The sequence below is a fragment of the Microbacterium sp. zg-Y1090 genome (assembly GCF_030246945.1).
GTDB lineage: Bacteria > Actinomycetota > Actinomycetes > Actinomycetales > Microbacteriaceae > Microbacterium > Microbacterium wangruii.
In genome coordinates, this window is sequence record NZ_CP126742.1 from 2,833,289 (window position 1) to 2,889,484 (window position 56,196).

At 69.9% G+C, this 56,196-nt stretch carries 53 protein-coding genes and 1 tRNA gene (2 of these 54 only partly in view); 22 read left to right on the forward strand and 32 right to left on the reverse strand.

What is annotated here, in order from left to right; all coding sequences use genetic code 11:
- On the forward strand, positions 1-633 hold the 3' portion of the coding sequence (gene coaBC / locus QNO26_RS13260; RefSeq protein ID WP_257533675.1) for a bifunctional phosphopantothenoylcysteine decarboxylase/phosphopantothenate--cysteine ligase CoaBC. It extends 594 nt beyond the left edge of the window; 633 of the gene's 1,227 nt are visible here — the last part of the coding sequence; its start codon lies beyond the left edge, outside the window; the stop codon is at positions 631-633.
- On the opposite strand, the gene QNO26_RS13265 is transcribed toward coaBC, so the two are convergent.
- Positions 621-767: a hypothetical protein gene (locus QNO26_RS13265; protein ID WP_257533676.1), complete on the reverse strand. Its 147-nt coding sequence runs from the start codon at positions 765-767 to the stop codon at positions 621-623. The genes coaBC and QNO26_RS13265 overlap by 13 nt on opposite strands.
- A 120-nt stretch (positions 768-887) precedes the next feature.
- On the opposite strand from QNO26_RS13265, the gene QNO26_RS13270 reads away from it, so the two are divergent.
- Positions 888-1,220, forward strand: coding sequence for a DUF7882 family protein (locus QNO26_RS13270; protein ID WP_257533677.1), 333 nt, complete (start codon positions 888-890; stop codon positions 1,218-1,220).
- A 17-nt stretch (positions 1,221-1,237) separates the two neighbouring features.
- On the opposite strand, the gene QNO26_RS13275 is transcribed toward QNO26_RS13270, so the two are convergent.
- From QNO26_RS13275 to QNO26_RS13290, 4 genes are all read right to left on the reverse strand, one after another.
- Positions 1,238-1,555, reverse strand: coding sequence for a DUF7882 family protein (locus QNO26_RS13275; protein ID WP_257533678.1), 318 nt, complete (start codon positions 1,553-1,555; stop codon positions 1,238-1,240).
- A gap of 4 nt (positions 1,556-1,559) precedes the next feature.
- On the reverse strand, positions 1,560-1,919 hold the full coding sequence (locus tag QNO26_RS13280) for a DUF7882 family protein (protein ID WP_257533679.1): 360 nt from the start codon (positions 1,917-1,919) through the stop codon (positions 1,560-1,562).
- A gap of 78 nt (positions 1,920-1,997) precedes the next feature.
- Positions 1,998-2,234, reverse strand: coding sequence for a hypothetical protein (locus QNO26_RS13285; protein ID WP_257533680.1), 237 nt, complete (start codon positions 2,232-2,234; stop codon positions 1,998-2,000).
- 86 nt (positions 2,235-2,320) lie between these two features.
- Positions 2,321-2,830, reverse strand: a complete 510-nt coding sequence (locus tag QNO26_RS13290; protein WP_257533681.1) for a MarR family winged helix-turn-helix transcriptional regulator — start codon at positions 2,828-2,830, stop codon at positions 2,321-2,323.
- Positions 2,831-2,889: 59 nt separating this feature from the next.
- On the opposite strand from QNO26_RS13290, the gene QNO26_RS13295 reads away from it, so the two are divergent.
- From QNO26_RS13295 to QNO26_RS13305, 3 genes are all read left to right on the forward strand, one after another.
- Positions 2,890-4,362 carry an alanine/glycine:cation symporter family protein gene (locus QNO26_RS13295; RefSeq protein ID WP_257533682.1) on the forward strand — a complete coding sequence of 491 codons (1,473 nt, stop codon included), beginning with the start codon at positions 2,890-2,892 and terminating at the stop codon, positions 4,360-4,362.
- 171 nt (positions 4,363-4,533) lie between these two features.
- Positions 4,534-5,772: an MFS transporter gene (locus tag QNO26_RS13300; protein WP_257533684.1), complete on the forward strand. Its 1,239-nt coding sequence runs from the start codon at positions 4,534-4,536 to the stop codon at positions 5,770-5,772.
- On the forward strand, positions 5,769-6,770 hold the full coding sequence (locus QNO26_RS13305) for a DUF2804 domain-containing protein (RefSeq protein WP_257638664.1): 1,002 nt from the start codon (positions 5,769-5,771) through the stop codon (positions 6,768-6,770). Before QNO26_RS13300 ends, QNO26_RS13305 begins: the two co-directional genes overlap by 4 nt.
- A 6-nt stretch (positions 6,771-6,776) precedes the next feature.
- On the opposite strand, the gene QNO26_RS13310 is transcribed toward QNO26_RS13305, so the two are convergent.
- From QNO26_RS13310 to QNO26_RS13325, 4 genes are all read right to left on the reverse strand, one after another.
- Positions 6,777-7,316, reverse strand: a complete 540-nt coding sequence (locus QNO26_RS13310) for a YaeQ family protein (protein WP_257533686.1) — start codon at positions 7,314-7,316, stop codon at positions 6,777-6,779.
- 37 nt (positions 7,317-7,353) lie between these two features.
- The gene (locus tag QNO26_RS13315) at positions 7,354-8,520 is read right to left on the reverse strand and encodes a thiolase family protein (protein ID WP_257638663.1); all 1,167 of its coding nucleotides are present in this window, start codon (positions 8,518-8,520) and stop codon (positions 7,354-7,356) included.
- A gap of 62 nt (positions 8,521-8,582) precedes the next feature.
- Positions 8,583-10,430 carry a YhgE/Pip domain-containing protein gene (locus tag QNO26_RS13320; RefSeq protein WP_257533688.1) on the reverse strand — a complete coding sequence of 616 codons (1,848 nt, stop codon included), beginning with the start codon at positions 10,428-10,430 and terminating at the stop codon, positions 8,583-8,585.
- Positions 10,427-11,080 (reverse strand): P-loop NTPase family protein, encoded by a 654-nt coding sequence (locus tag QNO26_RS13325; RefSeq protein WP_257533689.1) that lies wholly within the window; start codon positions 11,078-11,080, stop codon positions 10,427-10,429. Before QNO26_RS13325 ends, QNO26_RS13320 begins: the two co-directional genes overlap by 4 nt.
- 195 nt (positions 11,081-11,275) lie before the next feature.
- On the opposite strand from QNO26_RS13325, the gene QNO26_RS13330 reads away from it, so the two are divergent.
- Together QNO26_RS13330 and QNO26_RS13335 are read left to right on the forward strand one after the other, a co-directional pair.
- Positions 11,276-12,994: an FAD-dependent oxidoreductase gene (locus QNO26_RS13330; protein WP_257533690.1), complete on the forward strand. Its 1,719-nt coding sequence runs from the start codon at positions 11,276-11,278 to the stop codon at positions 12,992-12,994.
- Positions 12,995-13,059: 65 nt separating this feature from the next.
- The gene (locus tag QNO26_RS13335; RefSeq protein WP_257533691.1) at positions 13,060-13,635 is read left to right on the forward strand and encodes a GNAT family N-acetyltransferase; all 576 of its coding nucleotides are present in this window, start codon (positions 13,060-13,062) and stop codon (positions 13,633-13,635) included.
- Here the strand turns inward: QNO26_RS13335 and QNO26_RS13340 are convergent.
- The 3 genes from QNO26_RS13340 to QNO26_RS13350 all read right to left on the reverse strand — a co-directional run bounded on the left by QNO26_RS13340 (position 13,632) and on the right by QNO26_RS13350 (position 17,193).
- Positions 13,632-15,065 carry an HNH endonuclease signature motif containing protein gene (locus QNO26_RS13340; protein WP_257533692.1) on the reverse strand — a complete coding sequence of 478 codons (1,434 nt, stop codon included), beginning with the start codon at positions 15,063-15,065 and terminating at the stop codon, positions 13,632-13,634. The two genes, QNO26_RS13335 and QNO26_RS13340, sit on opposite strands and share 4 nt — an antisense overlap.
- A 368-nt stretch (positions 15,066-15,433) precedes the next feature.
- Positions 15,434-15,655: a putative acetyltransferase gene (locus QNO26_RS13345; protein WP_257533693.1), complete on the reverse strand. Its 222-nt coding sequence runs from the start codon at positions 15,653-15,655 to the stop codon at positions 15,434-15,436.
- Positions 15,649-17,193, reverse strand: a complete 1,545-nt coding sequence (locus QNO26_RS13350) for an SDR family NAD(P)-dependent oxidoreductase (RefSeq protein ID WP_257533694.1) — start codon at positions 17,191-17,193, stop codon at positions 15,649-15,651. The genes QNO26_RS13345 and QNO26_RS13350 overlap by 7 nt, the downstream gene beginning before the upstream one ends.
- A gap of 37 nt (positions 17,194-17,230) precedes the next feature.
- Between QNO26_RS13350 and QNO26_RS13355 the strand changes: the two genes are divergently transcribed.
- Positions 17,231-17,629 (forward strand): NUDIX hydrolase, encoded by a 399-nt coding sequence (locus QNO26_RS13355; protein WP_257533777.1) that lies wholly within the window; start codon positions 17,231-17,233, stop codon positions 17,627-17,629.
- A 58-nt stretch (positions 17,630-17,687) separates the two neighbouring features.
- Here the strand turns inward: QNO26_RS13355 and QNO26_RS13360 are convergent, their stop codons facing one another.
- Both QNO26_RS13360 and QNO26_RS13365 read right to left on the reverse strand, forming a co-directional pair.
- Entirely contained in the window at positions 17,688-19,361 is a 1,674-nt protein-coding gene (locus QNO26_RS13360) for an MFS transporter (protein WP_257638662.1), read from the reverse strand.
- Between the two features lie 55 nt (positions 19,362-19,416).
- Entirely contained in the window at positions 19,417-20,985 is a 1,569-nt protein-coding gene (locus tag QNO26_RS13365) for an MDR family MFS transporter (RefSeq protein WP_257533696.1), read from the reverse strand.
- 90 nt (positions 20,986-21,075) lie between these two features.
- Between QNO26_RS13365 and QNO26_RS13370 the strand changes: the two genes are divergently transcribed.
- Positions 21,076-21,549, forward strand: a complete 474-nt coding sequence (locus QNO26_RS13370) for an acyl-CoA thioesterase (protein ID WP_257533697.1) — start codon at positions 21,076-21,078, stop codon at positions 21,547-21,549.
- Between the two features lie 12 nt (positions 21,550-21,561).
- Here QNO26_RS13370 and QNO26_RS13375 read toward each other — a convergent pair whose 3' ends face one another.
- Both QNO26_RS13375 and QNO26_RS13380 read right to left on the reverse strand, forming a co-directional pair.
- Positions 21,562-24,414 carry an FAD-binding and (Fe-S)-binding domain-containing protein gene (locus tag QNO26_RS13375; protein WP_257638661.1) on the reverse strand — a complete coding sequence of 951 codons (2,853 nt, stop codon included), beginning with the start codon at positions 24,412-24,414 and terminating at the stop codon, positions 21,562-21,564.
- Positions 24,411-26,141 carry an L-lactate permease gene (locus tag QNO26_RS13380; RefSeq protein WP_257638660.1) on the reverse strand — a complete coding sequence of 577 codons (1,731 nt, stop codon included), beginning with the start codon at positions 26,139-26,141 and terminating at the stop codon, positions 24,411-24,413. Before QNO26_RS13380 ends, QNO26_RS13375 begins: the two co-directional genes overlap by 4 nt.
- Before the next feature lie 151 nt (positions 26,142-26,292).
- Here QNO26_RS13380 and QNO26_RS13385 point away from each other — a divergent pair, with 151 nt between their 5' ends.
- Together QNO26_RS13385 and nagE are read left to right on the forward strand one after the other, a co-directional pair.
- On the forward strand, positions 26,293-26,976 hold the full coding sequence (locus QNO26_RS13385; protein ID WP_257533701.1) for a GntR family transcriptional regulator: 684 nt from the start codon (positions 26,293-26,295) through the stop codon (positions 26,974-26,976).
- A gap of 196 nt (positions 26,977-27,172) precedes the next feature.
- The gene (nagE, locus tag QNO26_RS13390; RefSeq protein WP_257533702.1) at positions 27,173-29,131 is read left to right on the forward strand and encodes an N-acetylglucosamine-specific PTS transporter subunit IIBC; all 1,959 of its coding nucleotides are present in this window, start codon (positions 27,173-27,175) and stop codon (positions 29,129-29,131) included.
- A 42-nt stretch (positions 29,132-29,173) separates the two neighbouring features.
- On the opposite strand, the gene QNO26_RS13395 is transcribed toward nagE, so the two are convergent.
- Positions 29,174-29,308 carry a hypothetical protein gene (locus QNO26_RS13395; RefSeq protein WP_257533703.1) on the reverse strand — a complete coding sequence of 45 codons (135 nt, stop codon included), beginning with the start codon at positions 29,306-29,308 and terminating at the stop codon, positions 29,174-29,176.
- A 413-nt stretch (positions 29,309-29,721) separates the two neighbouring features.
- Here QNO26_RS13395 and QNO26_RS13400 point away from each other — a divergent pair, with 413 nt between their 5' ends.
- The 4 genes from QNO26_RS13400 to QNO26_RS13415 all read left to right on the forward strand — a co-directional run bounded on the left by QNO26_RS13400 (position 29,722) and on the right by QNO26_RS13415 (position 36,629).
- Positions 29,722-31,191 (forward strand): DUF3375 domain-containing protein, encoded by a 1,470-nt coding sequence (locus QNO26_RS13400; RefSeq protein WP_257533704.1) that lies wholly within the window; start codon positions 29,722-29,724, stop codon positions 31,189-31,191.
- The gene (locus QNO26_RS13405) at positions 31,184-31,942 is read left to right on the forward strand and encodes a DUF4194 domain-containing protein (protein WP_257533705.1); all 759 of its coding nucleotides are present in this window, start codon (positions 31,184-31,186) and stop codon (positions 31,940-31,942) included. The genes QNO26_RS13400 and QNO26_RS13405 overlap by 8 nt, the downstream gene beginning before the upstream one ends.
- Positions 31,939-35,295: an ATP-binding protein gene (locus QNO26_RS13410; RefSeq protein WP_257638659.1), complete on the forward strand. Its 3,357-nt coding sequence runs from the start codon at positions 31,939-31,941 to the stop codon at positions 35,293-35,295. Before QNO26_RS13405 ends, QNO26_RS13410 begins: the two co-directional genes overlap by 4 nt.
- 92 nt (positions 35,296-35,387) lie before the next feature.
- On the forward strand, positions 35,388-36,629 hold the full coding sequence (locus QNO26_RS13415; RefSeq protein WP_257638658.1) for a phosphotransferase: 1,242 nt from the start codon (positions 35,388-35,390) through the stop codon (positions 36,627-36,629).
- 1 nt (position 36,630) lies between these two features.
- On the opposite strand, the gene treS is transcribed toward QNO26_RS13415, so the two are convergent.
- The 4 genes from treS to QNO26_RS13435 all read right to left on the reverse strand — a co-directional run bounded on the left by treS (position 36,631) and on the right by QNO26_RS13435 (position 42,403).
- Positions 36,631-38,925, reverse strand: a complete 2,295-nt coding sequence (treS, locus tag QNO26_RS13420; RefSeq protein ID WP_257638657.1) for a maltose alpha-D-glucosyltransferase — start codon at positions 38,923-38,925, stop codon at positions 36,631-36,633.
- A gap of 79 nt (positions 38,926-39,004) precedes the next feature.
- Positions 39,005-41,170 carry an alpha-galactosidase gene (locus QNO26_RS13425; protein WP_257638656.1) on the reverse strand — a complete coding sequence of 722 codons (2,166 nt, stop codon included), beginning with the start codon at positions 41,168-41,170 and terminating at the stop codon, positions 39,005-39,007.
- Positions 41,171-41,241: 71 nt separating this feature from the next.
- Complete coding sequence (locus QNO26_RS13430; RefSeq protein ID WP_257533712.1) at positions 41,242-41,406, reverse strand: hypothetical protein; 165 nt, start codon at positions 41,404-41,406, stop codon at positions 41,242-41,244.
- 97 nt (positions 41,407-41,503) lie between these two features.
- Entirely contained in the window at positions 41,504-42,403 is a 900-nt protein-coding gene (locus QNO26_RS13435) for a DUF808 domain-containing protein (RefSeq protein ID WP_257533713.1), read from the reverse strand.
- A 212-nt stretch (positions 42,404-42,615) separates the two neighbouring features.
- Here QNO26_RS13435 and QNO26_RS13440 point away from each other — a divergent pair, with 212 nt between their 5' ends.
- Positions 42,616-43,176, forward strand: coding sequence for a GNAT family N-acetyltransferase (locus QNO26_RS13440; RefSeq protein ID WP_257638655.1), 561 nt, complete (start codon positions 42,616-42,618; stop codon positions 43,174-43,176).
- Entirely contained in the window at positions 43,115-43,327 is a 213-nt protein-coding gene (locus QNO26_RS14495; RefSeq protein WP_374679392.1) for a hypothetical protein, read from the forward strand. The genes QNO26_RS13440 and QNO26_RS14495 overlap by 62 nt, the downstream gene beginning before the upstream one ends.
- 164 nt (positions 43,328-43,491) lie before the next feature.
- On the opposite strand, the gene QNO26_RS13445 is transcribed toward QNO26_RS14495, so the two are convergent.
- On the reverse strand, positions 43,492-44,835 hold the full coding sequence (locus QNO26_RS13445; protein ID WP_257638654.1) for a 3-phosphoshikimate 1-carboxyvinyltransferase: 1,344 nt from the start codon (positions 44,833-44,835) through the stop codon (positions 43,492-43,494).
- Positions 44,836-45,019: 184 nt separating this feature from the next.
- Here QNO26_RS13445 and QNO26_RS13450 point away from each other — a divergent pair, with 184 nt between their 5' ends.
- Together QNO26_RS13450 and QNO26_RS13455 are read left to right on the forward strand one after the other, a co-directional pair.
- Positions 45,020-45,589 carry a hypothetical protein gene (locus tag QNO26_RS13450; RefSeq protein ID WP_257533716.1) on the forward strand — a complete coding sequence of 190 codons (570 nt, stop codon included), beginning with the start codon at positions 45,020-45,022 and terminating at the stop codon, positions 45,587-45,589.
- A gap of 207 nt (positions 45,590-45,796) precedes the next feature.
- Positions 45,797-46,663: a hypothetical protein gene (locus tag QNO26_RS13455; protein ID WP_257533717.1), complete on the forward strand. Its 867-nt coding sequence runs from the start codon at positions 45,797-45,799 to the stop codon at positions 46,661-46,663.
- A 122-nt stretch (positions 46,664-46,785) separates the two neighbouring features.
- On the opposite strand, the gene QNO26_RS13460 is transcribed toward QNO26_RS13455, so the two are convergent.
- The 5 genes from QNO26_RS13460 to QNO26_RS13480 form a co-directional block, all read right to left on the reverse strand.
- Positions 46,786-48,078, reverse strand: a complete 1,293-nt coding sequence (locus QNO26_RS13460; protein ID WP_257638653.1) for a hypothetical protein — start codon at positions 48,076-48,078, stop codon at positions 46,786-46,788.
- 118 nt (positions 48,079-48,196) lie between these two features.
- Positions 48,197-48,523, reverse strand: coding sequence for a hypothetical protein (locus tag QNO26_RS13465; RefSeq protein ID WP_257533721.1), 327 nt, complete (start codon positions 48,521-48,523; stop codon positions 48,197-48,199).
- Between the two features lie 213 nt (positions 48,524-48,736).
- Entirely contained in the window at positions 48,737-49,135 is a 399-nt protein-coding gene (locus tag QNO26_RS13470) for a hypothetical protein (protein ID WP_257533722.1), read from the reverse strand.
- Positions 49,136-49,942: 807 nt separating this feature from the next.
- Positions 49,943-50,626, reverse strand: a complete 684-nt coding sequence (locus QNO26_RS13475; RefSeq protein ID WP_257638652.1) for a hypothetical protein — start codon at positions 50,624-50,626, stop codon at positions 49,943-49,945.
- Between the two features lie 68 nt (positions 50,627-50,694).
- A complete protein-coding gene (locus QNO26_RS13480) occupies positions 50,695-51,075 on the reverse strand; it encodes a hypothetical protein (RefSeq protein WP_257533724.1) in 381 nt (126 codons plus the stop codon).
- Positions 51,076-51,610: 535 nt separating this feature from the next.
- On the opposite strand from QNO26_RS13480, the gene QNO26_RS13485 reads away from it, so the two are divergent.
- Entirely contained in the window at positions 51,611-52,120 is a 510-nt protein-coding gene (locus tag QNO26_RS13485) for a hypothetical protein (RefSeq protein ID WP_257533725.1), read from the forward strand.
- 271 nt (positions 52,121-52,391) lie between these two features.
- Here the strand turns inward: QNO26_RS13485 and QNO26_RS13490 are convergent, their stop codons facing one another.
- The 5 genes from QNO26_RS13490 to QNO26_RS13510 form a co-directional block, all read right to left on the reverse strand.
- The gene (locus tag QNO26_RS13490) at positions 52,392-52,664 is read right to left on the reverse strand and encodes a hypothetical protein (RefSeq protein WP_257533726.1); all 273 of its coding nucleotides are present in this window, start codon (positions 52,662-52,664) and stop codon (positions 52,392-52,394) included.
- A gap of 5 nt (positions 52,665-52,669) precedes the next feature.
- On the reverse strand, positions 52,670-53,008 hold the full coding sequence (locus QNO26_RS13495) for a hypothetical protein (protein ID WP_257533727.1): 339 nt from the start codon (positions 53,006-53,008) through the stop codon (positions 52,670-52,672).
- A gap of 200 nt (positions 53,009-53,208) precedes the next feature.
- Positions 53,209-54,444, reverse strand: a complete 1,236-nt coding sequence (locus QNO26_RS13500; RefSeq protein ID WP_257638651.1) for a hypothetical protein — start codon at positions 54,442-54,444, stop codon at positions 53,209-53,211.
- Between the two features lie 102 nt (positions 54,445-54,546).
- Positions 54,547-54,951: a DUF898 family protein gene (locus tag QNO26_RS13505; RefSeq protein ID WP_257533729.1), complete on the reverse strand. Its 405-nt coding sequence runs from the start codon at positions 54,949-54,951 to the stop codon at positions 54,547-54,549.
- Positions 54,952-55,367: 416 nt separating this feature from the next.
- Positions 55,368-55,458, reverse strand: a tRNA-Ser gene (locus QNO26_RS13510).
- A gap of 106 nt (positions 55,459-55,564) precedes the next feature.
- Between QNO26_RS13510 and QNO26_RS13515 the strand changes: the two genes are divergently transcribed.
- Positions 55,565-56,068, forward strand: a complete 504-nt coding sequence (locus QNO26_RS13515; RefSeq protein ID WP_257533730.1) for a MarR family winged helix-turn-helix transcriptional regulator — start codon at positions 55,565-55,567, stop codon at positions 56,066-56,068.
- A 38-nt stretch (positions 56,069-56,106) separates the two neighbouring features.
- Positions 56,107-56,196, forward strand: the 5' portion of a protein-coding gene (locus QNO26_RS13520; protein ID WP_257533731.1) for an SDR family NAD(P)-dependent oxidoreductase. Its footprint extends 714 nt past the window's final position; the window shows 90 of its 804 coding nt (coding positions 1-90); it begins with the start codon at positions 56,107-56,109; its stop codon lies off the right edge, out of view.

Genomic DNA, 56,196 nt, shown 5'->3' on the forward strand with positions numbered 1-56,196 from the left:
CCGGTGCGCTACCTCGGCAACCGATCCAGTGGTCGTCAGGGCGTGCAGCTGGCATACGCGGCCGCCGCGCGCGGCGCCGAGGTCACCCTCGTCGCCGCGCACCTCGACGGCGACGTGAGGGCGGGAGTCCGCGCGCACGACGGCATCCGTCTCGAGCAGGTGGAGACGGCGCTGCAGCTGCGGGATGCGATGACTGCGGCGGCCGTCGGCGCCGACGTGGTCGTGATGGCCGCCGCGGTCGCCGACTACCGCCCGGCGGAGGTGTCCGAGGGGAAGATCACCAAGGAGGCGGGCGGCGGCACACTGTCGGTGCGCCTGGTGGAGAACCCCGACGTGGTCGCCGAGCTGGCGGCGGCGCGCCGGCCGGGTCAGACGATCGTCGCGTTCGCTGCGGAGACCCACGGCGATCCCGCCGAGCGCCTGGAGCGTGCGCGCCGCAAGCGCGAGCGCAAGCAGGTCGATCTGCTGGTGCTCAACGAGGTGGGCTGGCGCCGAGGCTTCGAATCCGACGAGAACGCGGTGACGATCATCGGCGCGTCCGGCGACGTGGCCGCCGAGGCGTCCGGGAGCAAGCGGCGCACGGCGGACGCCCTCTGGGATGCGGTGGTGGCGTTGCGGGCTCAGCGCCGCTGAGCGCGACCGCCGCCCGGGCGTGCGCTGCGGGGCATGAGTTCACCCTCGACCACATCGAACTCGGGGAGCCGGGCGAAGATCGCCTCAGCGGCGTCCGTCTCGGCCTGGTTCGGCTCGTCGGATGGGTAACGCACAATGGCACCTCCTCGCATCTCCTGCTCCCCCACACTCACACCCCGCAGGGGACCGCGGCGAGGTGTTGACAAAGCGTCGGACAGGTGCGAGCAACCCCGGGCGCCGGTAACGTGACGGCCGTGGGCATCATGTACTACGGCGGCGAGAGCACGCCGATCACCATCGACGACAGGGCGCTGGCACACCTGAAGGTCGTCATCGCGACCAAGCTGCGGCGTGGGGAGAGCTTCACGGTGTCGTGGCGGCATCCCGAAGGCGATCCTGAAGGACGCAGCACCATCTGGGTGCATCCCTCCATCCCCCTGCGGTTCGTCTTCGACGACCCCGAGCCGGCGGTGCTCAGCCGCGAGTGGATCGAGGAGCTGGCCGGGTCTGCGAACTCGTCCGGCGGCATCATGCTCGTCGCGGAGCACCTCGACCCGCAGCAGCGCGACGCCGAGTCGTCGGCCTAGGCCGCCGCCGGAGGGCTTCAGCCCTCTTCGACGAGGGAGTCCTCCTTGGGCTCCGGCACCACCGCGAGTCCGTTGGGGCCGCTGGCCGACTGCATCAGCGCTTCGACCCAGACCCGGTTGATGCGCGGCGCGCGGCTGCCGTGGAAGAGGAACTGCAGCGGCACCGAGGGGTGGATCCAGAAGCTGCGGCGATCTCCCCCGGGACCGGCATCCACATCGAACATGAACGGCTCGCCGCGGCGCAGCTTGTTCATGAAGACGATGCGCAGGTGAGCGAGGGTGCGGTCCTCGATCTCCACCGCGTTGCCCACGGTGTCGTAGATGAATCGGCCCATGGGGTCAGCGTAGCGCTCCGGACTGTGACCGCCCGACCAGGCCGTCCTCGGGGCCTGCGTCGGGGATCCGGTCCGTCAGCGACACCGTCAGTCCGCTGGCGGAGTTCGCCGCGGCGGCGAGGTCGCGGACGACATCCGCGTTGAGCGTCTCGGGCTCGGGCGAGCCGAAGACGAAGCGCATCGGGATCGCCGGCTGCATCCAGATCGTGCTGCGGCCCGCGGGCTCGTCCGCCGCGTGCTGCCACGTGAGGGTGAAGCTCTCGCCGCGGCGGAGCTTCGTCGCGATGACCACCTTCAGGTGGGCGAGCAGCCGATCGGGCACCTGGATGGGTGACGCGTTCATTCCGTAATAAAGATCACCCATGCGAATCTCTCCCCCGTGCGGCCAGAGTGGCTTATCGGGGAGATTACTAGTTTATCTAGCAAAAAGCGAGAGCGATGATCACCCGGCGTCGCCGAGCATCTCGCGGGCGCCGTCTTCCACAGCGGCGGGGATGACGAGGGGCCGGCCGGCGCAGAACGCCTCCCACTCGCGCACCAGCAGCGCCTCGATGCGCGCGGCCGGGATGCCGGGGAATTCGCCGGCGAGCCGGGCGGCTGCGGCAGCGAAAGTGACGACCGCCAAGCCCTCGACATGGGGGAAGGCGCCGTCTGCGGGGGCGGATTCCAGGTCGTTCACACCCCCATGTTTCCACGCAGATCCCGCGTCGGGCGACTGTCAATCCTGCGGGTAACTCGGCGGGCGAGTAACTAGTCCGAATGGACCTATTCGTGGGCGTCGACCTGGTCGACGGCGTCCTGCAGGCGGTTGAGGCAATCGATGACGACGCGGCTGTCCTCGGGGGTCATGTCCTGGACCGCCGCCATCATGCGCGCGTGCATCGCACCGAGGGTGTCCCGCACCTCCTGATCGGACTTGTCCGTGGCGATGACGTGGATGCTGCGCCGATCGGTCGGGTGAGGGCGGCGCACGATGTGGCCGGACTTCTCGAGGCGATCGATGATGGCGGTCGTCGACGCGGTGGACACCGCGAGGTAGCGAGCGAGCTCGGACGGCGAGACCATGCGGCCCTCGCCCTGCGCCTTGAGCAGGTAGCGCAGCACCAGCAGCTCGTTCTCCCCCATCGCCATGGCCTCGCGGGTACGGCGGCGCATGGCCAGTTCGGCCGCGCGGTAGAGCCGGAAGGCCTGGAGCACGTCCACCGCACGGCGGCGACGGTCGTCTTCACCATCGCCGTACCAGTAGTGAGCCGTCGGAGCGTCGGGATTGGCCACGACGGCATCATATGGCACACCCGCTCGCAACCCCGGGCCACCCGAACGATACTGTCGGCATGGATGCCGTGAACAATGCCGTCCTCGTCGCAGGCGATTCACTGTGGACGTGGGCAGTGCTCCCCATCCTGGCGGTGCTCGGCATCTACTTCACCGTGCGCTCGGGCGTCGTGCAGCTGCGGCTCATCCCGGAGATGTTCCGCACCCTCGGGGACCGGACGCCACGCTCCGAGGACGGCACCCCGCAGTCGGTGTCGGCGTTCCAGGCGTTCACGCTCTCCGCGGCATCCCGCGTGGGGGTCGGCAACATCGCCGGGGTCGGCACCGCCATCGCCATCGGCGGTCCCGGCGCGGTGTTCTGGATGTGGACGATGGCGTTCATCGGGGGCGCGTCGAGCTTCGTGGAGTCCACCCTCGGCCAGCTGTTCAAAGTGCGCGATGCCGACGGTTTCCGCGGCGGCCCCGCCTACTACATGCAGTACGGCCTCAAGGCGCGGTGGATGGGGATCGTCTTCGCCGTCATCCTCATCGTCTGCTTCCCCTTCGCCTTCAGCTCGCTGCAGGCGAACACGATCAGCGCCACCGTGTCGTCGAGCTTCGGCGGCGATGTCTCGTGGGTGCCGTGGGTGGTCGGCGCGGCGCTGGCCGCCCTCACCGGCCTCGTCGTGTTCGGCGGGCTGCGCCGCATCGCGCACGTCACCGAGGCCGTCGTGCCGGCGATGGCCCTCGCCTACCTGCTGCTGGGCCTGGTGATCGTCGCCCTGAACATCGAGCGACTCCCCGAGGCGTTCCTGTCGATCTACACCCAGGCGTTCGGGTTCAACGAAGTGGCGGCGGCCACGCTCGGCGTCATCATCATGAACGGCGTCAAGCGCGGGATGTTCTCCAACGAGGCCGGGCTCGGCTCGGTGCCGAACGCCAGCGCGACGGCGGCGGTGACCCACCCCGTCAAGCAGGGCCTGGTGCAGACCCTCGGCGTGTACTTCGACACGCTGCTGGTGTGCTCGATCACGGCGTTCATCATCCTCGTCTCGACGCCCGACCTCGCCGGCGCCGGCCGCGGCATCGGGCTGACGCAGAGCGCCGTCGTGGGAACGCTCGGCCCCTGGTCGAACGTCCTGCTCAGCATCATCATCTTCCTGCTGGCGTTCAGCTCGATCCTCGGCAACTACTACTACGGCGAGTCGAACATCGAGTTCATCTCGCCGCAGCGGCGCTTCCTGCTGACCTACCGCGTGCTGGTCGTGCTGGTGGTCTTCCTCGGCTCCATCGCGTCGGCCGACCTCATCTGGAACACGGCCGACGGGATCATGGGCCTCATGGCCCTGGTGAACCTGGTGGCGATCGCCCTGCTCTCCGGGCTCGTCTTCCGGCTGCTGAAGGACTACACCAGGCAGCGCCGCGAAGGCCGGAATCCGGTCTTCACGCGCGACCGTCTCCCCGACGTGACGGGCATCTCCTGCTGGGAGGACGAGCGCACCGTCACGGGCGTGCTCCCGGTGGTCACCGGCAGGAAGCACGCGCGCCGCTGAGTCGGGCCCGCCCGCAGAGGCGCGCGACGTCGGGCGAATGCCGTCGACACGATCATCGACGGGCTGCTCACACCGGCGCGGGCGGGGCCACTACAGTGATGCTCACGCGCCGGCGACCCGACCGGCGCGTGAGTTCGCAGCGCGGCAGAGTCGCCGCGCAGAAGGAGCACTGTGAGCACGCTCTCCCCCGCCCTGCCGCGCACGACGGACCGCCGCCTCCTCACGTGGATGTTCGTGATGAACGCGGCGCTGCTGACCTGCTATGCGGGGTTCATGGTGATCTTCATCCCAGACCAGGTGCAGCAGATCGATCCTGCGAACAAGGTCGGCAACCTCGCTCTGGTGATGACGGCGTCATCGATCGGCGCGATCATCATCCACCCGCTCATCGGCGCATTCTCGGACCGTACACGCAGCCGGTTCGGGCGACGGGCGCCGTGGATGGTCATCAGCGCGGCCACCGCGGCGATCATGATGGTGCTGCTCTCCGGCGCCGCCGACCTGTGGACCCTGGGGGTGTATTGGGTGCTCGTCATGCTGGCGCTGAACGCCCTGGCCACAGCCCAGGCCGCGATCGTGCCGGACCGTATCGCCCGGGAGCGCTTCGGCGCGGCATCCGGAGTGCTCGCGATGGGGACGTTCCTCGGCATGGGTCTGGGCGTCGCCGGGGCGGGGATCTTCATCAACAGCCTCGGCGTCGGCTACGCCACCTTCGGCGGCATGATCCTCATCGCCGCGCTGCTGTTCACGGTCTTCAACCGCGATTTCTCCTCGCGGGACATGGAGGTGGCGCCCTTCCGGTGGAAGGCGTTCTTCTCGAGCTTCTGGGTCGACCCGCGCTCCTATCCCGACTTCTGGTGGGCCTTCGCCGGGCGCTTCCTGCTGATCCTGGCCTACCAGAGCGTGCAGTCGTATCTGCTCTACATCCTGCGCGACTACATCGGCGTCTCGGACGAGGCGTCCACCGCTCTGAGCACGCCCCTCACCGCGGTGATGCTGGTGGGGGCGTTGGCGACGGCGTTCGCTGTCGGCAAGCTCAGCGACCGCCTGGCACGCCGCAAGGTCTTCGTGATCATCGCGTCGCTCATCATGGGGTCGGCCCTCGTCATCCCGCTGCTGTCGCCCACGGTCGCGGGCATGTTCGCCCTGGCCGCCGTCTTCGGGCTGGGCTACGGCATCTACCTGAGCGTGGACGCCGCTCTCATGACCGAGGTGCTCCCCACCGCCCAGGCGGCGGCCAAGGACCTCGGCATCCTGAACATCGCGACGACCCTGCCGCAGGCGCTGACGCCGGTGGTGGTGTGGGCGCTCATCTCCCTGACCGGCAGCTACACCGCCGTCTTCACCGCAGGCATCGTCTGCGCCGTGGCCGGCGCACTGTCGGTGCTGCCGATCCGGAGCGTCCGATGACGGGCCGGGAGATCACCTCACCCGTCGCGCTGGTGGACCGGCGCGGACGGCTGGATCCGGCATCCATCGGCTGGACCCGCCGGCAGCTGCACGACACCGACCGCATCGGGCGGGGCTGGTACGGCTGGGGTCGCAACAAGCGCTGGGAGTACTGGGGCGTGATGACGCCGACGCACGTGGTGGCCATGACCATCGCGGCGCTCGATTTCGCCAACGTGCGCCAGCTCTGGGTCCTCGACAGGGAGACCGGCACCGCGGTCGACCGCTTCGAGATCTCTCCGCTCGGTCGCGGCGTGCGCATGGCGGGCACCCACGGCGGCGGCCCGAACACCTCACGCGGGCGGCGGCTCACCCTGCGCTTCGAGGAGACCAAGGGCGGCACGCGATTGCGGGCGCAGAGCGACCGCGTGCGGGTGGACCTGCTGGCGCGCGCTCTGCCCGGCCACGAGGCGATGGGCATCGCCTCGCCGCACAGCGACCGGCTCGTGGACTACACGGTGAAGGACGTCGACCGGCCGGTGCAGGGCCTCCTCACCGTGGACGGCGTCACGCACGGCGTCGAGGGATTCGCCGTGCTCGACCACGCCCGCTCCCGCCCGCCGTATCGCACCGACTGGAACTGGGGCGCGGCCATCGGCGCCGTCGGCGGTCGGCGCATCGGCATCAACCTCGGCGGCGGGGGCCCGCGGGGTCTGCGTCACGGACTCTCGCACACCGTGCTCACCGTCGACGGCCGGGTGCACAAGATCCCGACCGCGCTGGAGTGGGAGTTCGATCCGAGCGACTGGATGGCCCCGTGGCGCATGCGCACGGCGCGCATCGAGCTGGAGTTCACGCCCTTCTACGACCGGTATGCGCGCACGAACCTGCTCGTCATCCGCTCGACGACCCACCAGTGCTTCGGCACGTTCACGGGGCGGGTGCAGACCGACGAGGGCGAGTGGATCACGGTCGACGGGCTCGAGGGCTGGGCTGAGGACGTCCACAACCGCTGGTGAGCGGCGCTACGCCAGCGTGCGACGGTGGATCTGCGAGGTGAGGGACACCCCGTTCAGATCGAGGTACACCTGACCTTCGGTGACCGACAGCGTGGCGGTGTTGCGCCGCGCGATCACAGCGGCGGCGGCGTCGACGAACCCGGGGTCGAAGCTGTGCAGACCGATCGACTCCGGCCGGTGGATGGGCTTGCCGGTCCACAGCGCGAGCAGCTTCTCGGGGTCGCGGTGGGTGTACACCGCGGTGCGATCGGCGAGCTTGCTGCCGTAGTGCAGGCGCGCGGCATCCGGGGCGCCCACCTCGATCCACGCGGTGACGCGGCCGGTGAGGTCGCGCACGAGCACGGCGGGCTCGTCGGTGGCCGCGATGCCCTCGCTGAACGCAATGCCCTCCTCATACTCGAGGCAGTACGCCAGCAGGCGCGTGACCATGAACGCGTCGGTCTCGGACGGATGCCGCGCGACGCGCAGGGCCAGCTCGTCGTAGACCCCGCGGTCGACGTCGGCCAACTGCACCGTGAAGGTGTGGATCACTGCGCCCGCGGCCATAACGATCGAGCCTACGCGGCGCGCGGCGCCGCTGCGGTCAGAGGCGCTCGATGATCGTGGCGTTGGCCATGCCGCCGCCCTCGCACATCGTCTGCAGCCCGTATCGGCCGCCGGTCGCCTCAAGGTGGGCGAGCATCGTGCCGAGCAGTCGCGTGCCGGATGAGCCCAGCGCATGGCCGAGGGCAATGGCGCCGCCCCACGGGTTGAGCTTGGCGGGGTCGGCCCCGGTCTCGGCCGCCCACGCCAGCGGCACCGAGGCGAAGGCCTCGTTGACCTCGTACACGTCGAGGTCGTCCATGCCGAGGCCGCTGCGTTCCAGAATGCGCGCCGTCGCCGGGATGGGACCGGTGAGCATCATCAGCGGATCGTCGCCGACGACGGCAAAGGAATGGAAGCGTGCGCGGGGGGTGAGCCCGAGCGCGGCGGCCGTCTGCTCGCTCATGATGAGGGCTGCCGACGCGCCGTCGGTGAGGGGGGACGAGTTGCCGGGGGTGATGCGCCAGTCCAGCTCGGGGAAACGCGCGGCGGCGGCGTCGGTGCGGAACGCCGGAGCCAGACCGGCCAGCGCGTCGGCCGTGGTGCCCGGACGCACCGTCTCGTCGGTCGCGACGTCTCCCACCGCGACGAGCTGCGACGCGAAGCGCCCCTCCGCCGCGGCGCGGGCGGCGCGCTCGTGGGATGCCACGGCGAAGCGATCGAGGTCGTCGCGGCCGAGGTTCCATCGCGCGGCGATGAGCTCCGCCGAGACCCCCTGGTTCACGAGCCCGTCGGGGTAGCGCTCACGCAGACGGGGCGAGAATGCCGAAGCGCCCGAAGCCGCGGTCCCCAACGGCACGCGGCTCATCGACTCCACCCCGCCCGCGATGACGATGTCGTACGCGCCGGCGATGACACCCTGTGCCGCGAAATGGGCCGCCTGCTGGCTGGAGCCGCACTGGCGGTCGATGGTGGCGGCCGGCACGGTCTCGTCGAAGCCGGCGGCGAGCACCGCCTGGCGTGCGATGTTGCCCGACTGCTCCCCCACCTGGCTGACGCAGCCCAGCAGCACGTCGTCGATCTGGCGGGATTCCAGGCCGTTGCGCTCGAGCAGGGCTGTCAGCACCCCGGCGGCGAGATCCACGGGGTGGACGCCGCTGAGCGCCCCTCCCGGCTTGCCGCGCCCCGACGGCGTGCGCACCACATCCACGATCACGGCACTCGACATCCGCGGTCCTCCCTCGCACCGGCTGCGGCCGGCAGCGCCGGCACCCACGGTGCCACGCTAGCTCAGCCCAGGATGCTGGGCTCCAGATCGCGCAGCGCCCGGAAGTGCGTCTGCCGGGTCACGCCGATGGCGGCGATCACGAACCCGGCGACGAGCCAGGCCAGGAGTACCGCGGCATCCAGAATGGTGCGACTGAGGTCGCCGCCGTACATGAACTGCCGCATGCCGTCGACGACGAAGCTCATCGGCAGCACCTGGTGCAGCGCGGCGAGAGGGCCGGGGAGCGTCTGCCAGGGGAAGGTGCCGCCGGCGCTGACGAGCTGCAGCACCATCAGCACGAGTCCCAGGAATTGGCCCACCTCCCCCCACCACACGTTGAGCGCGAGGATGATCGCGGTGTACGTCAGGGTCGCCAGCAGCATGATGCCGAGCGTGCCGAGCGGATAGACCATCGGGAACCCGAGCGCGTAGACCAGCACGAGGAAGAGCAGCGCCATCTGCAGCATCCCGAAGAGTCCGGGCGTCAGCCAGCCGGCGAGCGTGATCCGGATGGGCGAGTGCAGCGCCGTGACGGCGCGGCGGGAGATGGGCCGGACGATGAGGAACAGCGCGTAGATGCCGATCCAGCCGGCGAGCGCGCCGAAGAACGGCGCGAGCCCGGCACCGTAGTTCGCGGCCTCTGCAGCCGCCGTCGTGTCGATCGTGATGGGGTCGGCGATGATGCGCGCCTGCGCGGCGCGGACGTCGGCGCTGCTGTCGGGGATCTCGCCCGCGCCGCTGACGAGGGCGTCGCGCAGCTCCACCGTGCCCGAGGAGAGCGTGCCTGCGCCGTCCCGCAGCGTGGCCGTCCCCGATGACAGCTCCTGCAGGCCGGAGGCGAGCGTGCCCAGCCCGTCGCGCAGCGACACCGCACCGTTGGCCACCTCCGCGCTGCCGCGGGAGAGCTCGTCGATCTCGCCGACGACCTCCTGCACGCGCTGGTCGCCGACGCGGATGCCGTCGGCGACGGTGTCGAGCCGCGACAGGATGGCATCGACGGTGGGGGGGTCGAGGCCGAGCGCGACCAGTTCGGCGGTGATGTCGGCGCGGGCCTGCGGCAGATCGGCGGTCAGCTGCGCGACCACCGATCCGACGCGGTCGGCGGCCGCGGCGATCTGTTCATCGCCGCCCGCCACCTGGGCCGCACCGTCGGCCAGTTGGGCGGCGCCGGCCTGCAGCTGCGCGGTGCCGTCGACGGCGCTCACTGCTCCCTCCGCGATGCGCACCGTGCCATCGGCCAGCTCCGCGGCGCCGGAGGCCAGCTGATCGGCACCTTGGCCGGCCTCGACGATCTTGCCGCGGATGGTCGAGATCGAATCGAGCAGCGTGGCGGCCGCCTCACGACTGACCTGCTGGGTTACGGCCGCGCGGATGCGGTCCACCGCCTGCGAGGCGATGTTGCTGGCGAGGTAGCTGTTGGCGTCGTAGGTCTCCAGCAGGATCTTCGCGCGTTGAGGATCATCTCCCGAGACCGATTCGAGGGAGGCGGTGAAATCCGTCGGCAGCGTGATGGCGAAGTCGAACCGGTCGCGCTCCAGGCCTTCCCTGGCCTCGGCCGCGGAGACGCGGCTCCAGTCGAAGTCGCGCCCCTTGAGGAGTTCGTTCGCGACCTCGTCGCCGATATTGCGGGCCGGGGTGTCCCCCTCGGCGGCGACCCCCTCGTCCTCCACGACGAGGGCGACGGGGACGTCGGGGAACTTCGCGTAGGGGTCCTGGTTGGCCCAGAGGTACAGACCCCCGTACAGGATGGGGACGATGATGAGGGCGAACAGCGCGAGCGCCGACATCTTCGTCGACACGAGCCGGCGCAGCTCGGCGAGGATCATCTGCGGCACCTTGAGGTGCGGCACCGGGATCGGCGCGGCCCTCATGAGCGGGCATCCTCGACGGCGGGCTCGCCGGGATCGCCGGCCTCGCGGTCGGTGTCGTCGGTGATGGCCCCGATGACCTTGGCCGAGGAGTACCCGGCGATCATGAGCATTCCGAAGCCCCGGTCGGCGAGCGCGAGTGCCTGGTCCCACCAGATGCGCGGGTCGCCGCCGTGACGGTCGGGGGCGACGACGACGAGCGCCTCGACGTCGGCGCGCAGCACCGCCAGTTCGGTGAGCAGGTGCATCCGCGCGCGGGGGGCGACCGTGGCGATGGGGCGGCGCATGAGGTGGTCGAGATGATGGTGACTGAGCCAGCGATGCACCGTGCGGCGGCCGGACGACACGCCTGCGAACATGAGCTCCTCCGCCGTCACGGCGCCGACCGTGACACGCGGCGCGGGTTCGGAGATGTCGGGCGCATCCACCAGGGCGATCCGCCGGCGCATGCCCGCGGCGTCGGCCATGCCGTCGATCTCGATGGTGCCCTCGTCCGGCTTCATCCGGCCGGAGGCCAGCAGACCGAGCACGGTCGGGCGCTGCTCGGTCTCGGCGCGGGCGAAGACCGCCTGGCCCGTCTCGAACGAGAGGTCGGTCTGCGGCAGGGCTTCGCCGTTGCGCCCCTTGCTCACTCCGCGAAGCTCGATCTTCATGGCGTAACCTCCCGGTGCTGGGCTCCCGACCGCTGCGCTCCTGCGCGCCGGCGTGGAAACCGAGTCTCCCCGGCGGCACCCCCGCCGTCCATAGCCCCGCTCGGCGTCGGGCGTGCACGCCCGATTTGCCATCCGGGACGACCGGCGGCAGGATACCCCTGGGGGTATCTTGCCCCGAAGGAAAGTGAGTACGCGATGACGTCATCCCCCAGCCGCACTGCATCCGCCACGGGACCGCGGGTCGTGATCGTCGGCGGCGTGGCCGCCGGCATGTCCGCCGCCACCCGCCTGCGCCGCTTGGATGAGACGGCTCAGATCACCGTGCTCGAGCAGGGTCGGTACGTGAGCTTCGCCAACTGCGGGCTGCCGTACTACGTGGGCGGGGTGATCGCCGACCGTGATTCGCTGCTTCTGCAGACTCCGCAGTCACTGCGCGCGCGCTTCGACCTGGACGTGCGGGTGGGCCACGAGGTCGTCGCCATCGACCGTGACGCACGCACCGTCACGGCACGTGAGATCGCCAGCGGGGAGACGGTCGTCGCGGCGTACGACCACCTGATCCTGGCGACCGGTGCCGCGCCGCGCATGCACGTGGACGCCGCGCCGGACGCCGCGCCCGTGGTGACGCTGCGGACGATCGATGACGTCGATCGGATCACGGCCGTGCTCGCGGCTCGCGGCGAAGAGCAGGGTCGCGCCGTCGTCATGGGCGCGGGCTTCATCGGCTTGGAGGCGACCGAGAACCTGGTGCACAGAGGCCTGGCGGTCACGCTCGTGCAGCAGGGCACGCGCCCGATGTCGCCGCTCGACCCCGAGATGGCGGCCGCGGTGATGGACACGCTGGTGGCTCACGGTGTGGATGTGCGCACGAGCACCACCGTCGACGCGATCGACGCGGCCGGCGTGCATCTGTCCGACGGCACCGTCGTCACGGCCGACCTCGTGGTGGATGCGCGTGGCGTCGCCCCCGCGGCAGGCCTGGCCCGGGCGGCCGGCCTGCGCATCGGTGCCACGGGAGGGGTCGTCGTGGACGGGCATCAGCGCACCGACGACCCGCGGATCTTCGCCGTCGGCGATGCCGCCGAGAAGACGGATGCCGTCTCGGGCGAAGCCACCCTGGTCACGATGGCCGGGCTGGCGAACCGCCACGGGCGTGCGGCGGCGGACGTCATCGCGTGGGACAACGGCCGACTGGATGCCGCTCCCCGGCTTGCCGGCCCCGCGCTCGGGACGGCCATCATCGGCCTGTTCGACGTGACGGTGGCGATGGTGGGCTGGAGCGAGCAGCGCCTGATCGCCGCGGGCCGTGAGCACCGGGCGATCCACACCCACCCCACCGACCACGCCGGGTACTACCCCGGGGCGCAGCGTATGGCGATGAAGGTGATGGTCGATCCCCTGTCCGGTCTGATCCTGGGCGCGCAGATCGTCGGCGGGAACGGCGTGGACAAGCGCATCGACGTCATCGCGACCGCGATGCACGCGGGACTGCCCGCTGCCGAGCTGGCACACCTCGAGCTCGCCTACGCGCCGCAGTATGCGTCGGCGAAGGACCCGCTGAACATGGTGGGGTACGTCGCGGAGAACCTCGCGACCGGTGTGACCGACTCGGTGCAGTGGCATGAGCTGCCGGCGGCGCTCGCCGCGGGAGCAACCCTGATCGACGTGCGCTCACCGCAGGAGTTCTCCGCGGGCGGGATCCCGGGGAGCATCAACATTCCCGTCGACGCGCTGCGCGAGAGCATCGCGTCGCTGCCCGACGGCGAACTGATCGTGCACTGCCAGGTGGGTCAGCGCGGCCATACCGCCGCGCGCATCCTCGCGCAGCTGGGACGTCCCGCCCGCAACCTCGACGGCGGATACCTCACCTGGAAGGCCGGTGCCGCCGTCGCCGCCGCTCTGCAGCCTGCCTGACAGCACAGCTGACACGTCGGCGGGCAGGTCGCCACCGGGTCGTCCCGTGCGGCACGATGGAGGCCATGGCTCTGCTCCTGCGTCCGTGGACCGGCGAAGACGCCGCGGCGCTCGCCCGTGCTGCGCACCGCGACCCGGACCTCTCCATCCAGTTCAACGGCGGCGATCTATCGGATCCCGCAGCGGCGGCATCCTTCATCGAGGCGAACCTGCGCTTCGACGAGCGGACGAAGAACTGGGCGCTGGTCGACGACGGCGTCGCCGTCGGCAACGTCGGCGCGTCCGGCATCGAGTTCCGGCACGGGACGGCATGGATCTCGTACTGGCTCGCCGCCCCCGCTCGGGGCAAGGGGTACGCGACCAGCGCTCTTCTCGCGGTGTGCGACTGGGCGTTCGGGCAGGGAGTGCACCGCTTGGAACTGGGGCACCGCGTGAACAACCCCGCTTCGTGCCGGGTCGCGACCGCGGCCGGCTTCCGCGCCGAGGGGATCGAGCGCGAGAAGCTCCGCTACGGCGACGAACGCTTCGACGTCGAGACGCACGCCCGCCTGGCCACCGACCCTCAGGTCGTTGCGCAGCCGTCGTCGCCCCCCGTGACCCTCTTCTCCACCGCAGAGGACGCCCTCACGGGCCTGGGCTAGAACGGCGGCGGCACCCCCGCGCTACCCGCCGCGCTGAATGCCAGCACCCGTGCCGGCACGTCGGGGTAGACCCTGCCCGTCGGGCTGGTCCACTCCAGCGCTCCCCCTGCGCGCTGCACCACCGTCCACGCGGAGTGGTGCTTGAGACTGTGATGTCGCCGGCACAGGTGCGCGAGATTGCAGACCTCCGTGGCGCCGCCGCGCGCGAAGTCGACCGTGTGGTCGATGTCGCAGCGCCAGACACCGGAGCGGCACCCCGGGAACCGACAGTGCTCGTCGCGCGCCCGCAGATATCGCCGCTGCGCCTGCGTCGGTCGGTAGCAATCGCTCGCGGTCACGGCGCCGGTGCCGGCATCCACGAAGAGCCGGTCCCACGAGGGCGCACCGCCGGCGAGGTGCCGGGCCGTCGCCGGATCCACCGAGCCGTGGCCGGGGATGAGGGCGACACCGTCGCCCCCATTCAGCGTCGCCGCGGGAACCGTCACCTGGACGTGCGCGACGATCGCCTCGGTCTCGCACCTCGTCGCATCGGACGCCGTGGCCGTCGCGTGTCCGGTGAGCAGCAGGTCCGCCAGCACATCGGCGCGACGCTGATCGATCGTGCGCGCGTCGACAGCGCCGCCGAGGTCAGCCTCGCCGCCGTCGCCGGGTTCGCGACCCTCGCCACGTCCGCCGAATTCTCCCGCGCCCGCCTCGCCACGACCGCCGCACCCGGTCGCATCGTGAGCCGCATCGCTGCCACGCCCCTCGTCGCCGCCTGCCGCGCCGCCTGCCGCATCGCGGAGAGCCCGGGCGTACCGGTCGATGCGGTCGCGGATGCCGTGCGCCAGCGCCGCGGGGAGCAGCGCCACCAGTTCGGCCATGCCGTCGTCGAGATCGCGCACCCACACCCGCCGCCCCTGCGCGGCATCGACGTGCCGCTCGGTCGGCGGCGCAGGGTCGATGCGCTGTGCCAGCATCGCGATGATCGGCCGCGCCCGGCCGGGCGTCTCGCGCTCGGCCACCACCAGCGCCGCCTGCTCGAACAGAGTGCGAGCCTCGGGATCGACGATGCGGGACCCCGCCTCATCGATGACGCGCACGTGCGCTGCGTCGATGCGCCCCTCGCGCAGCGCAGCGACGACCAGCGGGAACGCGACCAGCAGCGCGGCCGTGCGGTGGATGCGCTCCTGCATCCCTCGATCGGACCGCCGCAGCGCGGCCCCCACTTCGGCGGCGATCGACCGTAGGGGCAGCTCGCGCTCCCGCTGCGCGGACACCGGGATGCGTGCGGTCTGTGCCGCGGCGATCTCGCCGGCGCGCCCCAGCAGCTGCAACTCGCGAGCATGGAGCGCCGCCATCGCCCGCCGGTTCTCCTCGAGCCCTTCCACCACGTCGCTCATCGACCGCGCATGGGTCGGCTCGGGAAGAGCGGCGGAGGAGGTGTGCATAAGGAGATTCTCCTCGCACCCTCCGACATTGAGGCAGGGAATTCCCCGGTCAGATGACTATTGTGGACAACTCAGACCGTACCCGACCTGTGCAGAAGGCGCGGCCGCAGCAGGTGGGCGGGCGACGCGCAGCAGGCGGCCGGGCGACGCGCAGCAGGCAGGCGGGCGACGCGCAGCAGGCAGGCGGACGACGCGCAGCAGGCAGGCGGACGACGGCAGCAGGCAGGCGGACGACGCCAGCACCGCAAGCGGGCGAGCCGCCGGATCGGGCTGCCGGCCCTGCGTGCGGCCACGCCGGCCCCACCCCTTCAGTCCCCCAGCCCGCGGACGCCCCCGCACCGCGCACGCCCCCGCCGGCCCTCAGCCCGTCAGTCCCCCAGCCTCCGCCGCACCCGCGGCGGGGGCGGCGGCGGAACCTCTTTCGCCGCGATGATCGCCCCGCGGGGAATGCGCTCCACGCCGCGCTTGCCGTCGACGACCACCGTCGTGGCATCCGCGCTCAGCAGCTCGCCCAGCGCATCGGTCGCCTGACCGGTCGGCAGCAGGTAGCGCACCGCGACGCGCCGACCGGGCTCGGGCAGGGTCACCATGAGCCGGGAGCGTAATCCTTCAGGAACACCCCGAACAGGTCCTCGCCGGCCTCGCCGCGCACGATCGGGTCGTAGACGCGGGCCGCGCCGTCGACGAGGTCGAGCGGCGCGTGGAAGCCTTCTTCGGCGAGGCGCACCTTGGTGGGGTGCGGCCGCTCGTCGGTGATCCAACCGGTGTCGACGCTGGTCATGAGGATGCCGTCGCTCTCGAACATCTCCCGCGCGCTCGTGCGCGTGAGCATGTTCACCGCGGCCTTGGCCATGTTGGTGTGGGGATGCCCCGGACCCTTGTAGCCCCGGCCGAACACACCCTCCATGGCACTGACGTTGACGATGTAGGTGCGGCGCGCGGCACTGGCCGCCAGGGACGGCCGCAGCTTCGACACCAGCAGGAACGGCGCCGTGGTGTTGGCCAGCTGCACCTCGAGCATCTCGAGCGGATCGACCTGCTCGACGCGCTGGGTCCACGAATTGATGCCGTCGAGGTCGGGGATGAGCCCGCCGGCGTCGATCGCCGTGCCGGCGGCGAGCCGCTCGAGCGAGCTCGAGCCCGCAGCCATGGCCTGCTCGGTCAGCTCCTCGGCCCGCGACACGACGGCCGCCTGCGCGGTCAGCTCGTCGGCGCGCGAGGCGGCGGCCGCGAGGATGGGGTGCGCGCTCACCGAGCGCTCCAGCGCCTGCGGATGCCGGTCGTTGGTGTGACCGAAGGTGATCAGTTCCGGCAGCGGCCCGTCGGGGAGGGGCGCCAGCTCGGCGTCCACCAGCGGCTGATACGCGCCGGGCGAGCGCCGCACGGTCTGCGTGGCGTTGTTGATGAGGATGTCGAGGGGGCCGGCGGCCGCGACGTCGTCGGCCAGGCCGATCACCTGCGCGGGGTCGCGCAGGTCGATGCCGACGATCTTCAGGCGGTGCAGCCATTCGGCCGAGTCGGGCAGGCTGCTGAACCGGCGCACCGCGTCGCGCGGGAAGCGTGTGGTGATCGTGGTGTGCGCGCCGTCGCGCAGCAGTCGCAGCGCGATGTACATGCCGATCTTGGCGCGGCCGCCGGTCAGCAGCGCCCGCCGGCCGGTCAGGTCGGTGCGGGCGTCGCGCTTGGCGTGACTCATCGCCGCGCAGGCAGGGCACAGCTGGTGGTAGAACGCGTCGACGATCGTGTACGGCTGCTTGCAGATGTAGCAGCCGCGGGGCTTGATCAGCGTCCCGGCCGTCGGGGCGGTCGTGGTCGTCGAGATCGGGATGCCTCGGGTCTCGTCATCGATGCGATCGGGGGCTCCGGTGGCGGTCGCGGCGACCACGGCGCGGTCGGCCTGAGCCACGGCGTCGCGGATCTCGCGACGGCGCACCTTCTTGACGGCCTTGAACATGGCCGCCGTCGCCTGACGCACGGCGATGTAGTCGGGGTGACTCTGATCCACCCGGTCCATCTCGGCCAGCACCCGGAGGGTGGTCTCGAGGTCGGCGGGATCGATCCCGCTCGAGGTCACGTCGGACGTGGGTGATATCGCAGCGGGCACAAGGAATTCTACGACGGGCCGCATGGGCGAAACCTGTTACCGTGCCAGCGTGACGACAGCGATGGATGCCCCGCCGCGCAGCATCCGCGTCTCGGCGGCGGTCATCGTCGACGCCGAGGGGCGGCTGCTGGTGGTGCGGAAGACCGGCACGACCGCGTTCATGCAGCCGGGCGGCAAGCCCGAGCCCGGCGAGACGGCGAGCGAGACGCTCAGTCGCGAGCTCGCCGAGGAGATCGGCATCCGCATCGCGCCCGACGCCCTGCGCCCGCTCGGCGTCTTCACCGCCGCTGCGGCCAACGAGCCGGGCTTCCTCGTCGTAGCCGACGTGTTCGCCGCCGACATCGGCGGTCAGCAGCCGCGCGCCGCAGCCGAGATCGCCGAACTGCGGTGGGTGACGCGAGCGGATGCCGACGAGCTCGACATCGCCCCGCTGGCGCGGGAGAACTTCCTGCCCGAGTGAAGCCGATCGCCTCGTCGCTGCGGCGGCCGCGGGTGCCGCAGCGACGAGGCGCGTCGATCTACGGGGCGCTGCCGTCCGCCGTCGTGGAGTCCGCCGCGCCGGGCCGGTGCGGCGCGGCATCCGGCGCCGCCGCCTCGCCGACCTTCCCGGGGACGTCCTCCTCGCGGGCGCGCCGGCCGAGCGGGATCGTCGTGAGCAGACCCACGAAGAGCGCAGCCACCGCGACCCACGCGGCCACCGATACGCCCTGCGTCAGCGCGTCTCGCGCCGCGTCGGCGATCGCGGCCGTGGCCGGGTTCTTGCCGAGCTCGCCGATGAGAGCACCGGCGGACGTCGAGACGGCATCCACCAGTTCGCCCACCTTCGGATCCGCCGCGATCTGGTCGCTGAGGCGCGACTCGGTGCCGATGCGCAGCGTCGTGAACAGCGCGGTCCCGAGCACCGCGATGCCGAGGGCGGACCCCACCTGACGCGAAGTGGACTGCACCGACGACGCCTGTCCCGACTTCTCCACGGGCACGTCGATGAGGATGAGCTGCGTCAGCTGCGCCGTGGCGAAGCCGACGCCCATGCCGTAGAAGAACAGCGGAACGCCGGTGACCCACAGGTTCGAGTCGGGGCGGATGAGCAGGGCGAGCGCGGCGAGCGAGACGATCTCCAGGATCACGCCCAGGCGCACCATCTGCACCGGCGACAGGCGCTTGGACAGCGACTGGATCGACCCGCTCGCGAGGAACGAGCCGACCGCGAGCGGCAGCAGGGCCAGGCCCGCTTCCAGGGCGTTCATGTCCCGGGCGTACTGGAACCACAGCGGCAGGGAGAGGATCAGGCCGAACTCTCCGAGCGAGACGGTCAGGGCGGTGATGTTGCCGTTCGCGAACGTGCCGATGCGGAACAGGGACACGTCGATCAGCACCGACTTGCTCGCGGCCACACGCCGGCGCTCCCGCCACACCAGGGCGGCGAGCACGAGGATCGAGAGGACGAACAGCACCGGGATCACGCTGAATCCGCCGAGGCTGATCGGTGCGGAGTCCGTCGCCTCCCACCACCCGTAAGCGCGCCCTTCGATGAGGGCGAACACGAGCAGGCCGAACCCGAGCACCGAGGTGCCCACGGCGATCCAGTCGCTGAAGCGGCCGGCGTCGCGCTGGCGGGATTCGGGGATGCAGAGCATCACGCCGATGATGACCACGACGCCGAACGGCAGGTTGATCCAGAACGCCCAGTGCCACGAGAACGCGCTCGTGAGCCAGCCGCCGAGCACCGGTCCCACTGCGGCCATCGACCCGATCGTCGCACCCCAGACCGCGAACGCGATGCCCCGCTCCTTGCCCCGGAACGTGGCGTTGAGGAGGGCCAGGGTGGTCGGCAGGATCATCGAGCCGCCGACGCCCTGCAGGGCGCGGGCGGCGATCAGCCAGGTGCCGTCGATGGCGAAGGCGCAGAGGATGCTCGACGCGACGAAGACCACGACACCGATGACGAGCAGCCGGCGACGGCCGAGGCGGTCGCTCGTCGTGCCCCACACCATGAGCAGAGCGGCGAAGACGAGCGTGTACACCTCCTGCACCCATTGGATCTGGGTGGTGGTGAGATCGAGCGACTCGACGATGCTCGGGACCGCGACCGAGACGATCGTCGAGTCCATGATGATCAGTGCGACGGCGACGGAGATGGCCGCCAGACCCCACCAGCGAAGGCGGTGGTAACGCTCAGTGTCCTGGTTCACGTCGGGTCACACTACTCCTGCTTCCGGGTTTTGGACGACGGATACCGACACGGTGTCAGCTTCCGCTTCGGGCGGCGAGGCCGGGCTTGTCCGACAGGCGGAGCTCCTTCAGGAAGAACGCCACCACGAACCCGGCCACCCCGAGCGGAAGGAGGTACCAGAACGAGGTCGCGAGGGCATCGGCGTACGCCTCGACGACCCGGTCGCGCAGCTCGGCAGGGAGCTGCTGCACGGCGGAGGGGGTGAGCGATTCGGCCCCGAACCCCGAGGGCACCTGCGAACGGGGGAGCCGGCTGATCGTCTGCTCGAGGTCGTCGCGCAGCGACGTGGTGAAGGCGGTGGAGAACAGACTGGTGCCCACCGCCGCGCCGATCTCGCGCAGGAAATTGTTCGTCGAGGTGGCCACGCCGATGCGCTCGGGGTTCACCGCGTTCTGGGCGGCGATCACGAGCGTCTGCATCACGAATCCGAGCCCGAACCCCAGCACGAAGATCATGGCGCCGAAGGTCACCATCGACATGTCGGCCGAGAGCTGGGTGAGCCACAGCAGCCCGAGCGTCGCGATGCCGAACCCCGCGATCGGGAACACCTTGTAGCGGCCCGTGCGGGTGATCAGCAGTCCCGACGCCAGCGCGGTGATCATGAGGCCGACCGTCATCGGCAGCATCAACAGCCCCGAGTCGGTGGCGCTCGCGCCCTCGGCCATCTGGAGGAACGTCGGGAGGAACGTCAGCGCGGCGAACATCGCCACGCCGAGGATGAGCGAGAGCGTCGCGGCGACGGCGAACGTCCGGCTGCGGAAGATGTCCAGCGGCACGAGCGGGTCGGAGGCCTTGGACTCCACCACCAGGAACAGTGCGAATGCCAGGATCGTCCCGGCCAGGAGTGCCAGGAGCCCTGGGCTGGCCCAGTCGTACGAGGTGGTGCGGGTGAGCGAGGTCCAGCTGGTGAGGAAGACGATGCCGGCCGTCGTCGCGGCCAGCAGCACCGCCCCGGCGAGGTCGAACCGATGCTGCCTGCGGTGCTCCGGAATCCGCAGGGTGAACCATGCGATGAGCAGGGCTGCGATGCCGACCGGAACATTGAGCCAGAAGCACCAGCGCCAGCCCGGCCCCGAGGTGAGCCAGCCGCCGAGCAGCGGGCCCGCCACCGTGGCGATGCCGAACACCGCCCCCATGGGTCCCATGAACTTGCCGCGCTCCCGAGGCGAGACGATGTCGGCGATGATCGCCTGCGAGAGGATCACCAGCCCGCCGGCGCCCAGCCCCTGCAGCGACCGCCAGGTAATGAGGCCCTCGAACGACCCCGAGAGCGCAGAGCCCGTCGAGCCGACGATGAACAGGGCGATGGCGAGGAGGAACGGGGTGCGACGGCCGAAGAGGTCGCCGACCTTTCCGTAGATGGGCATGACGATGGCGATGGCGAGGAGGTACGCCGTGACGATCCACCCCTCCCCCTGGGCCGCCCCCAGGTCGCCGACGATCGTGGGCAGCGCGGTGCTCACGACGGATTGATCGAGTGCCGACAGCAGCATCGCCGCGAGGAGGGCGCCGAAGATCGTGTAGACCTGCCGTCTGGTCAGATCCACCCCGGACCGGTCGATCGACGCCGCGGACGCGCTCACGCGTACGGTCTACCACCGAAACCCTGCGCTCAGAAGGCCCACGCACCGGCTCCATCGTCCCGCTCAGGCTCGAGGCGTACCGTGGGCGGCATGACGCAGAAGCCCGAAGCATCCTGGTACTGGTCCGAGGAAGGCGTGAACTTCCACACGCGCAAGTGGGTGCGCCCCGAGGATCTCAATGCGAACGGCACGCTGTTCGGCGGGAGCCTGCTGCGGTGGATCGACGAGGAGGCGGCGATCTACGCCATCATCCAGCTCGGCAACTACCGCGTGGTCACGAAGTTCATCTCGGAGATCAACTTCGAGGCGTCCGCCGTGCAGGGGGACCTCGTCGAGATGGGGCTGACCGCCACCCACTTCGGGCGCACGTCACTGACCATGCGCGCCGTGGTGCGCAACATGATCACGCGCCAGCGCATCCTCACGATCGAGAAGATCGTCTTCGTGAACCTCGGTGAGGACGGTCGGCCCGTGCCGCACGGCTTCACCGACATCACCTACGACCGCGACCGGATGCCGCGCGAGCACTCCAACACCGGCACGGTGAAGCTGCCCAACATCTGACGGCGGGCGCCGTCAGCGCGGCCGGGTCGCCTGCTCCAGCAGCTCCAGCACGTGCCGGTACTCCCGGCCGGTGGCGCGGGTCATGCCGATCTCGCACGTGCGGTTGCACGACGCGTGCGCGTCGGCGTCGATCGTGGCGACCTCGGCCGCCTCGGCCGCGGTCGCCGATGCGGTGAGCTCGGGATGCAGCATCCCCCGGTCGCCGGCGAAGCCGCAGCATCCCCAGGCGTCGGGCACGGTCACGGTCGAGGCGACCGCCGCGCCCACCGCCTGCAGCGCCGGGTTCAGTCCCATCTGCGTGGACGAGCACGTCGGATGCAGCACGAGCGAGTCGACGATCGGCGCCACGGCGCCGAGCACCGGCAGCACGAGGCGGGCCACGAAGTCGACGGCATCCTCGGTGCGATAGTCGAGCCCGGCGTCGGCGAAGATGTGCGCGAAGCCCTCGGTGCAGCTCGCCCCGTCACTGACGACGACGAGCTCGCCGTCGCCGGACGCCTCCCGCACCGCGTCGACGACCCGCTGGGCCATCACGTCACGACCGCCGGCGAACCCCTTCGACGTCCACGGCGTGGAACAGCAGAGCGACTCGATCCCTTCGGGAACGAGCACGCGGATCCCCGCTCGCTCCACCAGCCGGGTGAACGCCTCGGTCACCCCGATGCCGTCGCCGGCGGGACCGAACATGCTGTTGACGCAGGCCGGCAGGTACACCGCGACGGGGTCGCCGGTGCCGCCGCCCTGGCAACCGGCCTTCGCACGGCGCTTCGCCCCGCCTGCGGGCAGGTCATCCGTGTAAGCGGGCACGGTGTCCGTGCCGAGCACCGCGCGCCCGAGGGTGGTCGCCGCGCCGACGAGGCCCGCCGGCACGGCGTCGGCGGTGGTGAGGGCGACCGCACCGAGGCGCGTCACCGGCCCCCAGGCCTGGGCTGCGGCCTTCCACCCCGCCGCGAGCACGGGGTTCGCGTTCTCCCGCCGCAGCCGTTTGACGAGGGACCCGGTGTTGATCAGCACGGGGCACGCCGTCACGCACATGCCGTCGACGGCACACGTCTGCACGCCCTCATAGTCGTAGTCGCGCTCCAGCGCCTGGACGAGCGCATGATCGCCCGCGGCCTCGGCCCTCGCCATGCCGCGGCGCACCACGATGCGCTGGCGCGGAGTGAGGGTGAGGTCCTTGGACGGGCACACCGGCTCGCAGTACCCGCATTCGACGCAGCGGTCGACCTCGGCCTCCACCGGCTCCGGCAGCTTGATGTCGCGCAGATGCGCGTCGGTGCCGTCGTCGATGATGACGCCGGGGTTGAGGATGCCGGCCGGGTCGCACAGGCGCTTGAGTTCGCGCATCACGTCGTACAGCTCGTCGCCGTACTGCCGTCGCACGTAGGGTGCCATGACCCGCCCGGTGCCGTGCTCGGCCTTGAGGTTGCCGCCCGCCTGCAGCACGAGGTCGACCATCTCGTCAGTGAATCCCACGAAGCGCCCCATCGCCGCGTCGCCCGCGAAGCGGTCGGTGAGCATGAAGTGGATGTTGCCGTCCTTGGCGTGGCCGAAGATGACGCTGTCGCGGTATCCGTAGCGCTCGAACAGCACGTGCAGCGACTCGCAGGTGTCGGCGAGGGCGGGCACCGGCACGACGATGTCCTCGAGCAGCGCGGTCGTGCCGCTCGGACGGGCACCGGCCACCGAGGTGTACAGGCCCTTGCGCAGCTTCCACGCGGTGGCGCGGGCGATCGGGTCGGCGGAGAAGGCGGCGGCGGCCCGCAGCGGAGCCTCGCCGAGCACCCGTGCACCTCGGGCGGTGAGCTCGGCGACCGCCTCGTCGGTCGCGCCCTGGTACTCCACGAGCAGCGCCGCCTCCGCGGCGACGTCGAAGCCGAGGATCTGCGCAGGAGCGTCGGCGAAGGACTGGCCGACGCGGATGCTCGTGGCATCCATCAGCTCGATCGTCGCCGCGCCGGTGGCGACGAGATCGGGCAGCGCACGGGTGGCGTCGTCGAGCGTGGCGAACACGGCGAGCGCCGTCGCCGCCTTCGGCTGGATCGGCACCGTCCGGTAGGTGGCTTCCGCGATGAAGGCCAGCGTGCCCTCGCTGCCGATGAGCAGATGCGTGAGCACCTGCACCGGGGAGTCGAAGTCGACGAACGCGTTGACGCCGTAGCCCATCGTGTTCTTCATCGAGAACTGCCGGGCGATGATCGCCATCGACTGGGGGTTCTCGCGCACGCGTCGCTGCAGGCGCACGAGACCGTCGAACAGTTCCGGCTCCTGCGCCTTGAGCCGCGCGTCGGCGTCGGGGGCGGCGGAGTCGACCACCGTGCCCGAGGGCAGCACGAACACGAGCGACTCGAGCGTGCGGTAGGTGTTCTCGGTGATGCCGCACGCCATGCCGCTGGAATTGTCGGCCACGACGCCGCCGATGGTGCACGCGGCTTCGCTGGCCGGGTCCGGCCCGAGCCGGTGGCCGGTGCGCAGCAGCCGCATGTTGACCTGCCGCACCGTCGCCCCGGGCTGCGCGCGCACCCGGGCGCCGCCGTCGAGCACCTCGATGCGACGGAAGCCCTGACGCGTGTCGACCAGCAGGTCGTCGCCCGACGCCTGGCCCGAGAGGCTCGTCCCGCCGGAGCGGAAGGTCACCCGCGATCCGCTCGCGTTCGCGGCGCGCAGCACGCGCGCGACCTCGGCGGCGTCCTCGGCCACGACGACCGCGTTCGGGGTGAGCAGGAAGTGCGACGCGTCGCTGGCGTAGGCCACCCTGTCGATCGCCCTGGTCTTGATGCGGGACGGCTCACCCACCGCCTCGGCGACGGCGTCCGGGACGCCGCCGACCAGGGCGATGGACGAGGCGGGGACGGCGGTGGTCACGGTGTGGGCACCATCCAGGCGAGCACGGTGGACTGCAGGTAGATGAGGCCGGTGAAGACGACCAGCAGCCCCAGGCTCCACCAGATGAGCTTGCGGAAGAGGTCGCCCTCTTTGCCCGCCATGCCCGCGGCGGCCGCGGCGACGGCGAGGTTCTGAGGCGAGAGCATCTTGCCGAGCACGCCGGCCGACGAGTTCGTCGCCGCCATGAGGATCGGGTTCAGCCCCGCCTTCTCGGCGGCGGTCACCTGCAGCAGCCCGAACAGCGCGTTGGACGACGTGTCCGATCCGGTGATCGCGACACCCAGCCAGCCGATGACCGGCGAGAGCAGGGCGAACAGCCCGCCGGTGGCGGCGAGCGCCGCACCCAGGCTCTGGGTCTGCCCGGAGAGGTTCATGACGTAGGCGAGGGCGAGCACCGCGACGACCGTGACGATCGTGAAGCGCAGCTGGTTCAGGGTGTGACCGTACGCGGCCACGGCGTCCTTGGGGCGGATCCGGTAGATGAGCGCGACCATGATGCCCGACAGCAGCAGCAGCGTGCCGCCGGTGCCGAACACGTTCAGCGAGAAGGTGGTGCCCACCGGGTCGCCCGCGGCGTTGGCGATCTCGAGCCCCGGCCACGGGAACATCAGGGTCACGGACTGGGCCAGGAACTGCTTGATCACGGGGATCTGCGCGACCGAGAACACCGCGATGATGACCACGTAGGGCATGACGGCGTTCCAGGTCAGGTTGCCGCGCGAGCGCGAGGCTGTGTCGACCCGCACGGCCTCGGCCACCCGCACCCGGGAGTCGGAGCGCGTACCGGAGCCGGTGTCCGAACCGGTGCGGCTCTGGCTGGTGCCGGCCGCCGCGGCGGCGGAGGCCGAGGCGATGCCGGCCTCACGGTCGGCGGCATCGAAGACGAGCGTCTCGGAGGGCTTCCAGAACCGAAGCATGATCAGCACCGCCGCGACCGTGACCACGGATGCCACGACGTCGGTGATCTCCACGGCGATGAAGTTCGCCGTGACGAACTGGGCCACCGCGAACGCGATGCCGGCGACGACGGCGACGGGCCACGTCTGGCGCACCCCCCGCATGCCGTCGACGATGAACACGAGGATGAGCGGCACGATCATCGCCAGGAACGGTGTCTGGCGGCCCGCCATCTGGGACAGCAGGTGGATGTCGATCCCGGTGACGCCCGACAGCGCGATGATCGGCGCGGCCATGGCGCCGAAGGCCACGGGCGCGGTGTTGGCCAGCAGCGAGACGATGGCGGCCTTCAGCGGCTTCATGCCTGCCGCGATGAGCATGGCGATGGAGATGGCGACCGGTGCCCCGAACCCGGCGAGCGACTCCAGCAGCGCACCGAAGCAGAAGGCGATGAGGATCGCGAGGATGCGCTGGTCGTCGCTGATGGCGCGGATGCGGTCGCCGAGCACCTCGAACCATCCCGTGACCACGGTGAGGCGGTAGACCCAGAGGGCGTTCACGAGGATCCAGAGGATCGGGACGATGCCGTACAGCGCACCCTCCGCCGTGGCGCTCAGCGCCTGCAGGGGCGGCATCTGCCACACCAGCACCGCGAGCACCAGCGAGAGGACGAGCCCGACCAGCGCGGCCTTCCACGCCTTGACGCGGAAAACGCCCAGCAGCACGAAGAGGGTGGCGAGGGGGATGACGGCCACCAGCGCGGAGAGCGCGAGTGACCCGAAGACCGGATCGAGGATCTGCTGGAACACGGGACTCTCCTTCGAGTCGTGAGAAGCGCATGTATCGCGCCAACGGTTGCCTTATTGTTAGACATGTAGACACGTCAGTCAAGAGTCATTGTCGGACGAACCATAAACTCGGGGGGTGCTCTCACCCCGGGGCACAACGAAGGAGTGTGCGATGGCTGCTCGTATCGCCGTGGTCTCGGTCATCGAGGCTGTCACCGACGACCTGCGTCGCCGCGTGCTCTCCGGGGAGCTCGCTCCCGACACCGCACTGGGCGAGGTCGACGTCGCCGAGTGGTACCACGTGGCCCGCCCCACCGCGAAGGCCGCCATCGAGAACCTGGTGCGCGACCGGCTGCTCGAACGGCGCGCCCACAAGACGGCGCGCGTCGTGCGCCTCACCCCGGAGGATGCCCGCGACATCTACCGCACGCGGGTCGTCATCGAGGCGCAGGTGCTGCGCCTGCTCGCCGCCGAGCGACACGTGCCGGAGGCCGCGCGCGCCGCGAACCGCGAGATCTCCGCGCTGGTCGACGCCTCCCCCCGCGACATCGTCGAGCCGGACATGCGCTTTCACCGCAGCCTGGTCGACGCGCTCGGGAGTGCCCGCACCAGCGGCGTGTACGAGTCGCTGGCATCCGAAGTCGTCTTCTGCATGTCGCAGGTGCAGGGCGCGTCGCTGCTGCCGACGGAGCTGATCGCCGGAGAGCACGAGCGCATCATGGAACTGGTCGAAGCCGGCGACGGCGAGGCCGCGGCCGAGCTGCTCGCGGTGCACGTGGGCCGCGCGCGCGAGCGGCTGGCCGCGCGGCTGGGCGGCGTCGCCGGGCCGGAAGCCGCACTCCCCTCCACCCTCTGAGCCGGCACCCCGGCAGCGCCCGCACACCACGGAAGCGGCGCGCGGATGCCGCCGGAGCGGGGCCCACAGCAGCTCCCGCGGTTTTTGTCACGGTGCATGGCCATTGAGTTGCAGAGCCCGGATGCGGTTGGATGATCGCCGTGCCCGACGCGACCGCGGGGCGCATCGACACGGCCACCCACACGGGAGACAGAAGATGAAATTCATGCAGCGGCTCGGTCGATCGATCATGCTGCCGGTGGCCGTGCTGCCGGTGGCGGCGATCCTCTCGGGCATCGGCTACTGGATCACGTCGGCGGCGGGCAGCAACCTCGTCTCCGCGTTCCTGAGCGCGGCGGGCGGTGCGCTGCTCGACAACATCGCACTGCTCTTCGCCGTCGGTGTATCGATCGGCATGGCGACGAAAGCCGACGGCACTGCCGCCCTGGCGGGCCTGGTGTCGTGGCTGGTCGTCACGACGCTGCTCCGGCCCGAGACGGTGCTGCTGTTCACCGGCGTGGGTGACGTCAACGAGGTGGATCCCGCCTTCCTGCGGGTCGAGAACGTCTTCGTCGGCATCCTGTGCGGCCTCATCGGCGCGTGGTGCTACGACCGGTTCAAGGACACCAAGCTGCCCGACGCGCTGTCGTTCTTCTCCGGCAAGCGCTCGGTGGCGATCGTGACGGCGGCCTTCTCGCTCGTGCTGGCGATCGTGCTGTTCTTCGTCTGGCCGTTCGTGTACGGCGGTCTCGTGGGCTTCGGTGAGTGGATCGTCACCCTCGGCCCCCTCGGGGCCGGTCTCTACGGCTTCCTCAACCGGCTGCTCATCCCCGTCGGTCTGCACCACGCGCTGAACTCGGTGTTCTGGTTCGACGTGGCCGGCATCAACGACCTCAACAACTTCCTCGCCGGCGTGGGCACCTACGGCGTCACCGGGCAGTACATGACCGGATTCTTCCCCGTGATGATGTTCGGTCTCCCCGGCGCCGCGCTGGCGATGTACCTGACCGCCAAGACCACGCGCAAGAAGCTGGCGTACGGCATCCTGCTCTCGGGTGCGTTCGCCTCGTTCTTCGTCGGCGTCACCGAGCCGCTCGAGTTCGCGTTCATGTTCCTGGCGCCTGTGCTCTACGTCGTGCACGCCCTGTTCATGGGCATCTCGATGGCCATCGCCGCGATCCTGCCGGTGAGGATGGGCTTCGGGTTCTCGGGCGGCTTCATCGACCTCGTGCTCAACTGGACCAACCCGATGGCCCAGAACCCCTGGCTCATCCTGGTGATGGGTGTGTTCTGGTTCCTCGTGTACTTCAGCGTCTTCTACTTCTTCATCAAGCGGTTCAACCTGAAGACCCCCGGCCGCGAGGACGACGACACGCTCGAGGCCGGCACCGAGTACGACACGCACACCGCGGACGACCCCTACCTCGTCACCGCCGCCCGCTTCATCGACGGCCTGGGCGGCAAGGACAACATCACCGACCTCGACAACTGCGCGACACGGCTGCGCATGGAGGTCGCCGATGTCTCGAAGGTCGACGACGCCGCACTCAAGCGCGCCGGCGCGGCGGGGACCATGAAGCCGGGCGGCACGTCCGTGCAGGTGGTCTACGGGCTGAACGTGCAGTTCGTGAAGGATGCCATGGAGGAGCTCATCGCCGGGCGCACCAAGGCTCCCGTCGGCGGAGCCGGCGCGCAGCCCGACCGGGCCACGGCGACACCCGATGCGTCGACGGATGCCGGCGGAAGCGCGGTGCTGACCGAGGCCCCGGCGCCCACCCTGGTGCTGCGCCAGCCCGTCGCCGGGCGGGTCGTGCCGCTGTCGGAGGTGCCCGACCCCACCTTCGCCGACGGGATCATGGGCCCCGGCATCGCGGTCGAGCCGACCGGTGACACCGTTATCGCGCCGGCCGCCGCCACCGTGGGCGCGACGTTCGACACGGGCCACGCCATCGCGCTGGTGCTGGCCGACGGCACGGAGCTGCTCATCCACGTGGGCATCGACACCGTGGCGATGAAGGGCGACGGCTTCGAGACGCTCGCCATGAAGGGCCAGTCGGTCAGCGAGGGCACCCCGCTGCTGCGGTTCGACCGCGCCAAGATCGCCGCCGCGGGTCACCCCGCGATCACCGCGATCGTGGTGCTCAACAACGCGAACGCCACCGTCGAGTTGCGCTGAGCGAGAGCGGGCGGCTCCGCGAGGAGCCGCCCGCCTCCGCTTTCAGGCGCCGGCGCCCTTGCGCGGCTTCAGCAGCCCCTCGGGCTCTCGCTTGGCACGCTTGGCTGCGCGCTTCTCCTTGAGTGACTGCTGGGCGACCTTCTTACCGTCGCGCGCTTGCGGTGACTTAGCGGACATGGACTCGCTTCCCCTCTTCGGCTGGCGGGTGAACCCCTGACCATAGCCCGCTTCCTCGCGAAGTCAATTCGCCGCGGCATCCGCCCGCGCCGCGCCGGTCCCGCGCCGCGCCGGTCCCGCGCCGCGCCGGTCCCGCGCCGCGCCGGTCCCGCGCCGCGCCGGTCCCGGCCCGCGCTACTCCGGTGTCGCAAACGGCGGGTCACTCCCCGCGCACCCACCATTCGCGCCACTCGAGCAGCCCCACGGCCCCCACGGCCCCCACGCCACCACCCCGCGCCGCTCCGGTGTCACAAACGGCGGGTCAACACCCCGCGCACCCACCATTCGTGACACTCGAGCAGCCCCACAGGCCCCACGCCACGCGAGCAGCGCCCGGCGGGAGCCGTCGGAGGGGTCGATTAGGCTTGTCCCCGATGTCGAAAACTCGCGCGGAGGCCGCGTATCAGCGCTCGGTCGCCGCGTTCCGAAACCCGACGCTCGACCTTCTCCATGGCCGCCACGCGCCCTTCGTCGTGGCCGTGCTGTCGCTCGTCTTCACCCCCGAACGCCCCGCCGTCGCCGTCGCCGACGCCCACGCGGAGATCGGTGAAGCGCTCGACGAGCTGCGCGCCGCGGGCTACGACGAGGACGACCGACGCCTCCCGGTGGGCACCGCCCGTGAGATCTGCCGCCACTGGGTGCGCGTGGGATGGCTGGCCCCGCAGATCGAGAACGACGTGGAGGTCTACCGCCTGACCGCGCACGCGGTCGGGGCCCTCGACATCGCCGGTCGCACCGGCGGGGGCCGCGCACGGGTCTCCCGTTCCCGCGTGCGCACGCTGCTCGACGCGGTCGAGCGCCTGGCCCGTGACGCCGAGACCGACCCCGAGCAGCGCATCGCCATGCTGCTGGCTGAGCGAGAGGCGCTGGATGCCGCGATCGCCCGGCTGCGCAATGACGAAGCCGAGCCCATCGACGACGAGCAGCTGTTCGAAGAGGCCGAGAACGTGCTGCACCTGGCCCGTGAGCTGCCGGCGGACTTCTCCCGCGTCGCCGAGTCGATCAAAGCGATGCAGCGCGACGTCGTCGCCGACCTCCGCCGCGATGTGCGCCCGACGGGCGAGATCCTGCGCGAGTACCTGCAACGGGGGCGCCATGTCATGCAGGCGACCCCGGAGGGCCGGGCGTTCGAGGGCGCTCTGCGGCTCATCGGCGACGCGGAGAACATCGACCGCCTCACCGAGCAGCTGCACACGCTGCTCACGCAGCCGTTCTCCCGCCTGATGGCGCCCGAGCAGCGCGCCGACCTCGACGCCATCGGCCGTCAGGTCGAGCAGGGCGTGCAGGAGGTGCTGACCGCGCAGCGGCGGGCGTCGCAGGTGATCACCGCCCAGGTGCGCACCCACGACCCGGCGCGTGACCGGCAGGTGGACGAGCTGCTGCGGGGCGTCATGTCCGGGCTGCAGCTGTGGATGCAGGACTCCAGGGCCGGCGACCGCGTCGAGCCGCTGCACACGTTCCCCGTCGCCGACATCGGGCACCTGCGCCAGTCGCTCAGCGACCTGCATCCGCCCGGCGCGCCGGCACCGCTCCCGGCGCCGGAGGATGTCGAGTTCGTGGATGCCGACACGCGCGCCTGGGGCGGCCCTCGCTACGCCGAGCTCGAAGCCTACGTCGCGACGCTCGGCGACCGCTTCGATCTCGCCGCGGCGTTCGAGGGCGCCGCCGACGACACCCGCCGGCCGGTCGACCTTCTCGGCCTGCTGGAGATCGCCCACCGCAACGGCATGACCGAGAGCGACGACATCTCCATCGCCGAGGCCCGCCGCCCCGACGGCACCAGCCGCCGCTTCGCCTTCGGCACCGTGACCGCGAGCACCGTGAAAGAACTCCCGCATGACTGACACCGCCCCCGTTGCCGACACCGTCGTTGACGCCGTCGCCGACCCTGCGACCGAGGAGCCGTTCATCGCGCCGGTCGCGATGGAGCACGACCCTGACGAGCTGTTCCCCGGCGACCGGGGCGTGCTCGACCCCGAAGCCCGGCGCGTGCTCGTGCGGCTGCTGCAGCGCCGGTTCCTGCTGGCCGACCGCAACCGCGGCGAGTGGACGGTGCTGATGGACCACCGGCACGCGATCGAGTCGCGGCTCAACGACCTGTTCGTGCGGCTGGTGGTCGACCACGACCGCGGGGTCGCCTACAAGGAGCAGGTGCGCTCGGACGAGCTCGAGGTCCCGATCCTCCTGCGCGACGAGGCATACTCCCGCGCCGAGACCCTCGTGCTCGTCCACCTGCGCACCGTCTACCAGCGCGAGAGCACCGCCGGGGAGCCCTCGGCACGCGTGGACATCGAGGACATCGAGCAGACGGTGCTCACGTACTTCGCCGAGGCCGACGGCAGCACCGCGCGCCGGCAGAAGGCCATCCGCGCGGCCGTCTCGCGCCTGCGCCAGGACGGCATCATCGAGGAGGAGTCGGAGGGGCGCTACCGCATCAGCCCGCTCGTCGAGATCCTGCTCTCCTCCGAGCGCCTGCGGGAACTGCGCGACTGGCTCGCAGACCGGTCGCAGCACTCGACGGCGATCGATCTCGACGACGCGGCGGACGACACCGACGGTGCGGATGCCGACGGCTTTGCGGAGGCGGCACGATGACGATGCTCGACACCCTCTTCGGGCTCATCCCCGCGGCATCCCGAGGCCAGCAGTGGGTGGCCGACGAGCTGCAGCTGGTGAACTGGGGCGGCTACGACGGAGCCCACCGCGTGCGCTTCTCCCCCACCGCGACGCTGCTGTGCGGCGGATCGGGCTCGGGCAAGTCGACGCTCATGGACGCGTACGTCGCGCTCATGATGCCGCACACCACCCCGTTCAACGGCGCCTCCAACGGCGCCGTCGTGGGGCGCCCGCGCGGCCAGGAGCAGCGCAACATCCTCTCCTACGCCCGCGGGAAGACCGACGAGACCCGCACCGAGGACGGCACGAAGGTGACGGTGCTGCGCGGCGACGGCGTGGACACCTGGACCGCCGTGTCGATGACGTGGCTCGACCACGACGGATCGCGCTTCACGGCGGTGCGCGCCTGGTACATCCCTGCCGGCGCGCGTCTGGTCGAAGACACCGTGCGGGTCCGCGCGACCGTGACGGGCCCCTTCGACCTCAGTTCGCTCGAGGATGCCGCCCGCCAGCGTCTGGCGGATGCCGCGGTCAAGGCCGCCGGGCTCGACACCGTGGCGACCGATCGCGAGTTCTCCGCGCGGCTTCATGCCGTGCTCGGCATCGGCGCCGCGGGCGGCGGCTCGAAGGCGATGAGCCTGCTCGCCCGCATCCAGGCCGGCCAGCAGATCACGACCGTCGACGACCTCTACAAGCGCATGGTGCTCGAGGAGCCCGAGACGATGGCGACGGCCGACGCCGTCGTGGCCCACTTCGACGGGCTCGAGAGCACCCGCAGCCGCATGCTGACCGCGCAGCAGCAGGTGCGGGCGCTGCAGCCGATCCGCGCGGCGCGCGCACGCATCGAAGAGGCCGCCGAGCGCCTGCGCCTGATCGATGAGATCGGGCGGTTCAGCGAGCCCGATTCGCTGGCGACCCTCTGGCGCGCCTCGCGCCGCCTCGATCTGCTGCGCGAGGTCGAGGTCGAGCTGCAGGCGGCCACCCGCACCGCCGAGGCGAAGGTGCGCGAGCACCAGGCGCTGGCGGATGCCGCCGACATCGAGCGGGAAGGCCTCGGCGAGGTGCTCCGCGCCGCCGGAGGCGACCGGCTCGAGACCGCGCACCGCGAGCTTCGCGGCCTCGAGCGCCGCCTCGCCGACGTGGCGCGGGAGCGGGAGCGGCTCGACGCCGCACTCGAGGTGCTGCAGGTGCAGGTGGCCTCGGCGCGCGAGTTCGAGGCGCTGGCCGACCGCGCCCGGCAGGCGCTGGCCGACCCCGACGCCAAGGCGACGCTGCGGGAGGCGTATGGCGAGGCGATCAGCGCGCGCAACACCCTCGCGGCACGCGTGGGCGCGCTCGAAGCCGAACGCCGGGAGGCCGCGGAGCGCCACGACAACATCCCCGCACGCCTGCGCGAATCGCGGGAGCTCCTCGCCCGCGCCGCCGGGCTCCGCACCGACCAGCTGCCGTTCGTCGGTGAGCTGATCGAGGTGCGCACCGAGTTCGAGCCGTGGCGTGAGGCGTTCAACCTCGCCCTCGGCGGCTTCGCCACCACGCTCCTCATCGATGCGGCGCACCTGCCGGCGTTCCGCGCCGCCATCGACACGATCCGCATCCCCGAGCGCCTCCGTTACGAGGGCGTGCACACCGGGCTTCCCGACGCCGCGCCCGGCGATCCCCAGACGCTCCCCGGACGCCTGGACTACAAGAGCACGCCCTTCACGGGCTGGCTGCAGGACGAGCTCTCCCGCCGCTACGGCTACGTCTGCGTCGACACCTCGGCCGAGCTGTCGGAGCACCGGATGGCCTTGACCCTCGCGGGGCAGACGTCGCAGGGCGCCCGTGGTGCGCACGGCGGGCACGGACGACGCAACGTGCTGGGGTTCTCCACGCACCGCCGCGTCGGTGAGCTCGACGCGCAGCTCGGGGCGCTTCGTGCCGAGCTCGAGACGGCACAGACGGCCACCCATGATGCCGAAGCCGAGCTCGACGCGCTCGACGCCCGCCGGGCGGCGTACGAGAAGATCCAGGACCTCACCTGGGACCAGGTGGACGTGGCATCCGTCGAGAAGGAGCGCGAGCGCTGGTCCGCGATCATCGACGAGGTGACCGCCGAGAACCCGACCATCGCCAGCATCCAATCCCAGATCGCCGCGAAGCGCGCCGAGGCGGCCGAGCTGCGTGAGGGCATCGGCCGTGCGAAGGCCGAGCAGCAGCGGCTCGCCGACGCATGGGCGGCCGTCACCGATGAGGTCGATGCCGCTCAGGCCGCGATCGACGCGGCCGACGCCGCCGGGCGCGCGCTCACCGAGGCCCAGGCCGCCTACCTCGACGGGCAGTTCCTGCTGCCGGAGGGCACCGGTCCCACCACGCGCATGCAGGACCTGGCCCGATTCGACGCCGCGCTCGATTCGGCGTCACGACGCTTCCTCGACGACCAGCGGGCTGCGCAGGAGGCGGTCGGCGATCAGCGCGACAGCCTGCGGCGCACCCTCGCCGGGTTCCTCGACCGCTGGCCCAACCCCAACCTGCTGGCCGACCCCGACCAGTCGCTCGGCGACTTCGAGCGCATCCTCGCCGAACTCGAGACCAGCGGTCTGCACGAACTCGAGGCGGAGTGGCGCGACAGCCTGCTGAAGCTCTCGGGCAACGATCTGACGAACCTCGACTCGACGCTCAGCAGGTCGCTGCGCGAAATCCGCGATCGCATCGAGCCGATCAACCTCATCATGCAGGACCTGCCCTTCTACGACGACCATCACCGTCTGCAGATCTCGCCGCGCGAGACCCAGTCGGAGGTGCGGCGGCGCTTCCGCAAGGAGCTGCGCGACGTGCGGGCGCTGATCGATGCGGCCGAGACCGACGACGACCGCGAGCGCGTCTACCAGCGCATGTCCCGGCTCATCAACCGGCTGCGCCGCACCGCACCGGACTTCGCCGACCTCGTCGACGTCCGCAACCACGTGCGGGTCAGCGCCGAACGCGTGCACGCCGTGACGCACCAGCACGTCGCGCTGTATGACCACATCGGCGAGAAGTCCGGCGGCGAGTCGCAGGAGCTCATCGCGTTCATCGTCGGCGCCGCGCTGCGCTATCAACTGGGGGATGCCGGGGCCGAGCGTCCGCGCTACGCACCGGTGTTCCTCGACGAGGCGCTCATCAAGGCCGACGCGCACTTCACCAAGCGGGCGATCGGCGCATGGCGCGGGCTCGGCTTCCAGCTGATCATCGGCGCACCGAACGACAAGTACAGCGCCATCGAGCCGCACGTCGACGTCGAATACGACATCCTGAAGGACACGCAGGGTCGGTCCTGGGCGAAGCCGAAGGTAGGGCTGCCGTCGGACGCCTGAGCGCGGAGCGCACGGCGCGCGGCGCGGTACTACGCATCCGTGCCGCACGTCCACCCCTTTCGCCCCGGCGCCGAAACGCGCGAGGGTGAAGCGTGGACTTCACAGATGACCTCAGCGCCTGGGTGGCGCAGCAGCGGTGGTTCGCCGGCAAGAGTCACGCACCGCGCTTCCGCATCCTCGACGCGCAGCCCGTGCCCGGCGCCACGCGCTACCTGCTCATGGACGACGCCGGTTCACTGCCGGCGCTCTACCACGTGCCGTTGACCCTCGTCGCGTCCTCCTCGCCCTCCGATGCCGTCGCCTGTCGCACCGACGACGGGTACCTCGTCGATGCGACCCGGCACCCCGATTTCGCGGTGGGAATGCTCGCCGACATGGGGGTCGACGTCAGCCGCGTGACCGGCTCTCGGGTGCTCTCGGGCGAGCAGTCCAACACGTCGATCGTGTTCGACGAGGACGGCGAACCCACGATCATCCTCAAGCTCTTCCGCACGCTGCACCACGGCGAGAACCCCGACGTCACCATGCAGCGCGTGCTGAGCGATGCGCAGTCGCCGTACGTCCCGAAGTTCCTCGGGAGCCTCGATGCGCAATGGCCCGACGCGGGGCGCGCGTCCGGCGTCGCCCGCGGAACCCTCGGGTTCGCTCAGGAGTTCCTGCCCGGCGTGCGCGATGGCTGGGAGGTCGCCCTGGAGGCCGCACGGGACCGGCGGGACTTCACCGAGGCCGCGCGGGATCTCGGCATCGCCGTCGCCGCCGTGCACGGCGCCCTCGGCGCGACCCTGGAGACCGTGGATGCCGGCACTCCCGAGGTGGCGGCCACGGCGGCGACCTGGCGCCAGCGCCTGGCCACCGCGGCAGCCGAGGTGCCCGCGGTCGCGGAGCGCCTTCCGGCGATCGACGCCGTCTATCAGGCGGCGCTCGAGCGGCCCTGGCCGCGGTTGCAGCGCATCCACGGCGACCTGCATCTCGGGCAGGTGCTCGCGGTCCCCCAGGGCGGATGGCGCGTGGTCGACTTCGAAGGCGAGCCGCTGCGGCCGATGCACGAGCGCGCGATCCCGGATCTGGCGCCTCGCGACGTCGCCGGCATGCTGCGGTCGTTCGACTACGCCAGCGCCGTCGCCGGCGACGCCGATGCCGGCGCGTGGGCTGCGGCCTGTCGCGAGGCGTTCCTCGACGCCTATGCGGCCGCGCTGGGCGCGGTCGACCTGGACACCCTGCTGCTGAAGGCGCTGGTGCTCGACAAGGCGGTCTACGAGGCCATGTACGAAGCGCGCAACCGCCCCGATTGGCTGCCCGTGCCGCTGGCCGGCATCGACGCCGCCCTGGCCTGAGTCACTCGGCGTCGACGGCCGGCGGCGTGAGCAGCAGGAACATCGCGCCGTAGGCCGGCAGCGCGACCGAGAAGCTCCGCAGATCGTCCACCCGCCCGACGGTCTCGCCCGAGGCCGCGTCGACGACCTCACTGCCGGGTATGAGCTGGTCCGACCTGACGGTGCCCTCCGTGGCCTCGGCGGCGAAGTTCAGCACGGTCACCTGGATCGGCTCCTCCGCCTCGGCATCCCCCTCGTCGAGGCGATGCACGAGCACGAGCATGCCCGCATGCGCGACCTCGGGGATGTCCACCTGGGTGGCGGTGGCGATGCCCGACTCCCGCCGCAGGTCGAGGATGGCGGCCAGGCGTGAGGCGAACGACGCCGGGTCGTCCAGCTGCGCGGGCAGCGGCCCGTGCAGGGCGCGCCCCCGCGGCATCCCCGCCGCGGAGCGGGTGGCCTGCGGGTCGACGTCGAGCAGATCGTGGGCGCCGCGCTCGATCCAGCGGGTGTCGCCGGCGGCGATCAGGTCGGCGATCTCCTCGCCCGGGATGGTGAGCATACCCACCAGATCCCACCCGGACAGCGCGAAGACGCCGGGCTGCCAGGCGTTGTACGCGCAGAGCAGCAGATGGGCGTCCCGGATGGCCGGGATGTCGTCATCGTCGATGTCGTCGAGGCGCGCGATCCCGCGCGTCGCGGCGATGAGGGATGTCGTCGTGCACGCGATGCCGTTCTGCGTGAAGACCCGGTTGTAGTCGGCCGTTCCGGTGAGGCTCTCGGTGAGCTCGGCGCGCACCACCTCGGCGAGCTCGCCACCGGAGATCTCGCCCCCGCGGAAGCGGTACAGGTCGTCGGCGTGGCGGGTCGCCCAGTGCACGAGCTCGTAGGTGAGCTCGTCGTGGTTCTGCATGCCGTGCACGAGCTGCACCGGCTGCACGCCCAGTTCGAGCGACGTCGTGAGCGCCAGGCGCAGGAACTCCGTCTGGCCCGTCGCGAGCGCGTGGTGGTAGCCGGGGCGCCCGATGAAGTCGTAGGAGAGGTCGGCTCCCACCGCGCCGGTGTCGCGGATGTCCTCGATCGTGAGGTTGAGCTCCTGGAAGGTGAAGCCGCCCACCTTGCGCACCATGCCGGCGATGATGTGGTTCGCGGCGTGCGAGAGCGGGTGCCCCTCCGACCACGCGGGCCCGCCGGCGCTCTTCTCCACGCCCAGGAAGCCATTGGCATCCAGGCGCAGGGCGCTCGTGCCGAGCTCGCCGAGGGAGTGCAGGGCATCGCCGATCACCAGACGCATGCCGGCGAAGGTCGGGTCGAGCCAGTTGATCGAGGGCTGGCCCTGCTTGAAGTAGTGCAGGTACACCCACCGGCGCGTGATGCCGTCGGGGCCGATCACCGGTGCCGTCGCGCTCCAGTTGGTCTCCTTCACCCCGGGCGTGTAGAAGATGACGCGCTGCAGCGCGCCGATGATGTAGCCGCGGCTCTCGAGCTCCTGCTCGGTCGCCGGGTCGAGGTTCACACTGTCGACGCCCTCGGGGATATCGGGCAGCAGACCCCAGTCCTCGGGCGGCACCTCGACCATGTGGTAGATGCCGGGGTAGTCCTTGAACCCCATCTCGGCCAGGCGGAAGTCCGCGCCCTTGCCGGTGTGACCCGGCACGATGTCGTCGATGACACTGCCGCCGTGACTGTCGGCGACGTCGCACAGGGCCCGGAACTGGTCCTCGGTGCCGAACGCCGGGTCGATCTCGGTGCTGATCCGGTCGAAGTGCCCGTCGACGCTCGGCGTCTCCCGCCACCCGGCGATGCCGCCGGCGCGCTTGACCGGACCGGTGTGGATGGCGTTGATGCCGATGCGCTCGAACGCCGTCCACAGGTCCTCGTCGCCGAGCGCGGCCAGGAACGACTGACCGGGGCGGGTGATCAGAGAGATGGGGTACGCCGTGAACCACACGTCGGTCGTCGAGATCGCCCGCCGGGCGTCGGGGCGCGCGTAGGGGTTGCGCCACATGGCCGGCTGGCCCGCCAGCTGGCGCGCGAGCACGTCGGCATCCTTCAGCATCGACTGCCGCACCAGCCACTCGACGTACGACGGGTTGGTGCCGTTGGCCGTGCGGGGGTCGGTCTTGATGCGTCGCACGCTCCCGCCGCGGAACTGGTCGCGCGGGCGCAGCCGCTTCGGACGCGCCGGGTAGCGCTGCTCGTCGTAGCTGATCTCGACCTTGTCGGCGTCGGGCTCGTCGTCGCCCTCGGGGTTCACTCCGGTCAGGTCGATGGGGCCGGTGTAGAGGTCCTCCGGCCGAAAGTCGTCGCTCGGCATCGTCCCACGCTAGGGGACGAGACGATCCGGAAACGAGGACTGGCGTTCAGTGCCGGGAGCAACTATGGAGCGCCGCCGCTCACGCGGCGGTGATCTCGACGACGGTCGCCTGCTGCGGGTTCTGCACGGGCGGGCGCACGCCGACGAGGGCCAGCTGGCGCCCGGTGAGCACCGTGTCGTGGTGCGCCCAGTCGAGCGGCGACTGAGCCGGCTCCTGCACGATGCCGCCGGGCGTGACGATGCGCACGCGGTACGTGCGATCGGGGTCGAGACCCGGCATCCGCACCCTCCCCGTCGGCGACGAGATGAGCGACTGCGTCTGGGTGACGGTGAAGAATGCGCAGGCCGCATCGGCGGCGACGACCCCGCGCACGTCGAGCCCCGGATCGGCGACGTCGACGTTCACGACCCGGCCGGCGGCGACGAGCGGACGCACGCGCTTGGCCAGGGCCACCCACTCCGCGACGGCCGCCGCATCGGGCTCGGTGAGCGTCGTGACGTCCCACTCGATGCCGAAGTGCCCGAAGAGGGCGACCGCGCCGCTCATGCTCAGCGCGACGGTGCGGCCGGTGGAGTGCACGTGCGGGGTCGTCAGGTGCATGCCCATCATCTCGGGCGGCACCACCAGACCGGTGTTGCGCTGATTCTCGAGGCGCTCCACCGGGTCGAGGCAGTCGCTGGTCCAGATGCGGTCGGTGCGATCGAGGATGCCGAGGTCCACGCGGGCGCCGCCCGAGGCGCAGCTCTCGATCTCGAGGCCCGGACGAGCGGCCTTCAGCTCGTCGATCAGCCGGTAGACGGCGAGCGTGTGCGCGTGCACCTGCGCGGCGCCACCCGGGCCCGCGGCCGCGTCGACCAGATCACGGTTGTGGTCCCATTTGACGTACGCGATCGGGTACTCGTCGAGGATCGCCCCGATGACCCCGGCGATGTAGGCGTAGGCCTCGGGATGGGCGAGGTTGAGCACCTGCTGCTGGCGCGCCGACGGCGGCAGCTCGACGCGGCCGCGCAGCAGCCAGTCGGGGTGCTGCCGGGCGAGGTCGCTGTCGGGGTTGACCATCTCGGGTTCGAACCAGAGCCCGAACTCCATGCCGAGCCCCCTGACGTGGTCGACGATGGGGTGCAGCCCGTCGGGCCAGACGCCGGTGTCGACGAACCAGTCGCCGAGTCCGGCGGTGTCGTCGCGGCGGGCGCGGAACCAGCCGTCGTCGAGCACGTAGCGCTCCACGCCGAGCGCGGCGGCGGCATCGGCGAGCGCGGTGAGCTTGGGCAGAGAGTGGTCGAAGTAGACCGCCTCCCACGTGTTCAGGGTGATCGGGCGCGGCCGGCGCGGATGCTGCGGGCGGGCGCGCCACTCGTCGTGGAAGCGGGCGGCGAGCGCATCGAGGCCGTCCCCCCACGATCCGAACAGCACCGGCGAGACGATCTCCTCGCCGCGTGCCAGCCGGATCTCCCCGGGGGCGTAGAGCTCGCCGGCGCCGAGGAACGACTCCCCGGTCGGCACCCGTTCGGCGAAGGCGCGCTGGTTGCCGCTCCAGGCGAGGTGGATGCCGTGCACCCGCCCGCGCTCGAACCCGAACCCGGGGGTGCCCGCGGCGAGCAGCAGGGTGGCGTCGGCTCCGGGACGGCCGCGCCGGGTCTCCCGCAGGTGCGTGCCGAAGGTGAGGTCGTGGCGCTGTCCCGAGCGCTCCCGCAGGTGACGGCCGGTCGTGTCGAAGATCTCCGTGGCATCCCACGGCAGCGGCAGCGTCGCGTGCAGCGCCTGCACCGTGTACGGCGCGTCCGCCTCGTTGCGCACCGCGATGCGGCTGCGCACGAGGCCGGACACGCCCAGGCTCAGTTCGACCCGCGCGCTCAGTTCGGTCTCGTCGTCGGCGAAGTCGAGCCGCAGCTCATGCGCCGTCGCCCGGGCGTCGGCGAGCGTGAACCGCGCGCTGACACTCTGCCCATCGCGGTGGCCCTCGAGCGCGGGGGTGCCGAGCCAGCCGGCGGCGGCGGTGGTGAGCACGCCCAGCCGGGCGGTGCTGTCGAGACCCCCCGAGACCCGCTGCAGCCGCGCGGCGCGCGCGAGGGACTGCAGGGTCGCGACCGGCGCATCGCCCAGGTCCTCGCCCCAGTGGACGATGGCCGGTGATTCCGCGCCGAGGTCGACCACGACGCTGGTCCCGCCGCGCCGCAGGTGGATGACCTCGGATGCCGCGCTGGCGAGCGGAGCGGACGAGACGGCGGCGGCGGTGTCGGGCATGCAGTCATTTCTAGCCGAAACCGCGGCGGTCGCCGCACGCGCCCCTCCCCCGGTGCGCCCGCTGCTGACCGTTACGGGTGGGTCGCCGCAGGCGCGTCGGGCTCGTCGCCGCCGGCCACGTGCTGCGCGCTCGCGGCGTCTTCGCGCACCTCGTCCGTGACGGCATCCGTGGGAGCCAGGTCGTCGGCGACGGCGTCATCGGCGTGGTGCTCGTGGGGCTTGTTCAGATCGCTCATGGTGTCCTCCTGGGATTGCGTCAAGGGTGCGGCGCAGCCGGCCTCCGCTCAACCGGGTTGACACCCACCCAGACGCGGGCGGGGTCTTCGCAACGCCCTACGAGGTCGTGTGCGACTCGGTGGCCGCGGGGCGCTTCAGCAGGCGGGAGATGCCCGTGACGACGAGGAAAATCAGCAGTCCGAGCACGAGACCGAAGACGGCGGAGATCAGCGTGTCGACGACCCAGACCACGACGGGACCCGCGGCTTCGATCGCGTGGGTCACGAGGTGCACGAGGTCGTACGGTCCCGTCCAGAGAGTCTCGGCGAGGTTCGCGATCACGAGGTGACCACCGACCCACAGCATCGCCACGGTGCCGATGACGCTGATGACCCGGAAGACGGCGGGCATGGAGGCGACGATCCGGGCGCCGGTGCGCCGCACCCGGCGCGAGGCGCTCTTCATGAGCCGCAGCCCGACGTCGTCGATCTTGACCAGCAGCGCGACCGCCCCGTAGACCACGATCGTCATGGCCAGGCCGATGACGGCCAGCGCGCCGAGCGTCATCCAGATGCCGAAATCGGGGTCGAGGTTCGCCAGGGCGATGAGCATGATCTCGGTGCTGAGGATGAGGTCTGTGCGCACCGCACCCAGCACGAGCTTCTTCTCGTCGCGGGGTTCGTCGTCGGCGTGCGCGTGCTCGCGGCCGAACCACTCCAGCACCTTCTCAGCGCCCTCGAAGCAGAGGAAGCCGCCTCCGATGATCAGCAGGAACGGCAGCACCCAGGGCGCGAACGCCGTGAGCAGCAGAGCGATCGGGATGATGATGACGAACTTGTTGACGAGGCTGCCGAGGGCGATCTTCCACACCACGGGCAGTTCACGGGCGGGGGTGATGCCCTGCACGTACTGGGGCGTGACCGCGGCGTCGTCGATCACGACGCCGGCCGTCTTGGCGCTGGCCTTGAGTGCGGCCGTCAGGATGTCGTCGACGACGGCGAGGAGTCCGACCGACATGTGTGACCTTCTCTTCCCGAAGGGGCGTGGCGGCGACGCGCCGGACACGGGGGCGCTGAAGGCCCCGAGCGAGGATATCCCTTCGCGGGCGGAACTCTCGACGTGCCGCGGGGGCGGGCGGAGCGGCTGGCGGAGGGGATCGGTGCGGATGCCGCCACCCCGCGGCATCCGCACGGTCGACGTCGAGGACGCGTGCGCTGCAGGATGGGAAAGTGACTGTGCGCATCGAGGAGGTCCCCGTCGACGACGCGCGCGCCGTCGGGCTGCGCGGGATGCTGGACGACGAGTTGACCGTTCGGTACGGGCCGGTGACGTCCGGCGAGGATCCGGAACTCACCGCGGCGCGCCGCGAGGCCTTGCGCGTGCGCCCCGACGACGTCATCGCGACCTTCCTCGCGCTCGATGACGACGGCACGCCGCTCGGGCACGTCATGCTGCGCCGCCTCGGCGTGGACGTCGAGCTCAAGCGACTCATCGTGCCCGCCGTGGCACGGCGCCGGGGTGTCGGTCGGGCTCTGACGACCGCGGTGATCGAACGAGCGCGCGCGGAGGGCGCACGACGCGTCATCCTGCAGACCGGGAAGCCGCAGCCCGAATCGATCGCGCTGTACACGGCCGCGGGGTTCACGCCGATCCCCGTGTACGAGCCGTACGTCGCGTCGATGCCCACGTCGCTGTGCTTCGAACTGCCTCTGGTGGCACCTGGCGATCGTGCGGGACTCCGAGATCGTCCCGACACCGACCGACGAAGCCCTCCTAGTTCTCTACTTTGAGGGGCCGGTAGACAGTGAACTCATTGCACGGATTGAAAGGGCGGGCGGCTCGCGGGGCGCCTCACGGAACCCGTACTGGGACGAGCACGGCGTGACGCTCAAGGACCCGGATGGCTATCTGCTGGTGCTTTCCACGTGTTCGTGGACGTGACCCGGTCCCGTGACAGAAGCGACGACAGCGACCCGCAGCAGCATGAGCGGTCCGCTCAGCGCGGTGAGGCGGCGAAGTCCCGGGCCCGGAGGGCTGGCGATCTCGCGGCATGTCATGACAGCTGTTCTCACGCCCGTCAGCCGTTCTTCTTTGCTCATGGACCGCTATCGGGCACGGGAACCGCGCGCCAATCGCTCCCACAACTTCGTGTACTCGGGCAGGTCCCCAGTCGCCGAACCGATGTCGTCGACGGTGACGTCGGGTACAGCAAGTCCGATCAGGGCTCCGGCGGTGGCGACGTGGTAGTCATGGTCGGCTCGCCAAACCCCGCCGGTCAGGGGGCGGGGAACCACGCGGATGCCGTCTGGTAATTCCTCCACCTCACCGCCGATCGCACGAAGGTTGTCTACGAGTGCGTCGATGTGTGTGCTCTCGTTCCCGGTGCGGGGCTTCACTCCGGTGAATGTCGACGGCCCGTCCGCGAAGGCGGCGATGGCGGCCAGAATGGGGGTGAGTTCACTGATCTCCGACACATCGACGCGCGCGCGGCGGATGATGCGCTCGGCACCAGCGGTGACAGTCAAAGCTCCGCCCCGGCGGCGTGCGCGTGCGCCCATCAGCACCAGAATCTCGGCGAGCCGGGAGGCTGGCTGCGCGGAATGAGCGGGCCACCCTGGGACGGATACGCGACCGCCGGCTATCATCGCGGCGGCGACGAACGGTGCCGCAAGTGACAGATCGGGCTCAATGGTCGCGGCTCTGGCCCGTACCGGCCCCCCGGGAACGATCCACTCGGTAGGTGTCGGCTGGTCGACGTACACGCCGCGCCGGCGGAGTGCTTCGACGGTCATGGCGATGTCGGGGAGGCTTCCCAGCGGTTGGCCGACGTGGCGGAGCGTCAGACCGACGTCGAACCGCGGAGCGGCCAGCAGCAGCGTCGAGACAAGCATGGATGAACGGTTGACGTCGATCTCCACGTGGCCCCCCCGGATGTGTCCGCGCCCGTGCACGGTCAGCGGCACAGTCCATGTGCCCGCGTCGTTGAGGTCACAACCGATGCTGCGGAGAACCTTGATCACCTCGCCCAGCGGACGGTGCGACCGGCTCTCGTGAATTTCCACGGTTACACTGCCCGAGGCACGGCCGGCGACGGCGAAAGCGACGGGGGCAACGCCGTCGGGCTCGGTGATGCTCACCACCGCATCGGTGGCGAGCGCAGCGGAGGGATCGACGACCAGATCCGGGCCGAAAGGCCCAGTACCGGCGACCTCCCGGATATCCACGCCCAGCACGCGCGAGGTCTCGATCACGCCCGCCAAAAAGTCAGAATGCAACGGCCGCATCAGCAGGCTTGAGCCCTCTGCACTGGCAGCAAGAACGATTTCGAGATAGGTCTGCGCCTGCGAACCCGGCACAGCGACCACGCCATCCAAGGGCCCCGCGGCCTGGGGGGCCCTCCACTCAGCCGGAGAGGCGATGAACCTTGGAGATAGCTGTGCGTTGTCCATGCCACGCACCATAGGGAACGCCGGTGAGTTGCGAAAGACCCCCGTTCGGCGCCATCCGTAAACGGGCAGTGCGCGTGGGCGGCGCCTTCGCGTGCGGTGCCGATGCGATGCGTCTCCGACTCCGTTTGCTTTGCCGCATCGCGGATGTCGGATGTCCGTTGCATGATTCGCTCGGGAGGTCACGATGACAGACGTCGTATCCGCAGCAGGAGCTGTCTCGGCTGCGCTCGTTACAGGAAAGATGACGGAGTCGCAGCTTCGATGGAGCCGCCGCCATGCCAGCGGGACGGCACTCATCCATGCGCTATTACCCATCAGTAGGTTGCTGCAGCAGCGGGATATCGCCACGGATACCACGACGTGGGCGACGGCAGTCATCAATTGCATGGCGACCGCGCAGGCCGAGCGCTCCGCAATGCCGCGGCAGTGGGCGCACCTAGAAGGCAGCTTGCGGGCCGCGCTAGGTGAAGCTACTGGCCTTGGTCATGCTGACAGAATTCCGGTCGACGACTGTCGCGAGTTCTTCAACCCTGACCGCCATTGGATCGACTTTGCCGCCGACTACCTCACGCTCGTGCTCGCCGGTGTCGGATATTGGCGCGAAGAGTCGTCTACGCGACGCGCTGGCAGAATTCGGATCCCCAGCTTTGACCGGTGGCTCCAGGAGACCGGCCGCTACTTCCCGGGGCTAGGAACGTGGCCATCCCCCGAGGCGCTCAAGAAGCACCGCGGTGGGCGATCGACCCTTCCCTGAGCAGCCGCCACTCGCCGACCCGCCGGGGGCCATCCCTTGGCGGGCGGTACTCGAAAGCGGGGCCTCGCGGGCGGGTCTCAGTCCGTCCGATCGCTATCCGCATTCGGGCAGTGCACGGCCAGCGGACCGCTTCGCACACTCCAACAGATGACACATACTCGTGCAGCTGTTCAGATCAATGTCGGCGAAGGCTCATAGCCTGGCATCGTGCAAGAACTATTCGACCTAGCTTTCGCCCGCATTGATCGGGCGGGGGCCAGACGCCGCGAATTTTCGAAGGCGTGGGCGGACTACATCGCGGTGCACCCGTGGGATATCGACGTCCGTGAGACGGGCGAGCGGGAGTTCGAGATTCTCGCGGTCATGCGTGAGCCGGCGCCGATTGAGCTTTCAATGATTTTCAGCGACTGGCTTTCTGCGTTACGAGCCGCGCTGGACAACGGACTTTACGCCTGGGTCGCGGCGGCGACCGGCCAGAACCCCCCGCCAAAAGCCGAACGCATCCAGTACCCGATCTGTTCGACGCCCGGAGAGTTCGTTGACCAGCGCAAGCGGCTGTCCGGGGTGCCCGTCGAGATTCTCGACAAGCTTGAGAAGGCACAGCCCTACCGATCCCCGTACGGACCAGAGAGCAATCTGACCTATTGGGTTCACGAACTGGCACGCACCGATCGACACCGTGCGGCCCACGTAGGAATCGGGCGAGTGGACGAGCATCGCATTCGACTTCGGGTACCGCAGGGGGTCACGGCAACTTTCGACGAGACTGTTCGGCCATACAGTCACATCGAAGGTGAGCTCGCTGTGGGCCGGTTCATTACTAGCAAGTCAATCTCGCGCTTCGACGTTGCCGCAGACCTCACGGGCGTTGTCATCGCTCCGGAGATTCGCGCTTGGGCGGACTTCACCCTCAACGGCGGCAGGCAGTCGCTGTGGAGCCGGATGGTCTACACCGAGTTCTTCATCCGCCACCATCTTGAGAACATGGCGGCCTTTAGCGACGCCACTCCCGCCGGGGGATTCAAAACGTTCGACATCGACGAGGCACAGGTCGCCTCCGCCGATGGCCGATGATCCGTGCACCGATTCAGCGAGCGCCGAGCAACGAGCTGGCGCCGCATCGTCGCCTTCCCTAGCGGCCTTCGCCGACCATCGATCCTTGATCGGGCGTGGCGGGGACTAGGTGAGCTCCGAAGCTAGAACAGCAGGTCAGCTTGGTAGGCGTCCCGCCCGTCCGTCTCTTGCACGATCTCCTCCCAGGGCCATTTGACTGTGCTGAACTTGCGGTACAGGAGGAGTTGAAGATCGACGACACTAACCTCCTCTTGGCCTTCGTCATAGGTGACGACGAGACCGCGCCCATCCTGATCGATCTGAAGGCTGTCAAGGTGTCGCAAGATCGTCTTGAGATTCGGCTGCTGGATGCGCTTTTCACGAGCGTGCGCCTCACGATAGATCGTGCGTGCGTGAATGCCGTTGATCAACTTGTCGTCGTCCGAATCGAGTATCACAGCCATGGTGTGAGCGTAGATACCGGTGCTGTTCTGGCGTGTTCGGATTCCCGCCGACGTCCGTTTTGCGAAGGACTGGTAGAGCGGGTTCAGGCTTTCAGCGAGCGCCATGGCGGCACTATCGAACAGATTCGCGTCGGAAACCTCGAACACTTCGGGAGCACTGACATCAAAGCCAGCCTCATCCAGCAACCCGAGCGCCAGCGCTTGGAGCAGGCCGGCATTTCCGTAAGCATGGGAGACGAGCTTCTGCTTTACCTGAGCATCGATAGACAGGTTCAACGCGCTCTGCCCCTTGTCGATGATTCGAAGAAGGTCGTCCTGCGTCCAGCTGAGCGAGAATTCGCGGACTCGCGTGCTCAGGTCGGGGTTCAGGTCGATGAGTGACTGCTGACTCCAGATGCCGACGATGATGACGAAGACGCCGAAGTCCCAGAAAGTCTTGAGATCGTACGCGAGGCGCCGACGCTCTTCATGCGAGAGGTAGTGAACGTCCTCGATCACGAGCCTCCGACCGCTCTCGTTTAGCAGTTCTGCGACGAAGCGAAGGTCGTTGACGTCCTGACTGACGGGCTCGAGCTGTAATTCCTCGGACCTCGTGTAAGACAGTCCAAGCTTCCCGGCCACTTTCAAGATGAGCGACTGCCCCAGCGTCACGGACGACTCAACGTGACCCGCAAAGTTGCCGCCTTTCGTCTCCCGGATTACAAGGTTTATCCCCAGAGCCCCCAGCGCTTCCTTATAGAGGTCTTCGGCTGTCTTGTCGAGGCGGCACTGAACCACAATGGCATCCGGGACTGCCAGCTGTCGTAGCCAGGACTTTCCACTTTTGCTCGGGCCCCGTAGGGAGATATGCACGTCTCTGCGCAGATACTTTGCTACCGTCGCGTCCAGCCCAGCTCGATCTACGTACGAATCGTCGCGGACCTGTTGTGATACGCCGAAAACTTCGTCGGCGCGCTTGCCCGGAGTGGTCATGTGGTCACTCTAGTGATCGCCACGGTCGTAGCCGCGCGATTGGCGCCGCGAAGTACCAAGTCGACCGGCGCACATCGCGCGGATGCCGGTCGTGCTCCGGGCGCACCGGCAAGGATCGTCAGTGCGCTCGAATCAGAGGGATCGTCACCTGGGCGTTGGCAGGACGAAAGTTGCCAGCCAGACGAACAAGCTTGCGGTGAGGTGCCCAGCCGACGTCGCGCGACTCCGCGTACTCGACGGTTTCGACGAACAGCTCGAACCCTCGTTCGCCTCTCTCGCGGGAAATCCAGGCGAGGACTTCCTCCACCGAGTCGGCACCAGAGACTCGCTGCGGGTTGTGCTGCGCCGGCGTTTCAACATCGTCCCCAGTCCAAAAGCACACCCAGTAGACGAATGCGTCCTCCGACTCGGCCTCGAAGAAGGACTCGTCCCACTCGGCTTGCATCTGACCTCCCGGCTCAATCCGACGCTATCGCGCGCAGCCAGAATGGCGCCCTGACAGCCGCCACGTTCGTAGCGGGGTCCTCCCACGGGCGGTGTTCTTCGGTGCGGTCTGATTGAGCGGACGTGCCGAGCGAGCCGATGAGCAGCTCGCATCTGCACCGGGGCTGGTGAACGTGCCGCCGGTCGGCGCCGACGGGTGCCTACCGCGCTCGACTCAGGAAGTGAATGCGAAGAGGTAGTTCGCTTGGGCGAACGCGTATGCGGTGAAGAAAGCGATGGCGCCCACGAATCCTGACCCGATGAGCGTGACCACGCCCCAGAACCACCGGACACCACGGGTGAGGCTCGGAGGGAACACTGCGACCGTGATCGCTCCCGCGAAGGCGACCGCGGCGGCTCCCCACCCGAGCCCGCGCGCCGTGTAGTACACCGTCTCTTCTGCTGGTGTGGCAGGCCAAGGAATGTCACCTTGAACGGTCCCAAAGAGAAAGCCGCTGACCCCGAGCAAGAGAGTCGTGAGCACCGCAGTGACAATCAGCGGAGCCCACGACGTACGCGCCGTGCGTCGAGAAGTGTCGAGTGGTGCCGCCAGGCGCTGCTCTATGGTGTTCATCCCGAAATCCTCACAAGACGTCCGCCCAACCCGCAAGGGTGCTCACCCGGGAATGCGCAGCAGGGTCCTCGATCGCACATATGCCCGCTCTTGGCGCGACGTGCGCGGCTGGCGGCAGGGATTATCGCTCGCACCCGCCGTATGCGGCCGACCAGCGCGATTCCCCGGCTCCGCCTGCGGGAGGGCTGCCCGGCATTTAGTGGTCCAGATTTCGATCTCTCGGCCTCGATCGGCTGACAGCCGCCCTGACCGTTCGCCCTGCCCGGTGTGGTGCCCGATCGCGGGGCGCCTCGTGCGACAGGATGTGCCGCCACATCGTCCCCGGGCAGATGGGGCTCTCGCCGAATAGTCGGGATAAGTGTGATTATCGCGGCCTAAGTACAGACCCCTTGAAGTGAGATGGGGCTGAGCACGTGCGTGATCGAGCGGGCGCACGACGGCCCCGGGTGCGACCCGCGGTGACTACTCGAGTGGGTAGCGGGCCGTGATGCCTGAGCGCACGAGCGCGGCACAGCTCGAGGCGTGGTCGTCCGCGCGACCGGGGCGGTGAGTCACCGGCAGCATGGATCCTTCGCCGCTGCCGCAGGATGAGCACGATTGCGGGGTCTGTGAGAAGCGATTCGCGTAGGCCCGGGTGTGCGAGCACGCGGAGCATCGCCACGTCCCGCACGTCGGGCATGCCGGCGTCGCGGTGGAAGGAGTCGTGCGGGTCGTCATGTCGTACCTCCGCGGCGGATCGAGGTGGCGGCGATCGCCCGGCGGCACGGCGGTGGCAAGGGTGACCGGGCCGACGTGGGCGACCGGCGGTCAGAACACGCGGATGCGGAAGCGATCTGCGACCGTGCGCAGCGCGTCGTCGGTGACGAGGATCGGTTCTGGCGAGAGCACGATGAGATCTCCCGCGAGCGGGTGATCCAGCCAGATGGCCTTGCACCAGGCGGCCCCGTGCTTGCTCCCGAAGTGAATCCCGAGAGGCGTTGAGCCGTCGTCGAGCCTGACATGCTTCACCGTCGCCGCGATCGCGGTCGTCACGACGCGGTCCTCCCCGCGGAGCACACCTGTGGTCAGCTGCGACAGACCGAGCGTCGCCAGCTCCGCCGACATCATCCGCTCGATCGCGGCGATTGAGTCAGGATGCTCGATGTCGACCAGCGCAGCACCGGTGGGCAGGTGAACGCGGACGATGCCGCGGTCAAAGCGCCATCCAGCTGGGATGGCACCCAGGCCCATGAAGTCGAGCTCTGACCACTCGCGGGCGACCTCCTCGACGAACTCCTCTACGGACATCTCGAGGGACTCCCCATCCTTGGCGAGGCTGTCTGTCGCTCCGAGCGCACGCTTGAAGGGTGCAAGAACTTCGGCGTACGCAGCCTCGGTCGTCTCGGCGATGTAGAACGTCTGGCCGGGGGCGTCGTACCGGTTCCAGTACTCCCTCGAGTCACCTGCGGTGCGAGGAGCGGCGGAGAGCGGATCGTACTCGCGCTTGCCCACACGGAATCCGGTTGCGCCGCCGGCGTCGAGGATCCGCAGCCCGGTCCGGCTGCAGGTGCGACCTGTACTCACGCGGCCGCGGAGCCCTCGATGAAGGCTTTCACTGCCGCGGCGACGTCGTTGCGCCGATCCTCGCGGATGGCGGTGATGGGAGTGTCTTCGTGAAGCTGCGGGTTGCTCCCGATGAACCACTGGCGCGCGACGTGTTCGCCGTCGGCGGCGGCCAGCAGCAACCACTGACGGTGGGCAAAGGTGAGCCGGCGGGAGGCCTCGACGCGGGGCTCGGGTCCGTCTTCCTTCGCCCAGCGGATCGGAAGCTTGCGGTCCTTCGAGCCGGCGAGAGCGGCAACCAGCGTCGGGCCGAGCGCACCGTTCAGCTCACGCACGATGTCATGGATGTCCATCCGCATCGTGCGATCGTGTGCTGCCGTGGGGGTGAGCGTCTCCATGCGTCAATGATACCCCCGTACCACCAGAAAAGACACCCTAGTTCCACCTGATAGTCATCCTTGGGGGCCCACTCTACGGTCACTGCGGGCGGGTGGTCTCACGGATCCGGCGGGTCGCCGGCAGTGAACGGGGAACAGGTGCCCGACGGCCTCCGGCGGGCTGGCGACGAGGTAGCGTGGATGCTGGCCGGGACGGCAGGATGAGCGTCCCCCACGCTCGCCCGGCACGCCCCTCGTGTGGCAACGTTCCTGGCTAGGTCTCTGCAGCAGGTCGGACGTCCCCCCGTCCGGCAGTGCTCGGAACCGCATATCGGCGCGCGCCATCCCCGCGTTCTGCGGGCGCACGCTGACACCCGGCGCTTCGCCCCCCCCCCAGACGGGGCGCCGGGCGGCGCGGGACGGTGACGGTGGGGTGGGCCAGACTGTGCTCATGAGAAGGCTCTTATTTCCCGCCGCACCCTTCGCTCTCGCCGCGGCCCTCGTCCTGACGGGCTGCAGTGCGGCTGCCACGACAAGTGAGCCGGAGCCCAGTTCCGTGACCCAGCTTGAGACCGCAGCTCCCGAGGAGACCGACGCCGACGCCGAGGGCGAGGGCGAGGGCGAGCTCCTGCCTGCCGACGCGAAAGCCGGCGACATCCTCGATGCAGAGACGGCCGCAGAGCTGAACGAGAACGCGTACATGGCTTCCAAGCCACGGGCATACCAGCTGCCGTCCGGGGAGCACGTGTTGATCGTCCCCGACGAGCCGCTGCCTCAGCCCGTCGTTGACACGCTCAATGCCAGGGTGGTGGAGCTCAAAGCTAACAGTCACCCTGAAGCGCTCTCGCCCTCGCTTTCAGCGGGACTGAGACTCAAAGAGGAGCAGGAGTCCAAGACGGGTCGCACGATCATCGTCGTGGGCTACAACGATGCCGGCATCGGCGAGAAGTGGGGAACAACCGCTCCCATCGGAAAGGCCTTCTTCACGGAGGCCGAGGCGGTCGCAAACGCTGAGGCGTTCATCTCTGCAGCTCCCCACCGGTACCAGATCATCGTCCTGCGATGAGGATTGCAGGGCGCCGGCACTTGCTCTCACGCGGGGGCGGCGTCACGCATATGAGTATGACCGAGCAGCGCATCACACGGACACCGTCCGGTCGTTCAGGACCAGATCGCGCGGGTACCGGTGCGGTGGTAGCGAGATCGTCGTGACCGGGGAGGTCTGGCTACCACCGCGCCCAGTTCAGACGCGATTCGACGCCGCGTCTCGCGCCCGCCGCCATTTTTCGACGACACGCACACTCGCCTCGGCGTAGAGCGGGTCGGGACTCTGCTCCCTATTGATCGAGTCGAAGAATGGTGTGGCTCTCGAACTCCTTCGGCATGTTTCGCCTGGGAACGCGCCGCACATGCTCCGCGAGTTGCCAGTCGCCGTTCTGCTGTTCGCTCCACTGGTCGACGTCGAGGGCAGATCTCTCGACGATCATCATCACGATCGAGCCTTCCGGGGCCAGCTCGAGGGGGACCTCATTCCGGTCCAGCAGTTCCCTCGCAGTCGACACCGGGTAGAGCCCGAACATGAGGTCGTCCTCGAGGTCGAATAGGCTCATCGGGTTCAATGCCCCTTGCCGTCGCGAGTCTGAGCCAGCCGCTCGCTCTCGGGGGGTAGATAATCTCCGCTGAGCGCCTCGAAGTAACCGAAGGCTCGATCGGCAGCGGCCTCGAGAGCCGTCCAGGCGCCCCGCGCCGCCGGCGTGTCCGAGCGAAGCGGAATCTGGTCGTGGCTCAAGTAGCGCTTGAGGACATCCTCCAGCACCGGGACGTGAGCGTCCGTACGCGCGACGCTGTCCCGCATGGGATCGCGCAGGACCGCCACGAACTCGTCGTTGAGCTCGTCGAGGCCGGGGATCATGAAGATCGAGGTCTTGTATCTGCCGAATGTGATCTCGGACATGAGGACTCCTCTGCTGAGATGCCGCGCCTTCCGGCGGGCAGAGACCCGCTCCGGCGCTCGTAAACGAGCGGGAAGAGGCGGGTCGTGAAACGCTACTGGAAGGCTCGGACAGGGGCATTGCGGGCAAGAAGGACCAGAAGCCGCCCCGGCGTGTTTCTCGGGGCGGCTTCTGGTGCTGCGGCGGCGCTGATGGAGACCCGTCAGCCGCAGAGGTAATACCTGACGGTGTCGCCGCTGACCGTTGCCGACCAGGGGGCACCCAGAGCGCCCATCGAGCCACCACTGGTGGACGTGCCACCCCATCCGACCTGGTGTGAAGCGTAGAAGATCGCGTCGCACTGGTCGTAGGCGACGTAGTTCGCGCCCGTGGTGAACTTCGCGGGCGTCTTGACTGCACCGTGATCTATGTAGCCGCTGTCGGGAGCAGGCGCTGGCGCGGGAGCAGGCGCCGGCGCAGGAGCACCACCGCCACCAGAAGAACCACCAGACGCTCCTCCAGCTGAGCCGGCGCCGGTCGCACCTCCGGAGGACCCGCCGGCGCTTCCGCCGCGGTTGGTGGCGCCGCTCCCAGAGGAATCGCTTCGGCCCTGTGCCTGGCGGGTGGCTTCCTCGGCTGCGGCCTGTTCGGCGGCGACCGCGGCGTCGTGGGACGCCTTCATGGCGTCGGCGGCTCCCCGGTACCCAGCGAAGCGCTCGGCGGCTGGTGTCTCCTGGTCGCCGAGAGCCTTCACCGCAGCGCTGAAGCCCTGGCGTGACGCCTCGTCGGCTTTTTCCATGCCGGAGAGCGCCGAGCCGTACTCGAATGCGGAAGCGAGCACGGCATCCGTGAGCGGCTGCAGCGAGTCGAGGTGCTCGTCGATCGCCTCGGCCGCCTCGCGGAGAGAGGCGGTCCGGGTCTGGAGCTCGGCTGCCAGACCGAGCTGCTCCTCGGCGAGGGTGCGGATCTCGTCGGTGCTGTCCGGGGCCTCCCGGGTCTCTGCCGCGGGCTGAGGGGTCGGCTGCTCAGGCGCGACCGGCGCGCCAGCGTCGTCCAGCTCCAGGCTGGCGACGTCGAGCAGCTGGGCCAACGACGCCGCGAGCGTTTCGAGGGTTGAAGGGTCGCTCAGCAGGTCTCCGCGGGTTTCCTTGACGAAGCGTGCCGTCTCGTCATGCGCAGCGCTCGCACTCATGCGCGCGTCGAACAGCTTCTCTTCGGCTGCCGCGTGCGCGTCGTGGGCGGCGATGACGGCGCCGGTGGCGCGGTTCAGTTCCTCTGTGGCGTTGTTCCGGGCGATGGCCCCACCGACGACGGGCACGAGCGCGAGCACCAACGCGAGGATGGCGAAGCCGACGCCGAGGGTGATCCAGACCGGCTTCGGGACATGCGCGCTCAAGCGGGGCAGCTTGGACGATGGGGGTGAGGTCGACGGCTCAGCGTCGTTACTCGAGGTGCTCATGTGGGTTCCTGGGGTTGGGGGCTTGGTGGCAGTTGGGGCTGCGGCTGCCCCTGGGTGAAGACCCGCCCCCCGTCAGCGGAGAGGCGGGTCTGCGGCCTTGGCTCAGCGAGCGTTGGCGGGATCGATCTCCTGGTGCTCGACGATCCACTTCTGCAGGCGCGGGTACACCCAGAAGCTGTAGATGCCGAAGGTGATGAGCGTCAGCAGGAACCACTTGATCCACATGCCGAACAGACCCACCGACGAGCCGGTGAAGCGCAGGCGGCGACCGTTGACGTAGGTGTGCTTGCACTTCCAGCGGTAGGTCATCACGACCGCCCACGGGTAGCAGATGCCGAGAGTCAACACCGTGATCAGGAAGCCGCCGATGCCGACGCCGAGCCAGGTGGCGGCTCCGCCGTCGAAGCCGAAGTGCAGCTGCGTGGCGGCCGGAGCAGCCGGCGAGAACGAGTTGCGCTGGGCGGCGTGGGGCGCCACCACGGGCGGCTGGATCTCAGGAGTGGTCATGGTTCTCTTTCGGGTCGAGAGGCGCGAGCGCCATCGGGTAACCGGCAGCTTTGCCGGGGTGTTGCGCCGCGGCCGCCCCCGCAGCTTTGCGGAGGTGGCCATCGTCTGAGCCGGAAGCTCAGGAGGGACTATCGGCCGGATGTCGGCCGAGGTGCGCCACCGGGAGGTGTTGAACTCGGGCATTCGCGCGAGCAGGCGCCATTTGGGGCGAGAGCACATCATCGACAAAGGGAACTGGCAGCTCGGAGAGCGCGACTCGTACGACAGCATCCCCGCGATGCGTCGAGCCGACGCTATTGCGAAGTATCGGAGGCAGGTCCCCACAAAGCGTTACCGCTGCGTTACCGCTGCAGCCACGACCCAATGACGAAACCCCCGCGATCCCGGTGTTTCCAGGGGATCTGCGGGGGTTTCGGTGGCGGTGACGGTGGGATTTGAACCCACGGTAGGGGGTTACCCTACACAACTTTTCGAGAGTTGCACCTTCGGCCGCTCGGACACGTCACCGCGGACAATCGTACGCGAGACGGGCCACCGCCGCCAATCGAGCCGCCCGGGCAAGGACAGCCTCAACTTAATTGCCTGAGGCAACTACTGCGCGTAGAATCTGATCATGGACGGGACGACGGCGGACCCCACCCCCGAGGCGGTCCTCCTGACGTCGCTGACACAGTTGATGGCCCAGTGGGCCACCCTCACGCGGCAGGTTGCAGTCGCCCGTGAAGCGGGACTGAGCATCGATGCCGGCGACATCCGCCCCGTCTATACCCTGGGCCTGGTCGGCCCGATGCGCGCGGGCGACCTTGCCGCCGATCTGCGACTGACCAGGCCCACCATGAGCAAGCAGCTCGCCCGGCTCGAAGCGGCGGGCCTCGTGACCAGATCCGCCGACCGGGACGATGGGCGTGCCAGCATCGTCGCGCTCTCTCCGGAAGGCGAGCATGTCTTCGCTCTGCTGGTGAAGCGCGGCCGCGAGATGGTCGACGAGGCGCTTCAGGGGTGGGATGCCGCGGAGCGCAGCCGCTTCGCACACCTCACTTCGCGGTTCGTCGAAGCCGCGATCGGAGCCGACGCCGATCAGCCCGCTGCACCCACGTCCGACCATCCGTCGGCCTGAAGACGGCCCCACCCGGGCCCGGAACAAAGGAGGCAACCATGCCCCGCACCTATGTCGTCACCGGATCAGCATCCGGCATCGGCGCCACGACCGCGCGCATCCTGCAGGAGCGGGGCGAGCGCGTGATC

Coding starts and splice junctions, on each gene's coding strand:
- QNO26_RS13275 (WP_257533678.1), bottom strand. CDS start 1,555: ATGGGCCGATTCATCTACGACACCGTGGGCAACGCGGTGGAGATCGAG.
- QNO26_RS13280 (WP_257533679.1), bottom strand. CDS start 1,919: ATGGGTGATCTTTATTACGGAATGAACGCGTCACCCATCCAGGTGCCC.
- QNO26_RS13295 (WP_257533682.1), top strand. CDS start 2,890: ATGGATGCCGTGAACAATGCCGTCCTCGTCGCAGGCGATTCACTGTGG.
- QNO26_RS13305 (WP_257638664.1), top strand. CDS start 5,769: ATGACGGGCCGGGAGATCACCTCACCCGTCGCGCTGGTGGACCGGCGC.
- QNO26_RS13310 (WP_257533686.1), bottom strand. CDS start 7,316: ATGGCCGCGGGCGCAGTGATCCACACCTTCACGGTGCAGTTGGCCGAC.
- QNO26_RS13315 (WP_257638663.1), bottom strand. CDS start 8,520: ATGTCGAGTGCCGTGATCGTGGATGTGGTGCGCACGCCGTCGGGGCGC.
- QNO26_RS13320 (WP_257533688.1), bottom strand. CDS start 10,430: ATGAGGGCCGCGCCGATCCCGGTGCCGCACCTCAAGGTGCCGCAGATG.
- QNO26_RS13325 (WP_257533689.1), bottom strand. CDS start 11,080: ATGAAGATCGAGCTTCGCGGAGTGAGCAAGGGGCGCAACGGCGAAGCC.
- QNO26_RS13330 (WP_257533690.1), top strand. CDS start 11,276: ATGACGTCATCCCCCAGCCGCACTGCATCCGCCACGGGACCGCGGGTC.
- QNO26_RS13335 (WP_257533691.1), top strand. CDS start 13,060: ATGGCTCTGCTCCTGCGTCCGTGGACCGGCGAAGACGCCGCGGCGCTC.
- QNO26_RS13340 (WP_257533692.1), bottom strand. CDS start 15,065: ATGCACACCTCCTCCGCCGCTCTTCCCGAGCCGACCCATGCGCGGTCG.
- QNO26_RS13345 (WP_257533693.1), bottom strand. CDS start 15,655: ATGGTGACCCTGCCCGAGCCCGGTCGGCGCGTCGCGGTGCGCTACCTG.
- QNO26_RS13350 (WP_257533694.1), bottom strand. CDS start 17,193: ATGCGGCCCGTCGTAGAATTCCTTGTGCCCGCTGCGATATCACCCACG.
- QNO26_RS13355 (WP_257533777.1), top strand. CDS start 17,231: ATGGATGCCCCGCCGCGCAGCATCCGCGTCTCGGCGGCGGTCATCGTC.
- QNO26_RS13370 (WP_257533697.1), top strand. CDS start 21,076: ATGACGCAGAAGCCCGAAGCATCCTGGTACTGGTCCGAGGAAGGCGTG.
- QNO26_RS13385 (WP_257533701.1), top strand. CDS start 26,293: ATGGCTGCTCGTATCGCCGTGGTCTCGGTCATCGAGGCTGTCACCGAC.
- nagE (WP_257533702.1), top strand. CDS start 27,173: ATGAAATTCATGCAGCGGCTCGGTCGATCGATCATGCTGCCGGTGGCC.
- QNO26_RS13395 (WP_257533703.1), bottom strand. CDS start 29,308: ATGTCCGCTAAGTCACCGCAAGCGCGCGACGGTAAGAAGGTCGCCCAG.
- QNO26_RS13400 (WP_257533704.1), top strand. CDS start 29,722: ATGTCGAAAACTCGCGCGGAGGCCGCGTATCAGCGCTCGGTCGCCGCG.
- QNO26_RS13405 (WP_257533705.1), top strand. CDS start 31,184: ATGACTGACACCGCCCCCGTTGCCGACACCGTCGTTGACGCCGTCGCC.
- QNO26_RS13410 (WP_257638659.1), top strand. CDS start 31,939: ATGACGATGCTCGACACCCTCTTCGGGCTCATCCCCGCGGCATCCCGA.
- treS (WP_257638657.1), bottom strand. CDS start 38,925: ATGCCGAGCGACGACTTTCGGCCGGAGGACCTCTACACCGGCCCCATC.
- QNO26_RS13425 (WP_257638656.1), bottom strand. CDS start 41,170: ATGCCCGACACCGCCGCCGCCGTCTCGTCCGCTCCGCTCGCCAGCGCG.
- QNO26_RS13430 (WP_257533712.1), bottom strand. CDS start 41,406: ATGAGCGATCTGAACAAGCCCCACGAGCACCACGCCGATGACGCCGTC.
- QNO26_RS13435 (WP_257533713.1), bottom strand. CDS start 42,403: ATGTCGGTCGGACTCCTCGCCGTCGTCGACGACATCCTGACGGCCGCA.
- QNO26_RS13445 (WP_257638654.1), bottom strand. CDS start 44,835: ATGGACAACGCACAGCTATCTCCAAGGTTCATCGCCTCTCCGGCTGAG.
- QNO26_RS13450 (WP_257533716.1), top strand. CDS start 45,020: ATGACAGACGTCGTATCCGCAGCAGGAGCTGTCTCGGCTGCGCTCGTT.
- QNO26_RS13460 (WP_257638653.1), bottom strand. CDS start 48,078: ATGACCACTCCGGGCAAGCGCGCCGACGAAGTTTTCGGCGTATCACAA.
- QNO26_RS13465 (WP_257533721.1), bottom strand. CDS start 48,523: ATGCAAGCCGAGTGGGACGAGTCCTTCTTCGAGGCCGAGTCGGAGGAC.
- QNO26_RS13470 (WP_257533722.1), bottom strand. CDS start 49,135: ATGAACACCATAGAGCAGCGCCTGGCGGCACCACTCGACACTTCTCGA.
- QNO26_RS13480 (WP_257533724.1), bottom strand. CDS start 51,075: ATGGAGACGCTCACCCCCACGGCAGCACACGATCGCACGATGCGGATG.
- QNO26_RS13490 (WP_257533726.1), bottom strand. CDS start 52,664: ATGAGCCTATTCGACCTCGAGGACGACCTCATGTTCGGGCTCTACCCG.
- QNO26_RS13495 (WP_257533727.1), bottom strand. CDS start 53,008: ATGTCCGAGATCACATTCGGCAGATACAAGACCTCGATCTTCATGATC.
- QNO26_RS13500 (WP_257638651.1), bottom strand. CDS start 54,444: ATGAGCACCTCGAGTAACGACGCTGAGCCGTCGACCTCACCCCCATCG.
- QNO26_RS13505 (WP_257533729.1), bottom strand. CDS start 54,951: ATGACCACTCCTGAGATCCAGCCGCCCGTGGTGGCGCCCCACGCCGCC.
- QNO26_RS13515 (WP_257533730.1), top strand. CDS start 55,565: ATGGACGGGACGACGGCGGACCCCACCCCCGAGGCGGTCCTCCTGACG.